The organism is Methyloversatilis sp. (assembly GCF_030698125.1).
Taxonomy (GTDB): domain Bacteria; phylum Pseudomonadota; class Gammaproteobacteria; order Burkholderiales; family Rhodocyclaceae; genus Methyloversatilis.
The window spans coordinates 222,918-267,185 of record NZ_JAUYNV010000006.1 but is presented as its reverse complement, the minus strand read 5'-3'; the positions used below and the strand labels follow the sequence as shown (position 1 = coordinate 267,185).

Here is a 44,268-nt window from a genome sequence, read left to right as displayed (position 1 = left end):
GCCTGCGCCGTGGTGACCGGGTCACTGCTCGTTTCCTGGCCGAGGACCCAGCCTTTGTCGCTGCCCGCCAACTGGGTGCTGGTGAGATAGGCGATCGCGCCCGCCACGTCGACGCTGCCGCCCGCCTGGTTGTAGGCCTGGCGTAGATTCTCATTAGAGACAAGAATGTCTATTGAGTCATTTCAGTGACTTATCGTCATCCGTCTCACTTCAGGAAGACACGTCGTCTCACTAGAGACAAGAACAGCGCCTACTTGTCTCATTAGAGACGAGATTATCCAAAAACACTCAATTTTGCCCACCCAAATCGTTGAATTAAAACGTAATTTATGAAATTCATGTCGGGGGCGCGCCCGGCTTTGCTACACTGGAAATGAACCCGACCCGCTTTTCCTCCAGCGCGATAGCGCTCTCTCCCGTACGAACCCCTGACGGGGCTCCCATCCCGGACTTGTATTCACTGAAGGCATCTCTCCCAAACAGCGAGGAATCACTTAGCTTGCGTGCGACACGCTTAAACCGGTGTAACAAGAAATTGTCGCTGCTGGCCCGAATAGAGCTTTGCCCGGATTACGCTGTTATCGAGCCCCCCGCGAGCTACCAAAGACTGAAGCTTCCCCAAGGAGTTCACTTTGTACGTCTGCGTAAGATGCTGAAATCGCCGTATCTCGTGAGAAGTGCACGCGCGCCGAGCAATGTTGAGAAATCCGTTCTTTTCAAATAATCGGAGGTTCTCGGGATGGATCAACGCCAGCAGACTCTCAATTTTCCCGATCTTTTCCTGCAGGTGTATCAGTGCATCCGCCTCCGACCGTACGCCGAATCGTTTCCACGCGGGTTCGTGGTGGAACAAGCGGTTTCGAAAATCGCGGACGGTTGAAACCAAGTCGTGAGCATAGGAGAGGGTAGAAGCTGCATGTGAACTCGGCCAAGCACCGGCAAAGACGGTACCCAGACGGCTTGGCCAAATCAAGCTATTGCCCATAAACTCTTGGTCCAGCATGAAGCCCCATGTTGAGAATTCCGTCTTGGCCATCACTCCATGGTGGTTTGGAGCGACAGCGCCGGTCACGCCGTATCGGCTGCGCTGCTCAGCGACGAACTTCCGCGTAGCTTTGACGAAGTTGTCGCGTACCGCTTTAACCGGTTGCGGAGGAGAGACGCCTGGGGCGAAGGAACGGTACCGAAGCTTTGCTCCTGACCACCAGAAATTCCCAAGGTGCGCACGCAACGCCCGATCAACGGCGTTGCGCAAGGAGATCTCAGTTGCCCCGATGATGGGGTAGATTGCACTACTCACGTGGGCATTCCAGAGGTAAACACCCATAAGTTCGACGTCATTGGAGGGCTGGAAGACGCTCTGGTAGCTGTTGATGCGCTCGTTGCTAATTAGCTGGTCGATAAGGGTCGGGCGGTACAGAAGCGTTTTTGGCATTTTTCTCCCTGCGAATTTATCTCTTGGCCCGATGCCGGGTGCGAACCGCTACGCTTGACGAGCGCGCCTTCAAGTTTCTATACTAAGCGTAAGGTTGATGAAGGGTTCCAATGGATGAAAGTCTACGACCCTTCACTTAAGACCTAGAATACCCACCCCGGCCTTGAGCCGGGGTTTTCATTTGTGTTCCGCTCCTAGCTTTCTGGTCGCTGGGCGTAGATGCCCGCAAGATGCAAGATTTTTCAAAAACGTCCAAATTTCCACGCCCAACCCTTTGAATTAAATCATAATTTCTAAAACCGCCTTCACAAGGCTGCTTGCCTCACCTGCCCCCTTCGCCACCTCCGCTGCATTATCCACCCTCCCCACAACCTTCGCGGTCGTGGCGCCCCAGCCGATAAATGGAATCATGGCCGCGCCCGACAGGGCTGCGTTCGTGTTGTCGCCCCGTCCAAGGTAGATCAGCGCGTTGGCACCGTCGGCAAGCTCGCCGAACCCCGGCACCAGCCCCGCCACGTCGAGCACCGTCTGCGTACCGTCGAGTATCCGCGTGCCGTTCTGCGATACGTAGCTCGAAGCCGAATTCCACGCCAACGCCGCCATCAACCCATCCGGATCGTTGAACAGCACCGGATTTCCGTCCGCATAGGCATACGGGTTGATCCCGGCCGACAGTCCCAGCGGGTCACGGCTCACGAACCGGCCGATGCCGGGGTGGTAGTAGCGCGCCCGGTAGTGGATCAGCCCGGTGGCGTCCGGCTCGCGTCCCGTGTAACCGTAAGTCGGCACCGAGCCGGCCACCTGTTCCAGTTTGCCCCAGGCGTCAAAGCGCTGGAGTTAGGAACCGAGATACTTTGGAAGCACAACACGAAGCTCTTTTGCGGCTTTCAGCAAGAGACGCTCTTCTTCATCGCTCGCAGCCACGGATTCAAAAGCCGCCTCATTCTCTGTGCGTTCCTCGTTCGTGACGGTTGCCATATAACGACTATTCAGATCGGCAAGGCGCGGCGTTTTCGTTCGATCATCAATGTCGGACAGTTCGCCATTTTTGCGACTAAACACCATGACGAAAAGGGCGTCATCGCCGGGCTCATAAGACACCAAGACGGCATGAGCGGGACCAGTGAAGCTAACACGGTAAAATCGTCCACTGATGGAAGGCTCATCCATCACAAAGCCGAGTCCCTTCAAAAACGGGACGAAGGCTTCATTGGCAATTCGCAAAAAGTCCTGACCGTTCATGGGCTGATAGCACCGCTAAATTCAGGATGAAGCTTCTGATAGTTTTTCAGCATGTTCTGCTCCATCTGGTAGAAGATGCTGGGCGTTGCTCGATTCGCATCCGCTCCGATGTCGATTATCTGCCGTCCACTCCGCATTTGCTCAAGTATCCACTTCCGATTGGATTGCATCATGGAGCTTGTTACCTGATCGGCATTCATGCCCATCGATCTAAAGTCCGGCATATCGTTCAGGATTTTTGATCCGGGTATCTTGGCCGCCGCTTGTTCGACTCGCGCCATCGTTTCACCGATGATCACTGGCCCCCTTGCGGCATCGGCCGCATTATCCACCCTCCCCACAACCTTCGCCGTCGTGGCGCCCCAGCCGATAAAGGGAATCATGGCCGCGCCCGACAGGGCTGCGTTCGTGTTGTCGCCCCGTCCAAGGTAGATCAGCGCGTTGGCACCGTCGGCAAGCTCACCGAACCCCGGCACCAACCCTGCCACGTCGAGCACCGTCTGCGTACCATCGAGTATCCGCGTGCCGTTCTGCGATATGTAGCTCGAAGCCGAATTCCACGCCAACGCCGCCATCAACCCATCCGGATCATTGAACAGCACCGGATTCCCGTCCGCGTAGGCATACGGGTTGATCCCGGCCGACAGACCCAACGGGTCGCGGCTCACGAACCGGCCGATGTCGGGGTGGTAGTAGCGCGCCCGGTAGTGGATCAGCCCGGTGGCATCAGGCTCGCGTCCCGTGTATCCCCAGGTCGGCACCGAGCCGGCCGCCTGTTCCAGTTGGCCCCAGGCATCGAAGCGCTGGGCGGCTGTCGTTTGCCCGGACGTGTTCCACGCCTGAAGCTCGGTCAGCCAGACCAGGCCACTCGCGTGGGTCGCACTCGTGAACCTCACCCGCACTTCGCTGGCAACAACCGGATTGAAGCTCTTGACCGCCCGAACGCTCGCCCCGTCAGACCATGGCGCGAAGTCTGTGCCACTTCCGGCGGCGGCCTGCACCCATGCGCCTGCGCCATTGCGCGTCTCGATCACATAGGCGGCCGGCCGATAGTTGGTCACCGCCATCAGTTCCACCCGCTCCACCGCACGGGCAGCTGGCAGCGCAAGGGTCACGGCAGCGGATTGGGCCACAACCCCCACCCAGCCTTCGTTATCCGACACGACAGTCACGCCGTTGGCCAGGTCACCCACCGGGTAGGTCGCCGTCGAGTAGTTGCCCGTACCCGTCAGCGCGGCCCCGCTCTCCCGCGCCTGATTCGCCACGTCCTGCGTCTGCGCCATCGCAACGATGGAACCCACACCGTCCTGAACGTAGTACGCCACCTGCGCCTGCGGCGACTCCGCATCTCCGGTCAGGCGCATCAGCGGCTCGTCCATGCCCGCGCCGTGTGCGTAAAGCGCAATCGGCTCGGCCGACGCGCCGCCATACTCGGCCAGAATGTCCGGGCCGTCGTACTGATAGCGCGTGGTGCTGGCGCCTGCAGTCTTCCCGATCCGTCGGCCGCTGTCGTCGTAGGCGTAGGTTTCGGCGCTGCCCGCTCCCGCTCCTGCCCGGCTCGCCTGGATGAGCTGGTTCAGGCCGTTCCACGCGAGGGCGAGCACATCCGTGCCGGTGCAGTCGGTGTCCGTACCATTGGCACTGCCGCTGCAGTACTTTTTGAGGTTGCCACTGCGGTCGTACACCAGCCGACCGCTGCTCGCCCCCTGGATTTCCTTCAACTGGTGCGCGGCGTCGAACAGGTAGCTGGTGGTGTTGCTGCCTTCGGTCCGGCTCGTGCGGTTGCCGAACACGTCAAAACCGAAGCTGCGTGTCACACCATTCGTGGTTTCGGTCTTGAGCCGGTCGCGTGCGTCGAACGTGTAGCCGCGGGTAATCGCAGTCTGGTCGTGTGTCTCGGTCGAACTGTTGCGATTGCCCCAGTCATCGAACCCGAAGCGCTGTTCGAACAGCACCCGGCTGCCGGCGGCGTGCGACAGACTGGCCAGACTGCCTTCCGGGTGCCAGGCGTAGGTGCTGCGCGCGCCATCCGGCCAGGTCTTTTCTGTCAGGCGACCGGCTGGCGAGGCGCTCCCGCGAAGCGGCTTGTCAGGTCAGATTATGAAAGAGCGGTGGTGATTCAATCGGAAGGAAGCTGGCGATCCTGTTCGGGCTGTGCCTGCATTCTGAGGAGTCATATTGATCGGGGACATTTTGCTACGTCCTCTATTGTTACTTCTTCCTTCTTCTATCTACGGCCCGTTTCGTACTGCAGCCTTCCTTCGTTCTCGCGCAGTTGCAGGTAATCCGCTATAAGTGGCGCGTTTGCTTGCGTCACGCTAAGCGCAAGTAAGTTCTCTGATGACCATTCCATCAACGGGCTCATTGCCGTGATCTCATTTAGCAACTCTTGGCGGTTCACGCCGCTTTTGCCACCGAACCACACTCGGAAGGTCACTTGACCGGAGGCGCGTACAACGCGTTTGAGCACGAAGTTGGCGTCGACTTCGACCTCATCGCCGAGAGAAACATCGCGCACGAAGAAGGGTATGCAGCAGACGACAAATCGTCGCGGCGCCACCTCTTGACCCCATAACTGCTCCCACTCGTTACTCCCATCTTTCGCCCCTTGATGAGCCGCGAAGACAAAATTTGCGCGATCACGCCAGATCGGAGACGAGTGGACAGCTACATGTTCGCCTGCTTGGTATTTCATGAGATCAGTTTCCTCATTGCGACGGCGGCCATTTGCCGAAGTAACCCGGCGGCGGGTTGACGGGGAAGTCTCTCGCTCCTTTCGAGGCATTGCAATGTGGGCACGCTAGCTGGGCATTATCCAAAGTCGCATTGCCCCCTCGGGCCTTTGGTATCGCATGATCGACCTGCGTCGCCACACCTTCGCGGACGCAAAAAACGCAGACCTTTAACGGATTTTCCGCGTTAGCAGCGTCCTTGATTGCCTGAGGAAACGCTTTACCCGCTGTCACGCCTCCTGCAGAGCCTGCTTTGATAGAAGGAATTGCAGTGTCAACCGCATTATCCACCCTCCCCACAACCTTCGCCGTCGTGGCGCCCCAGCCGATAAAGGGAATCATGGCCGCGCCCGACAGGGCTGCATTCGTGTTGTCGCCCCGTCCAAGGTAGATCAGCGCGTTGGCACCGTCGGCAAGCTCGCCGAAGCCCGGCACCAGCCCTGCCACGTCGAGCACCGTCTGCGTACCGTCGAGTAGCCGCGTGCCGTTCTGCGACACGTAGCTCGAAGCCGAATTCCACGCCAACGCCGCCATCAACCCATCCGGATCATTGAACAGCACGGGATTCCCGTCAGCGTACGCATACGGGTTGATCCCGGCCGCGAGACCCAGCGGGTCACGGCTCACAAACCGGCCGATGTCGGGGTGGTAGTAACGCGCCCTGTAGTGGATCAGCCCGGTGGCGTCAGGCTCGCGTCCCGTGTAGCCCCAGGTCGGCACCGCGCCCGCCGCCTGTTCCAGTTTGCCCCAGGCATCGAAGCGCTGGGCGGCCGTCGTTTGCCCGGACGTGTTCCACGCCTGAAGCTCGGTCAGCCAGACCAGGCCACTCGCGTGGGTCGCGCTCGTGAATCTCACGCGCACTTCGCTGGCAACGACCGGATTGAAGCTCTTGACCGCCCGAACGCTCGCCCCGTCAGACCATGGCGCGAAGTCTGTGCCACTTCCGGCGGCGGCCTGCATCCAGGCGCCTGCGCCATTGCGGGTCTCGATCACATAGGCGGCCGGCCGATAGTTGGTCACCGCCATCAGTTCCACCCGTTCCACCGCACGGGTAGCTGGCAGCGCAAGGGTCACCGCAGCAGATTGGGCCACAACCCCCACCCAGCCCTCGTTATCCGACACGACAGTCACGCCGTTGGCCAGGTCGCCCACCGGGTAGTTCGCCGTCGAGAAGCTGCCGGTGGCCGACAGCACGGCCCCGGGTTCCCGCGCCTGATTCGCCACGTCCTGCGTCTGCGCCACTGCAACGATGGAACCCACACCGTCCTGAACGTAGTACGCCACCTGCGCCTGCGGCGACTCCGCATCTCCGGTCAGGCGCATCAGCGGCTCATCCATGCCCGCGCCGTGTGCGTAAAGCGCAATCGGCTCGGCCGACGCGCCGCCATACTCGGCCAGAATGTCCGGGCCGTCGTACTGATAGCGCGTGGTGCTGGCGCCCGCTGTCTTCCCGATCCGCCGGCCGCTGTCGTCGTAGGCGTAGGTTTCGGAACTACCTGCTCTAGTGGCTTGGATGAGCTGGTTCAGGCCGTTCCAGGCCAGGGCCAGCACATCCGTGCCCGCGCAGTCAGTGTCCGTACCACTGGCACTGCCACTGCAATACTTCTTCACGTTGCCGCTGCGGTCGTAGACCAGCCGGCCACTGCTCGCGCCCTGGATTTCCTTCAACTGGTGCGCGGCGTCGAACAGGTAGCTTGTCGTGCTGCTGCCTTCGGTCCGGCTCGTGCGGTTGCCGAACACGTCAAAACCGAAGCTGCGTGCCACGCCGCCCGTGGTTTCGGTCTTGAGCCGGTCGCGCGCATCGAACGTGTAGCCGCGGGTAATCGCAGTCTGGTCGTGTGTCTCGGTCGAACTGTTGCGATTGCCCCAGTCATCGAACCCGAAGCTCTGTTCGAACAGCACCCGGCTGCCGGCCGAGTGCGACAGACTGGCCAGACTGCCTTCCGGGTGCCAGGCGTAGGTGCTGCGCGCGCCATCCGGCCAGGTCTTTTCTGTCAGGCGGCCGGTCGCATCGAGGGACATGGCGACGGTCTGCCCGTTCGGGGCCGTGATGCCGGTCAGCCGGCCCGTGCCGTCGTACTGGAAGCGCCACAGCGCGGCCTCAGTGCCTGCGCCTGCGCCGGCTCCCAGCGATATGCTCGACAGCCGCCCGCCCGGTGTCCAGCCGTACTGAATGGCGCGGCCCACCCGGCTGTCGGTGACGGATTCGAGCCGGTGAGCGACATCGAAGGTGTAGTCGTAGGCAACCAGCGTTGCACCGCTGCCGTCTTTGGTTTCGGCGCGCGTCACCTGGCCCAGCGGATTGCGTGTCCAGCTTGCCGTCTGGCCCGCCGCCCCACTGCCGGGCACCGCGCGCGATTTGAGCAGGCCGCGCAGCGAGGGGTCGTAGCCATAGGTGGTCCAGGCGCCCGTTGTGGCCTGCTCGGGTGTCTGGCTCGATTCCAGATTACCGTAGTAGTCGTACCTGAATTGCCAGACGCGCCCCAGCGCATCGGTACGGGTCAGTTCGTTACCGAAGTCATCCCAGGTGGAGGACTGCTGAAGCTTTAAAGTGCTGTCCGCAAAATTGCACTCGGCACTGCTGAAGTCCGTCGTCGGACCCGCCCACACCTCGGTCAGGTTCGACAGCCCGTCGAATCGGTAGCAGACCTGCAGACGCTGCCCGCCATCCTCCGGTTCGGACAGCGATCGGGTGATGCGCCCGATCGCATCGGTAAAGCTCACGTTCGCACGCGCCGCACCCCCCGCACTGACCCGGCGCGTTTGCGTAGGGACCCCGCCCGCGTCGTAGTCGAATTCCACCGCCCGGCCGCCCCCCTGGCCCGGAATGGCGGGCACCCGGATGCGGGCGAGCCGTCCGTCCTGATCATCGCCGTGATAGTCGTATTCGGTGACGGCACCGGTCGGGTCCGTCACGGCCAGCGGCCGGCCCATCACGTCCAGGCTGGTGATGACCATGCGGCCCTGTTCGTCCTGCGCCAGAAAGGGCCTGTTCGCCAGATCGTAGGCGAACCCGATGCGGTAGCCATCCGGGCTTTGCACATCCAGCACATTGCCCACGCCGTCGTAAGTCCAGGCCGTGCGGTTGCCCGCATTGTCCAGGCGCCGGATCATCCGGTCCTGGCCATCGAACACCGCGGTCATCGAATCGAAACGGTTGCTGCCCGACACGAGTTCAAGGGCCGTCAGGTTGCCGTTGGCGTCGAAACTGAATTCCCGCGGCTGCCCCAGCCCGTCCAGGGTTTTATGGAGCCGGTCCAGCGGATCGTAGTCGAACGTGACCGGATACCAGCGCGCATCGACACCCGAGGTCATGCGGCCCAGTGCGTCGTAACCAAAACTGGGCGTGGTTTCGCCCACCTGTTGGCCGTTGCGGTTGCCCGCGCGGGTCATTGTCAGTCGGTTGAACCGGTTGCCATCGAAGGTGGAGGTGACCAGCGGGCCCGTTCCGCTGGTAAATCCGCCAAGATTGGCGCCAGTGAAGCTGCGCAGCCGCTTCGTACCCGTGACATTGCCCGATTCGTCGCTCTGGAACTTGGTCCAGGCCAGCACATCGCCCGCAGCGGGCGCAACGCCCGCCGTCGGCGTCACACCGGCTCGCAGCCGCACCTCATCGGTCAGTGAGCCGTTGGCGGCGAAATGCTTGAGCGTCCAGTTACCGCGCGCATCCTTGAGCCGGCGCGCCTGACCGAACACCGTGTAGTCGCGCATCTCGCTCACCGCACCAGACGGCTGGACCACCGTCTCAAGGTAGCCCTCGGCGGTATAGGTGTAGCGGGTCTGGCGCCCTGCCGGATCGGTCATCGCCGTGCGCAGGTGCGGATTGGTCGGATGATCGTACGCGTACACGTAGGTCCCGCCATTACCGACGGACTGACTGACGGTGTTGCCCCGCTGGTCAAAGACAAACCGGGATTCGGACCCACGGCTGTCGACGGTCCAGGACTCCCTGCGATACGGGTTGTAGTGAAAGGTCAGCGCGGAATCCGGAATCAGACTTGCGCTGGTGTCGAAGTTCGTGTGCCGGAACACCTGGCCGCTGGCGTAATACTCGAACTCGATGCCGTTGCCGCGGGGCTTCGTGTGGCGGCGTATGGCGTGAGCGAGCTTAGGGCCGTCCGCCAGGGTGTAGTAGCTATAGGTACTGGCCTCGCCCTTGGGATTTTGTACGCGCGTGAGATTGCCTTGACCGTCTTCATAGCCGAACACAACGGTGCGGTGGGTGAAGTCCCTGGCCTGGGTGATCCGACTACCCGTCCACGTAAAACTCAGTGCGGTACGGCCGAGACTGTCGGTGACGCTCGTGAGTTGGGTTCCGGTGTAGTTCAGCGTCAGCGTGTTGCCATACCGATCGGCAATCGCAAGCAATCGCGCTTTGGGCGCCGTTGCCGGCGTCTGGACGGCCGCGGGCGCGGTCACAGACTCGAACGTGTAGCTGAGCCCGCCGGTTTCCGTCACGCGGTAGCGGCCGGTGCCATCTGCAAGGCGAACGAGTTGTGCGAAGGTGCCCGCCTGTGCGGTCAATCCGGCGCCCGGATTGATGTTCCCGCCCGCGTGGCTGGTGGTCGAGTAGAACTGCTCCCTGCCCGTGCCATTGACCCAGCCCACCTTGGCGAGCCCACCTTCAACGCCATAGAACCGCATCTGGTGGTTGAACGAATGCGTCCAGCCAAAGCCGAGCGGCCCGTCCTCGGGAGTCTGCGCGTTGTACCAGCGCTCGAACACGACCGGAAGGCCACCCCGAGAGCGAACCGAAAAATCCACCTCGTTGTGAATGTAGTTCCCGGTCAGCATGTTCACCGGGTCCCCTGCCTTGCTGATCCAGCTGCTGTCGCCCTTGGTGCCGCCCGGGAGTGTCGTGAAGATGCCTTGCCCGCTGTTGAAACTCACCACAGAGCCGGGGGCGCTCGGAGCGGGCGTAAATACAAGGTTCAACGGGGTCGGATTGACCAAGGCGTAGCCGCCACCTGCCACGACTGAGCCGGCGATGATGGCGCCGTACTGCCCAGTCACGCTGTTTTCGGCCATGAAGACGGCGCCGCGCCACTTGCTTGTCGGATTCACCGGGTCGGGATACTCGATCCTTGACGCGGGGACGGTGACAACCCCGTGTTGCCCTCCGTCTGAACCGGTGACTGCGGCCTCGATGGCACCCTTGTAAGACGCCATGCTCGCGTCAGTCAGGGTGTCGTACTGGCCGATGTTGTTCTTGTCGAAGCGGCGCAACGGAATACTGGATTCCGACGCGAATTGCAGGCCACGCACGGTGGAGACGGCGTCCGTACGCATCGATTCCTGCCAGATGTGATGTTCAAGGGCCGATCCTGCATAAATGTTCAGGCGAGCAAGGTCCGTTCGGGCCTGTCTTTCTGCCGGCGTCTCGGTGACGGAGCCGTCCGCATTCGTAAATGCGTAAAGGCCTCCGATGAAATCGATCAGCGCGCCACCTGGCGTGACGGCAATTGGAATATCGAAGATGTAGCGGGTTTCCAGCGTGGAGGTGGTCAAACCGATGTCGTACAGGCCGGAAGACCGATGGCCGCGGCTCTCGGCGATGAACATCTCGGCCTCATCCGCCTGCTTGATGTAGCTCTGCAGGACGAGATGGAGAAAGTCCCCCACCGAGGACTCGTAAGCCGCTCCGTTTGCCGGCGTGGGCGCTGTAGGCGCTGCGCTGACTGCCGAACTGAGCCGGTCCAGAATGGTTTCGAAGTAAGCCTGCGAATGCTGCCAGCCGTTTACACCGAGCGCGAAGTAAGCACCGGCCTTGATGGACTGATAGACCGCCTTGTTCAGACACGACACGTCGGGGTCGTAATCGGGTTCAGTTCCCGCATCGGGGCCATCAGCGGTCGTTCCGTCGTCCTTGACGCACCGACCATTTATTGCGTCTGCGTGGCGAACCTTCATCAACAGCGAATGGCTGAAGGCCAGGGGCTCGGAAGTACCCTCGGAGGCTTCAGCCAGGGTTGTCCCGTCCAGCCGTATCTGCGGCACCACGCGAACCGACCCGGCCGGCAATGCGTCGATATCGCCGCCCCAGGCGTTCCAGGCAGCCTGGGTAGCCGCCGTCGGCCGGTACGCCACAGTCAGTCTTTTTCGCAGATCTCGCGGGAAGGTCAAGGTCGCCGCAAGCCACGGCGTGCTCGCGTTCTTCAGCACGCGAACATCGAACTTGGTCTGGTGCTGATCCGGCAGCACAGCCGTTTCGGGCGAACTCGATCCCGACCAGTTCGAGAACTGGACAACCTGATAGGGCAGGGTCACCGGGATGACATCAAATCTCGTGACCTTCGGCCTTATCCGAGGCATTACATCTTCCAGCGCTGCGCCGGCCTCGACCAAACGAGCCTGTTGCCCGGTTTTTTCCGCAAGAATTTCCTGCGGCAGTTTGTCCGTGCGCCCCGCAAGCAGCGGCCCGTAGAAGTCAGTGTCGGACAGGGAGACATCCACCTCAATCCGGCTCTCGTATCCGCTGTCCTTGACCGCCGGATCGAGCGGCAGCCACCGGTATCCAGTCTGCTCCAGTGCGTGGCCACGGTAGCCGGAACTAGGCAGGCAGGCCTGGACCCAGACGTGGTCGAAATAAACACCCACAGTGGCTGCGTTCAGGATCTGCCGGCCCGCTGGAATGCCGGCGCTGGCCAGATAACGTGCAGACCCTTGATAGGTTTTGGTGCCTAGCCATCGCTGGGCGCGACCGTCAGCAGTGTCGGTAGAAGCCGGATCGGTCAGCATCACAGTGCCGCGGACATACCGTGCCGGTACGTTCGACGCGCGAAGCAGGGAAATCAGAAGGCTTGCCTGATCGGTCGAGTTTCCGCGACGCGTCTGAAGGACCGTCTCGGCACCTTTGAGTGCACCCCGGTACGGCTCGAACGCGATGTTCTGATGCATCCAGCGCAGGATGCGCGCCGGTGAATGACCCAGAGACTCGGCAAGGGCGCGGATTTGTGGCGACAGGCTCACGTTGCCTGCCGCGGCGGTACCCGCTGCATCGTCCTGCAGGTCGGTGGCCACGGCGGCACAGTCGGTCATTGCGTCAGCCGCCACAGGCGCCGGCTGGGCAACCCGGATCAGCGCTCCTCCGTTCAGAGCGTACTCAGCATGGGTGGCGGGTGGGCTATCCAGAACGTACTGGGGCAGCACACTGCTGGGCCTGGACAGATCGGGCGCGCCCGCGGGTGTCGCCTCCTGCATCGTCGAGGGAGGAACGAGACTTGGGCGCTCTTCTGGTGCGCGAAGCGATTGCAAAACGCCCGTCAGGGCTTGTATTGCGGCCCTTCGTTCGCCCATGGACGAAGCATTCTCGACGCGCGCAAACAGCGCATCGACGCGATCGAAGCGATCAGCCACCCGCTCCGTGATCGAATCGAGGTGAGTCACCCCGTCGGACGCGCCCAGCGCCAGAAGGCTTTTTCGCATTCGGCTCAGCTCTTCGAGGCTTGCTGCTCGCAACGTACTCAGTTCGCCACGACGAGGTGCAAGCCTCGATCCGGTTGCAGCGGGCAATCTGCGCCCTGCGGGAAGATCGGAGGGTGTCGCTGCTTGCTCCTGCTCGACCTTCGCGTCGTTGATCACCGAACGGGTGAAGTTCTCAACCGCCAGCGCCGGCGCAAAGTCACGCGTGCCCAGCGAGTCACGCGCCATCCGCACGACGTCATCGTTGAGCTGGCGCAAGGGGCTTGCGTTGCTGCCGACGCCATCGGCAGCGGATATCGCACCGGAGGCGAGAAGAAAAATGAGCGCAAGCAGCGATCGGGAGGCACACATGATTGAGCTCCGGAATGAATGGGACTTCGAGAATCAGTGAATCGAAACGATGTGCTGGAGTTGGTCTGCCGGGAGAGGGCTATCGCCTTGTGCGACGTTGCACGGCACCCAGCAGCGCGCCACCCAACGCAAGCAACGCCCAGCCCGGAAGTGGCACATCGCCGTCTGTTGAACCGGGGTCTTGTGCGGAGACAACGTCGATGCGGCCAATCACCGTTTGCGGGGCCCCGGACACTTGTCGCTCGAACTCGAAGCTCCAGCTGCCCCCTCGTGCCGGTGTTCCCGAAATCACACCATCTGTCGTGTTCAACATCAGCCCCGGCGGAAGCGCCCCTGACACAATGCTGATCAGCGAACCGCCGGTCTGCATCGCATAGGTGAAGGGGACGCCCACCTGCCCCTGTGCTGCGAAGGACGTGGCGGTCACGCCCGGCACGGACAAGGAAGGTGCTGCCAGTGCCCCCGCCGAATCAGCGACCAGCTCGTTGCGGCCCAGTGCCTGTTCGACGACGTTCGGAATGCCATCGTTATCGGTGTCCAGCGACTGCGCGCCAGTCGCTGGCACGATGGCAGCCAGGACCTGTGTGGTCATGAAGGCGTCCCCGCGCCAGCTCCCATCCGGGTTTTGCTGTGCAACCAGATAATTCAATGCGTTGCTCGCAGCCGGCTGCGGCGGCGAGGGCAAGCTGGCGAGCGCTTGATAGACGGTTGCCGACACAAAAACACTCGACACCCCTTGCGTCCCATTTGAGCGAAGCTCACCAAACCCGCCGTCGCTCGCGTTTTGTCGCGGCTGGAGCCAGGCGCTGGCTTCGCCGACCACCGTGGCAAGGTTGAAGGTGACGCTATTGCAGCTGACCGAGCTGATTGCCCCTCTCGCCCGAAGCGCTTCCAGCTCACCCATTACCAGTGCGGTGGCAACTACCGACGGACGGGTTGTCGTGATCGGCTGGCCGGGCGCTGCTGGTGCCATCGGCCACGCCGATTGGCCTGCCGCGGGTACAACCCGATTGACCATGAGCTCGCACACCGCGCTAACGACCGGCCCGGACACCTTGGCATCGAAATTCTTATCGGCGATTCGAAGGGCTAACAGGCCGAGCGCAGTATCGAAATAGCTGGTGGCATGACCTTCATAACCGCCCCACAAGGCGTGCGTCGTCACATTCCGGGTTTCGTACAGCTCATCGGCAATCGTTTGTGCCGCAAGCCCCAACCCACCATCGGAAAGAGCAATCGCTCTTCGGGCGAGGCTATCCGTGCTTTGTGACTCTGCGTTGGCGATCCAGGACAGGGCTGACGCATAATTCGGAGAGGCTCGCAGCCCACCGCGCCCCATCGCGTGGATGGCGTTGGCTGTAGCCTGGACGTCAAGATCTCCCAACGCTGATGACCAGCTCCCATCTCCGCGCTGGGTCTGCACCAGATACTTCAGACCTTGCACCCGAGCCTGATTGACATCGGCAAATGCGACCTGCCCAGCAAGGCAAGCCATGACGCCCGCCAATGCGATATGGAGCCGGCAACGGACTCCCGCTCGAAGATCAACCTGGTTGAACATCGCCTCAGCACCCCCCGCGCATGACCGAAGCAGCGCTTTGGCTACCCACCAAACTACGCGGCTCCAGATGACGGGAAGCTATGGCTCGATCATTAACATCCTGTGACAGTCGTAATCCGGAAGCACTACGTCATAGCGCTCAACCCTTGCTTCAACAGGGCCAAGCCGGATTATGAATTTTTCATGAAGGGTGTAAATCCCGTTGTCGGAGCTTGTACCGTCAGCCTTTGTGCATAGTTCTCCACCCCAACTAATGTTCAAGGGAGTGACGCGTAGATGGCCACTCAAGCGACGGATCAGCATCGCTCTTTGCCATGGCTCCGGGTCGTCGGATTTGGCTCGGTTTTCTTGCTACTCCAGGTCACGTGGTCAGTGTTGGAGGGCAGTGCCGTCTGGCGTACCTGGATGGAAACGCTGAACGTATCGGTCGCAACGATGTTCGTCGGGTGGATTGTCCCGGACGCTAATGTAATCGCAGAGGGCACCCGCATCCGGGCCATCGGGGGCGGTATCAACCTCGTTCAGGGCTGCGACGGCGTGGAACTGCTGTGGCTGATCACAGCAGCTTTTGCGGTGGCACCCCTTACGTGGCCTTGGCGGCTCTTCGGCTGGGTTGCCGGCCTCTTTCTGGCGTGGTTGCTCAACGTTGCAAGGATCGCCGGACTGTTCTTCGCTTGGCGAACCGATCCCATGTGGTTCGATTGGCTGCACAACTACGTGGGCCCCCTCGCACTGGTGCTTGTACTGGGCATGTACGTTCACACCGTCATGGCCAGGGCGCCGGTCCCTGAGGATGCGTCTGCACAATGGTATCGGTGAGCGCACCGATTCTGGCACTCCGGCTTGTTGCGTCAGCAAGCCTGGTAGCCATTCTTGCCATATGGCAAGGCGAAGCGCTGATGGCGCACCTGCTTAGCCCCATCCGCATGGTGATCGATCTGATCGACCACAATCATGTTGTGCGTGTGCTGCGGATTGACCGCGTTGGTGCTGACACTGTGATCTACATGAAGGCCGGCATTCGTGAACTGATTGTCACCGGCTCACAGGTGACTTTTGCGGACCCGCGAGCGGAGGCTGTCGTGACCACACCGCTTGGCGCTTTTTTGATTGCACCCAGTATCCTGGTCACCTTGGTACTGGGATGGCCGGCGAGAAATTACCGCGAATGGGCGCTCAGGCTTCTCGTGATGGCCCCACTTGCTGCGGCGCTCTTCGCAATCGACGCGCCGTTTGCGCTGGACGCCTATCTCTGGGAACTACATCGGGACGCTCATTCGCCTGACGCTACCTCCCCCATCCTTGCCTGGAAGGCTTTTCTTGCGCAAGGGGGGCGCTTCATTCTGGGCGGGCTTGCGGCCTTGATCTGTCTGGCGCCGACGTTCCGGCACGGGCCGTAGGGGCGACCTTGGGCGCTCCGGGTTCATCCGTTACCGCTTCTGATGGAGATCAAATACGATTTTGCCGATAGCAACAGATTCTGGTTTGGCTGCTCGCCGTCTTCAGATCTCGTTAGCAACACGTCAATCCGATGCCGAGCAAAGACGCCGGCTTGCTTTCGCCCGTCGCTCATCGGTAGGGCCCGAACACCCCGGCTTCGCTGACGATCCAGTCCATCGGAATGTCGTGCGGCTGCGGGTCCAGATCGTCGAGTCGTCCGTCCTCGATGGCGATGCCGACGGCGCGCGGCGCCGGCGTGAGCGCGGCCAGCGTGCGGTCGAAATGGCCGGCGCCGTAACCGAGCCTGAACCCGCGTGCGTCGAAACCGTTGCACGGGATCAGCAGCAGCGCCGGCACCACCGACGGGCCCTCCACCGGATAAGGAATGCCGTAACGATCGGTCGCCATCAGGCTTTCAGGTGTCCAGCGACGGAAGGTCATCGGCTGGCCTTTTTCCCCTACCACCGGCAGCGCCGCCCAGCGCACAGCGTCGCCGGCCAGCCAGTCGCGCACGACGGCCAGCGCATCGAATTCGCCGCGGTAGGGCCAGGTGAAGCCGATCGAGGCGGGTGCGAGCTGCGCCAGCAATGCCTCCAGATGGCGGGTAATGGCGGAATGCCATGGGGCCAGCGCGGTCGCCGGCATGGCTTCACGCCGGGAGACCAGCGTCAGGCGAATTGCGCGCCGTCGGGCGCGATCGTCGGGAACATTCACGTGCGGGCGGTATCATGAGTATCAGCAAGCGAAAACGATAGCAGATGCCCATGCATTTCCACCCTGGCGCGTACCTCCGGCGCGCCATCAGTCCTCTCATGTTCGCGCTTGTGCTGTTCGCACCGGCAGTGCAGGCCAACGCGGACGCCGCCTTCGTCGCGGCACGCGATGCATTTTCCGCCGGCAACCGGCAGGCGTTCGAACGCCACGCCGCCGGACTGCAGTCGCACGTTCTGGCGTCCTACATCGACTACTACCGGCTGCGCCTCGATCTCGACCGCGCCTCGCCCGACCGCGTCGCCGCCTTCCTCGAACAACACGCCGGTACGCTCGTTGCACAGCGCCTGCGTTCGGACTGGCTGCGCCAGCTCGCGAAAGCCGAACAGTGGAGCGATTATCGTGCCGAGTACGCGCTGCTGCCGCAGAGCTCGCCGACACCCGAAGCCGATCTGCGCTGTCACGCGCTGCGCGCCCGGCTCGATGCCGCCGAACAGGCGGCACTCGCCGACGCCAAGCTGCTGTGGGCAGCGATGGACGAACCGCCCTCCGCCTGCGTGCCCGTGTTTGCCGCCCTGTTCGATGCCGGCCGCCTGACCGAGGATGAAGTGTGGCTGCGCGCGCGCCGTCACATGGAATTGCGCCGCCCCGGCCTGGCACGCAGCACGCTCGCCTTGCTGCCGGCGTCCGCCCAGCCGCCGTCCAGCGCGCTGGACGACATCGTCAGCAACCCGACGCGCTGGCTCGATCGACAGCCGGCCAACTTCTCGATCACGCGGCGCGGGCGCGAACTGGCGCTGATGGCCATCGCACGCCGCGCGCGCAGCGACGTGCGCGGCGCCGAACGCAGCCTCGAAGTGGTCGCCCACCGCTTCAGCGTCGGGGAGCGCGGCTATGCCTTCGAGCAACTTGGCTGGCAGGGCGCGCAGCAGCACGATACGCGCGCGGTGCAGTGGTGCCGATCGGCCGATGACGCGCTGCAGGGCGAAGAAGCCCTGGCCTGGTGCGCGCGCGCCGCGCTGCGCGCAACAAACTGGAAGGTGCTGCGCGACATCATCGGCCGCATGCCGCAGGCGCTGGCCGAAAAGCCCGAGTGGATCTACTGGGACGGCCGGGCGCGCAGCGCGACCGGACACGTCGATCAGGCGCACGCCGCGTGGCGGCGCATTGCCGGCGAGCCGCACTTTTACGGCCTGCTGGCCGCCGAAGAGCTCGATCAGCCGCATCGACTGCCGCCGCAGGCCACAGCACCATCGGTCGATGAAATCCGTCGCGCCGAGGCGACGCCGGCGATCGCGCGCGCGCTCAAGCTGTTCGAGCTCGACCTGCGCACCGAGGCGGTACGCGAATGGAACTGGGCCATCCGCGAAGCCGATGACCGCGCCCTGCTCACCGCGGCGCACGTGGCGCTGCGCCACAAGTTGTGGGACCGCGCCATCAACAGCGCCGATCGCACGACGCTGGAACACGACTACTCGCTGCGCTACCTCGCACCGATGCGCAGCGATGTCGAACCACATGTGCACGCCCGCTCGCTTGATCTGAGCTGGGTGTATGGGCTGATGCGGCAGGAAAGCCGCTTCATCACGCGCGCGAAATCTTCGGCTGGCGCGCAGGGCCTGATGCAGGTGATGCCGGCCACCGGCCAGTGGGTGGCCAAGAAAATCGGCTTGAACGGCTACAAGCCATCGCAGATCGCCGACCCGGACACCAATCTGCTGCTCGGCACCAGCTACATGCGGCTGGTGCTGGACAGCCTCGACGATCACCCGGTACTCGCCAGCGCCGGGTACAACGCCGGGCCGGGACGGGCCAGGAAGTGGCGCGCGGCCAGGCCGCTTGAAGGCGCGATCTACGCGGAAACCATTCCGTTCAACGAAACGCGCGACTACGTGAAAAAGGTGATGGCCAACGCAGTGCTGTACAGCCTGGTGTTCGGACAGCCGGACAGCCCCGGGCTCAAGCAGCGCCTGGGCACGATACGGCCGGGTCCGGGCGCGCTGCCGGACGATCCGATATAAGAGGCCGCGCGCACTGGATCGCGCCGCGGCCGGCACACGCCTTGATCCCGGTCACGCATCCCCCTGCTGCGACGCTGGTAGCATGATCGCCGTTGTTCAACCAGAGTGAGCGCGATGTCCTTTTCCACAGTTCTCCTGATCGGCGGCAGCGGTTTCATCGGCAGCCACGTTGCCGGCCTGCTTGCCGAGCGCAATATCCGCGTCATCGTGCCGACGCGCCGGCGCGACCGCGCCAAGCATCTCATCCTGTTGCCGACGGTCGATGTCGTCGAAGCCGATGTGCATGACGCCGCCACGCTGAACCGCCTGATGCATGGCGCCGATGCCGTGGTGAATCTGGTCGGCATCCTGCATTCGCGCCGCGGCAGCCCGTGGGGTGCAGACTTCGAACGCGCGCACGTCGCATTGCCACGCGCCGTCGCCGCGGCAGCGAAGGCAGCGGGTGTAGCCCGCATGGTGCAGGTCAGCGCACTCGGCGCAGCCGCTGACGCACCCGCCGAATACCAGCGATCGAAGGCGGCAGGCGAAGACGCCGTACGCGCCAGCGGACTCGAATGGACGATATTCAGGCCGTCGCTGGTGTTCGGCGACGGCGAATGCTTCCTGCGCCTGTTCGCGCGGCTGCTGAAGCTGTTTCCGGTGATGCCGCTGGCTGGCGCCGACACGCGCTATCAACCGGTGGATGTGCGCGACGTGGCGCGCTGCATCGTGCATGCGCTCGACAGCGACGACAGCATCGGTCAGCTGTATCCGCTGTGCGGGCCCAGGGTCTACACGATGCGCGAACTGGTGCAGCTGACTGGTCGCACCATCGGCCGCGATCCCTGCGTCATCGGCCTGCCGGGGCCGCTGGCATCGCTGCAGGCGCTGGCGCTCGAGCTGGCGCCGGGCCCGACGTTGATGTCGCGCGACAACCTGCGTTCGATGAGCGTCGACAACGTATGCGACGCCGGCTGCACGTTGCCGTTCGGCTTTACGCCGGCGCTGCTGGAAAGCGAGATCGGCCGCTGCCTGGCCGACTTCACGCCGACCGACCGCTTCGAGCGCGCGCGCTCGAAGGCACGCAGATAACATGCGCATCTACCGCGTCGGCGGCTCGGTTCGCGACGAGCTGATGCAGCTGCCGGCCGGTGACCGCGACTGGGTGGTGGTGGGCGCCACGCCCGAAGACATGCGCGCCGCCGGCTACATGCCCGTCGGCCGCGATTTTCCGGTCTTCCTGCATCCCGACACGCACGAGGAATACGCGCTGGCGCGGACCGAGCGCAAGACCGCGCCCGGCTACCGCGGCTTCGTGTTCCATGCCGATGCATCGGTCACGCTGGAAGAAGATCTGCAGCGGCGCGATCTGACGATCAATGCGATCGCACGGGCCGACGACGGCACGCTGTTCGATCCCTGCAACGGTCGGGCCGACATCGAGGCGCGCGTGCTGCGTCATGTCGGCCCCGCCTTTGCCGAAGACCCGGTGCGCATCCTGCGGCTGGCCCGCTTTGCCGCCCGCTTCGTCGATTTCACCGTCGCACCGGAAACGCTGGCGCTGATGCGCGGCATGGTCGAGGCGGGCGAAGCCGGCGCCCTCGTGGCCGAGCGCGTGTGGCAGGAACTGTCGCGCGGCCTGATGGAAGCGCGCCCTTCGCGCATGATGGCCGTGCTGCGCGATTGCGGTGCGCTGGCCGTCGTGCTGCCCGAGGTCGATGCGCTGTTCGGCGTACCACAGCCGGAAAAGCACCACCCCGAAATCGATACCGGCATCCATCTGCTGCAGTGTCTGGACTGGGCCGCCGCACACGATGCGTCACTGGCGACGCGCTGGGCGCTGCTGGCGCACGATCTGGGCAAGGGCACGACACCGCGCGAAGCATGGCCGCGCCACATCGCCCACGAAGCGCGCAGCGTGAAACTGGCGCACGCGCTGGCCGGGCGCCTGCGCGTGCCGACCGAGATTGCCGACATCGGCCGGCTGGTCGCCCAGGAGCACACCAACATCCACCGCGCCGCCGAACTGCGCGCCGACACCATGGTGAAACTGCTGGAGCGGCTGGACGTGATGCGCAAGCCGGAGCGGCTGGCCGACATGCTGCTTGCCTGCGAAGCGGACCAGCGCAGCCGGCCCGGCTTCGACGCCGCCGGTTATCCGCAGGCGGACATCGTGCGCAGGTCGGCGGCGGCGTTCAGGGCGGTCGATGCGGGCGCCATTGCGCGATCGATGGCCGAAAAGCGCAAGCCGGGGTCGCCGGACAGCGGACCCGCCATCGCGCGCGAAGTGCAGGCGGCGCGGATCGCTGCCGTGGCGGCTGTGCGCGCAGCCGACTGAGCACTCAGCCGGCGGGTTTCGCGTCGTCCCACAGCGACGCAATCGCCGGTGTGGGCGTACCCAGACCGAAGTGGCGATAGATGGCCGCGGTGACGATGCGCCCGCGCGGCGTGCGCTGCAGATACCCCTGCTGGATCAGATACGGCTCGATCACGTCTTCTATCGTGTCGCGCGATTCGCCGACCGCGGCGGCGAGGTTGTCTACGCCGACCGGGCCGCCGTCGAACTTGTCGATCACGGCGCCGAGCAGCTTGCGGTCCATCATGTCCAGCCCGAGGCTGTCCACGTCGAGCATGGTCAGCGCGGCGTCGGCCACTTCGCGTGAAATGGCGCCGTCGGCCTTCACCTGTGCGTAGTCGCGACAACGGCGCAGCAGGCGGTTGGCGATGCGCGGCGTGCCGCGCGAGCGACGCGCGATTTCGACGCTGCCGGCGTCATCCATCGGACAGTCGAGCAGGCGCGCCGAGCGGCGAACGATCAGCGCCAGTTCTTCGGCGGTGTAGAACTCGAGCCGGGCGACGATGCCGAAACGGTCGCGCAGCGGATTGGTCAGCATGCCGGCGCGCGTGGTGGCGCCGACCAGCGTGAACGGCGGCAGATCGAGCTTGATCGAGCGCGCTGCCGGGCCCTCGCCGATCATGATGTCGATCTGGAAATCTTCCAGCGCCGGGTAGAGTATTTCTTCCACCACCGGACTCAGGCGGTGGATTTCGTCGATGAACAGCACGTCGTTCGGTTCGAGGTTGCTGAGGATGGCCGCGAGGTCGCCGGCGCGTTCCAGCACCGGGCCGGAGGTCTGGCGCAGATTCACACCCATTTCCGCGGCAACGATGTGCGCCAGCGTGGTCTTGCCCAGACCGGGCGGGCCGAACAGCAGCACGTGATCGAGCGGCTCGCGGCGTGCGCGCGCCGCGGCGACGAAAATGTCGAGCTGTTCGCGGATCTTCACCTGACCGATGTATTCGTCGAGCCGCTTCGGGCGCAGCGCGCGCTCGAGCGCGTCTTCCTTGACGTCGGCCGGCGCCGCCGACACCAGACGTTCAGCTGCCGCCTGCAGCGGATCGGTATGGATCATGGCGTCACACCTCTGCCGGATCGAACCAGCGCCACTCGCCAGGCGCCAGATCGGCCGGCAGTTCGAGCCGGCCGACAGCCACGCGATGCAGCGCCTCGACCCGGTTGCCGGCAGCGGCCACCATGCGCTTGACCTGGTGGTACTTGCCCTCACCGATGGTAATGGCGATCCGGTGCTCGTCCAGCCGCTCGACCGCATGCGCAGCGACCGACACGTCGGGTGCGTCGTTCAGCGCCACGCCGCTGCCCAGCGCCTTGAGCATTGCATCATCCACCGCATGCTTCACGGTGGCGACATAGCGCTTGAGCACGCCGTGCTTCGGTGACGTGAGCGTGTGGATCAGCTGGCCGTCGTCGGTCAGCAGCAGCAGGCCGGTGGTGTCTTCGTCGAGCCGGCCGACGCACTGGATTGCGCGCACCACCAGCGGCGACGGCAACAGCGAAAACACCGCCGGATGGTGCTTGGGCTTCTGCGAACATTCGTGGCCGGCTGGCTTGTGCAGCATCACGTATGATGGCGAGTGATAGCGCCAGGCTTCGCCGTCGACGGTGTAGTCAAGGTCAGCCGTGTCCACGTCGACGAACGGGTCGTCGACCATTTCGCCGCGCACGGTGACGCGTTCGAGGCGCACCAGGGCGCGACATTCGCGGCGGGTACCGAAACCCTGGCTCTGCAGGATGCGTTCGAGCTGCATGTCAGCGTTGTCCAACGTGTGGGTTGTATTGGCGTTCTTCGCCGAACGTCGACATCGGGCCGTGGCCCGGAATGAAGCGGATATCGTCGCCCAGCGGAAACAGTTTTTCGCGGATCGAGCGGATCAGGTCGGCGTGGTTGCCGCGCGGAAAGTCGGTGCGGCCGATCGACCCGGCGAACAGCACGTCGCCGACCTGGGCCAGCCGGCCGACGCGGTCGACGAACACCACATGACCCGGCGTGTGGCCCGGGCAATGCACGACGTCGAGCGTCACGTTGCCGACCGTGACGGTGTCGCCGTCGGCCAGCCAGCGCGTCGGCACGAAGGGCCGGCACGGCGGAAAGCCGAACATCTGCGACTGCACGGCAAAGCCGTCGATCCAGAACTTGTCGTCCGGGTGCGGGCCTTCGATCGGCAGGTCGAGTTGTTCGGCCAGATCCAGCGTGGCGCCGGCGTGATCGAGATGGCCGTGCGTGATCAGTATCTTTTCCAGCGTGACACCCTGCCGTTTGACTTCGGCCAGCACCCGTTCGAGATTGCCGCCCGGATCCACCACGGCGCCCTTCATGGTTTCGTCGCACCACAGCAGGGTGCAGTTCTGTTCGAACGGGGTGACCGGAATGATGGCGTGACGGAGCATGCGGCGTGCGGTAAGAGGCAGTAACCGCGCATTGTACGTGGTGGGTGCGCGAGGCATTCGCCACACGCAGGGCGAGATGCAACTGGCGCGCGTTGCGGGCAGCGGTTACGGTCGATGGACGTGACCACAGCGGGGCAGCACATCGTGATCGACCTTCATTTCTGGCCCACACCCAACGGCTACAAGGTGTTGATGTTTCTCGAAGAATCCGGCATCGAACACCGCATCGTGCCGGTGAACATCGGCGCCGGGGAACAATTCCGGCCGGAATTTCTCGCCATTTCGCCGAACAACCGCATGCCGGCCATCGTCGACCATGCGCCGGCGGATGGCGGCGCACCGCTGTCGGTGTTCGAGTCCGGCGCCATCCTGCTCTATCTGGCCGAGAAGACCGGTCAGTTCATGCCGGGCGGGCTGCGCCAGCGGGTGCAGACGCTGGAGTGGCTGTTCTGGCAAGTCGGCGGGCTCGGCCCGATGGCCGGCCAGAACCACCATTTCGTGCAGTACGCGCCGGAACCGATCGCCTACGCGATACGCCGCTACGTCGACGAAACCTCGCGCCTGTACGGTGTGCTGAACAAGCACCTGGCCGATCGCGACTTCATCGCCGGCGGGCAGTACGGCATCGCCGATATGGCGAGCTACCCATGGACCGTGCCGCACAAGCGCCAGCAGATGAATCTGGACGACTTTCCGCATCTGAAGCGTTGGCACGAAAGCATCCGCGACCGTGCGGCCACCGTGCGGGCGTACCTGCGGGGTGTGCAGATCAGCGACAAACCGGTGGTCGACGAGCTTTCCAGCAAGCTGCTGTTCGGGCAGAACGCAGACACCGTCGGCAAGGCTCCGGGCGTTTGACGTGGTCGCGCTTCACAACATGTTCGACGCGCTGCACGATGAAGCGCGGATCGGCCTGTGCTAGGCTTTCCGGCACTGCGCCCTGCGCATCTTTCCAGTCCTTCGGGAGAAAGCAATGAGTGCCGAAAAGCTGATTCACGACGCCGCCGACGAGTGCGAATGGGATCCGGATACCGTCGTCGGCATCCTTGCCGAGTTCATCGACGAATTCACCGACCCGGATGATTTCAAGGCCTTCCTTGAAGCCCGCGTGGCGGAAGAGGCGGTCGATGGCTACGACGAGGACGAAGAAGAGGAAAGCGCTGGCGCCGACGACTACTGAGCATCCGCGGGCGGAGGCGTCTTCGGTGGGTCGATTCCGAGGGATCAATCAGGCCGCGAAGTCGCCGTCCAGGTAGAACCAGCGACCGTTCTCGCGCACGAAGCGGCTCGTTTCATGCAGCCGGTGCGCGCGTCCGCCCAGCTTGCTGCGGGCGACGAATTCGACCGTGCCGCGATCGGCGTCCTGCATCGCGCAGCGACGCACATCCAGCCCCAGCCACTTCAACCCAACCTCGTCGAGCGTCAGGATGGCCGGACGTGTCGTCGGGTGCCAGGTGGCGAGAAGGTAGTCGGTCAGACCGAGCACGTAGGCGCTGTAGCGCGAGCGCATCAATGCTTCGGGCGTAGCAGCCGGTTCGCCGGCGTGATGCCGTGCGCAGCAGTCGGCCGCGAGGCGACCGCTGCCGCACGGGCACACGCTCATTGCGCGCGCGTCACCCGGGTGTTGCCGCTGGCGCCGACCAGGCGGACGCGCTCGCCGATCGCGAACTTCTCGTCGCCCTCCTGCACCACCGCAATCACATTGCCGGTGTCGAGCCGTATCGTGATTTCCTGCCCCTTGCGGCGGGTCGCACCTTCCTCGATGAAGGCGCCGGCCACACCGCCCACCACGGCGCCGGCGATGGCACCCGCCGTGGAGCCCTGACCGCCGGCCAGACCGCCCACTGCTGCGCCCGCAGCGGTACCGATGTTCGATTTCGTGCCCTCAATCGTGATCGCGCGGACGCTTTCGACCGTTCCCTGGCGGACCGACATTTCGCGCCGCGCCTGTTCGCGCGAATAGGTGTCTCCCGACAGGCTGGACTGACAACCTGCGAGAACGATGCCGGCCAGCAACAGGGCGGGCAATGCGATGCGATTCATGATGCTTCTCCGTATTCGGCCGCGACATCGCGGCCATGTTCACCTTTTACCGCGCGCCGCACGGTGCGTCAGCCGGCCAATGGTGAGCGCATGTTTCGGCTCCCCAACCGTCGCCCTGGCCCTCAGAAGGCCAGCGCAGTGCCGAAGGCGGCGCGATGACGGGCGGCGACGTCGTCTCGCGTCGGCAGGTGGTTCTGCCCGCCCCGGCTGGCGATCTTGATCGATCCCATGACCGACGCCAGACGCGCCGAGGCGATGATGTCAGCGCCGCGCGACAGGCCGTACAGCAGGCCGCCGCGGTAGGCGTCGCCGCAACCGGTCGGGTCGGTCAGCGCGTCGGCCGGCACGCAGGCCACTTCGGTCACCGAGCCACCGGTGTAGACGCGCGAGCCTTCGGCGCCGCGCGTCACGATGAGCGCCTCGACCCGCTCCGCGATCTGCATTTCGGTCAGACCGGTGCGCTCGCACAACAGGCGGGCTTCATAGTCATTGACCGTGCACCAGCGCGCAAGATCCAGGAAATTCAGCAGATCGTCGCCGCCGAACATCGGCAGGCCCTGACCCGGATCGAACACGAACGGGATGCCGGCGTCGGCAAACTGGCGCGCGTGCGAAATCATGCCGTCACGGCCATCGGGCGCGATGATGCCCAGTTTGACGCCCGCGGCATCGGACACGCTGTTTTCGTGCGACACATTCATCGCGCCCGGGTGGAAGGCGGTGATCTGGTTGTCGTCGAGATCGGTCGTGATGAAGGCCTGGGCGGTGAAGGCGGTGTCGACGCGTCGCACATGGGTCGCCGGGATGGCGAGCGACGCGAGGCGGTCCATGTAGGGGCCGGCGTCGTGGCCGACCGTGGCCATGATCAGCGGCTCGCCGCCCAGCAGCTTCAGGTTGTAGGCGATGTTGCCGGCACAGCCACCGAATTCGCGCCGCATGTCGGGCACCAGGAAGGCCACGTTCAGGATGTGTATCTGGTCGGGCAGGATGTGCTGCTTGAAACGATCGGGGAACACCATGATCGTGTCGTAGGCGATGGAGCCGCAGATGAGGACGGACATGAAGGCAGACCGGTGGCGAAAAGCGCGAGTATACGGGCTTCCGCCGCCGTTTCAGCCGCGCGAACGCGCGCTGCGCAGTGCCTCCGCATTGCGCACCGTGGCGCGCAGGCGGCCGGCAAAGGCGTCCACCACGCTGTCCCAGCCCAGCTGTTCGACGCTGGCACGCGCGTGCACCGCCATGCCGGCGCGCAGATCGTCATCGAGCCCTGCGCGCACTGCCTGCGCGATGAAGGTGTTTTCGTCGCCCGGCGCGGCCAGCAGCCCGTTGTGCTCCGGCACCACCAGTTCAGCCGCGGCCGCCTGCGCATAGCTCACCACCGGCAGTCCGCTGGCCAGCGCCTCGGTCAGCACATTGCCGAAGGTTTCGGTCAGGCTGCCGAACAGGAACAGGTCGGCGCTGGCGTAATGGGTGGCCAGATCGTCGCCGGTGCGCATGCCGGCAAACAGGTGATGCGGATACTGCCGCGCCAGCGTTTCACGCGCCGGGCCATCGCCCACCCACAGCATGCGGGCCCGCGGCCGTTGCGCACGCAGCGCTTCGAAGGCGCGCGCCACGAGGTCGAGGTTCTTTTCCGGCGCCAGCCGGCTGACAAATGCCACCACCGGGTCGCGCTCGCCGACGCCCCAGGCGGTGCGCAGCGCCGCGCTGCGCCGCTGCGGCGAAAACAGCCGCGTATCGACGCCGCGCGCCACCACCTCGACGTTGCGGTAGCCGCAATCGATCAGTTGCGCCTGCATGGCACGAGTCGGCACGAAGGTTTCGTGACCCATGTTATGGAAGCGGCGCAGGTAGGCGGAGATCGGGCGCTTGAGCCAGCGGATGCCGTAGTGCGCGCTGTAGGCGTCGAAATTGGTGCGGAAATCGCTGGTCACCGGCAGCTTCAGCTTGCGTGCGCCCGCCATGGCTGACCAGCCGAGCGGACCTTCGGTGACCAGATGCACCAGGTCCGGCCGTTCGACCGCCCACAACCGGGCCAGCTTCTGCTTGGCGGGCAGGCCGACGCGCAGCGTTCCGTAGCGCGGAATGGGCATGCCGCGCGCCAGCACTTCGTGCAGCGCGCCCGACTGCATCGCGGTATCGTCCGCGTGCTGGCGCGGCCGGATCAGCTGGATGCGGTGACCGCGCGCCAGCAGACCGTCGAGCATGCGCTTGAGGCTCATGGCGACGCCGTTGATTTCCGGTGGATAGGTTTCCGTCACCACGGCGATGCGCAGCGGTTCGTCTGCCGCGTGCAGTCGTTCCACGGTGAAGGCGAGTTCGTCGTCGGTGTCATCCGGTCGCATCCGCGCAGTGTCGCGACCGGCCAATGCAGCAACATGACGGTGCGGTGACGCAACCATGACAGCCGCTTGATGTCCGTCGGCGCAACACAAACCGGCAATCGAACAAAAGGGAAGACGAAAACTTCGATGTGGGCGACACTTCGCGGCGCCGCAATGGGCGCGCTGCCACCCTTTCTGCTCTGGCTTGCCCTGTGCGGCACGGCGTCAGCCGCCGGGTCGGTTGCCGGATTGGTGACCGAAACACCGACGGCGGCCCCGGTGGGCGACGATGTGCGGCTGGCGCAGCAGCTTGCCCGCCATGCCGGTCAGCCGCTGGTGATCAATTTCTGGGCCTCGTGGTGCGAGCCCTGCCGCGACGAAATGCCGGCGCTGGCGCGCCTGCCGACGAAGCTGGCGGGCACCGGACTGGTCGTGCTGACCGTGGCGGTGGCCGACCGCGAAGCCGATGCCGCGCTGTTCATGCAGCGCGCCCGCCTTGCGCTGCCGGTGCTGCACGACCGCGACCAGCGGCTGAGCCGGCTGTGGGGTGCGCGTCTGCTGCCCTGTACGGTGATCCTGGACCGGCAGCATCGCATCGTGGCGCGCGCGCAGGGCGTGATCGAATGGGAGGACGACGCGGTGCTGGAACGGCTGCGGCGTCTGTTGAAATAGCTGTTGAATCAATCGGAGTGTCATCATGGATCGTCGTCGTTTCATCCAGTCTTCCGCACTGGCCGGCCTGTCCGGCATGCTGCCGCTGGCCGGCTCTGCCGCGCAGCCCGCCTTCAATCCGTCGCCGGACGCCGGCTGGCGCACCTTCGAGGTGACCACCGTCGTCACGCCGGTCACGCGCGGCGAGGTGGCCACGGCATGGATTCCGTTGCCGTCGATCGACAACCCGGACTGGATCAAACCGCTGGCCAGCGACTGGCAGGGCAACGCCGCGCGCGCCGGCATCGCGGAAGACACCGTGTATGGCGCCAGGATGCTGGTGGCGCAGTGGCGCGCCGGTCAGGAGGCGCCGGTGATCGAACTGGTGAACCGCTTCGCGACGCGCGATCGCGCAATCGATTTCAGCCGGCCAGGCGCCGTCGCGCCGCTCGATGCGCAATCGCACAAACTCTACACGCAGGCCACCGAACTGCTGCCGACCGACGGCATCGTGCGCGACACCGCGCTGAAGATCACCCGGGGTGCGGGCAACGACATCGAGCGCGCCCGCGCGCTGTACGAGTGGATCTGCGACAACACCGAACGCAACCCGAAAACGCGCGGCTGCGGTCTGGGCGACATCCGCAGCATGCTGGAGAGCGGCAACCTGAGCGGCAAGTGCGCCGACCTGAATGCGCTGTTCGTCGGTCTGGCCCGCGCCGCCGGCCTGCCGGCGCGCGACGTATACGGCGTGCGCGTGGCGGATTCGAAATTCGGCTACAAGAGCCTGGGCAAGGCGGGCGACATCACGAAGGCGCAGCACTGCCGCGCCGAAGTGTGGCTGGCCGGCTTCGGCTGGGTGCCGGTCGATCCGGCCGACGTGCGCAAGGTGGTGCTGGAAGAGCGCCCGGGCCTGACGCTGAAGGACGACGTCGTGGTGGCTGCGCGCAAGGCGCTGTTCGGTTCGTGGGAAATGAACTGGCTGGCCTACAACGTGGCGCACGACCTGAAGCTGCCGGAAGCGACCGGGCCGGCCATCCCGTTCCTGATGTATCCGCAGCTGGAAACATCCGCCGGGCGCGCCGACAGCCTCGATGCGGCCAGCTTCGTCTACAGCATCACGTCGAAGGAAGTGACCGCCTGAGCCCGACTGCGTCCGCCGGCGCGGCCGTCCGGCGCGCCGGTCCGTCATCGTGAACGACTCCCGCAACCTGCGCGCCGACGCGCACTTCCGCCTGACCGACGTCCCGCGCGCCATCCGGTTCTTTCTGGACACGGACCGGCGACGCTATCTGCTGTTCATCTGCGTGCTCGGCGTGGTGCAGTTCTACCCGATGCTGCCGCCCTTCCTGATCGGTCAGGTCGCCGACTTCCTGATCGGCTGGCAGCGCGGCGATTCTCTGACGCCGATGTACACGCTGATCGCCACGCTGGGCGTGGCGCACGCGGTGGTTGCGCTGGTGCGGCTGTCCACCAAGCGGGTGATCGGCCGCATGTCGATCGATGCCCGCATGCGCGCCAAGGTGTGGGGCTTCGAGCGCCTGCTCGGCTTTTCGCTTGGCTGGCATCAGAAGGAAAGCACCGGCAACAAGGCACAGCGCGTGCTGACCGGCGCCGACGCGGTGCGCGACTGGACCAGCGATCTGGTCAATGCGCTGCTCACGGCATCCGGTGCCTTCTTCGGCGCGCTGATCGCCTGCATGCTGCTGCACCCGGCCACGGTGTTCTTCTTCCTGTACTACTGCGGCGTACTCGGCTTCATCGAGTGGTACTTCTACCGGCGCATCGCGAAACTGTCGGACCAGATCAACGCGTCGATGGAAAATGCCAGCGGCAGCTTCGTCGAGAGCGCCGCCAACATCCTGTCGGTGAAGGCGATGAATGCCGGCGCCGACATGACGGCGCGGGTCGCCGCACGCGAACAGGCCGCGCGCGACTTCGCCTACCGCCGGCTGCGGCTGACCAATACCAAATGGATGCTGTTCCAGCTGCATACCGCGCTGGCCTGGTCGCTCTACATACTGGGTGTGGCCTGGGGCGTGATGGAAGGCGGACTGTCGGTCGGGCTGGTGCTCACCTACACCGCCTACTTCAACACGCTGCGCGAAGCGTCGATGGACATGACCGACCGCGTGCAGACCATGATCGAACGCACCTCCAACCTCGGCCGCATGATGCCGCTGTTCGCGCCGCAGACCGCGCAGCACGGCACGCTGGACTGGCCGACGGACTGGCAGGTGCTGCACGCCGAAGCGCTCACCTTTGCGCACGACGGCCGGCGCGTGCTCGGCCCGCTCGATTTCACGATTCGGCGCGGCGAGCACGTCGGCATCGCCGGACGCTCGGGGTCCGGCAAGAGCACGCTGGTCAAGCTGCTGCTCGCGCTCTACCCGCCGGAATCGGGACGGCTGGCGGTCGACGAGGTGCCGCTGTCGGACATCCGGCACGAGGCGCTGCTGCACCAGATCGCCGTGGTACCGCAGGAAACCGAACTGTTCAGCCTGTCGCTGCGCGACAACCTGACGCTGGGCCGCGACGTGAGCGAACTCGACCTGCTCAATGCCTGCCGCATCGCGCAACTCGAAGACGTGATCGCGCTGCTGCCCGACGGCCTCGACAGTCCGGTCGGCGAGAAAGGACACAGCTTGTCAGGTGGCCAGCGCCAGCGCGTCGGCATTGCGCGCGCCGTGCTGCGCGATGCGCCCGTGCTGCTGCTGGACGAGGCCACGTCGGCGCTGGACGCCGACACCGAAGCGCGCGTGATCGACGCGCTGATGACCGATCACGCGCCCGGCCGCACGGTCATCCTGATCGCGCACCGGCCGCGCGCCTTCGAACGCATGGGCCGCGTGCTCACGATGGACGCCGGGCAGTTCGTCGCGCTCGCCGCGGCGAAGCCGGGTTGATGCGTGTTGTCACGGTGCGGCGGGGGATGTGGCGGCCTCTTGCATGGGTCGGAGTTGGGCATCGCTGCGCTCACCCCAACCTACGTGTGGACGGTGCTGGGCGGGTACCTCCACCGGGGTATTGCGGCGGGGCGGCGTGGTGGCGGATGCTTCTGAAGTCACTGTAGGTTGGGGTGAGCGCAGCGATGCCCAACACGCAGCCCCAACAAGCAGCCCCTTCCAGGAGACCCGATGAACAGCGGCGCGACCAGACCGCCCAGCATGTTCCAGCAGATCGGTGGCGAAGAGCCGCTGCGCCGGCTGGTCAATGCCTTCTACGACATCGTCGAAACCCACCCGGACGGGGCACCGGTACACGCGCTGCACCAGCACGGTTTCGGCGTCGCCCACCTGCGCGAGGCGCAGTTCGAGTTCCTGTGCGGCTTTCTCGGCGGCCCGCGTTATTACGCCGAGCGCATGGGCCACTCCAACCTGCGGCAGATGCATGCCCACGTCGCCATCGGTCAGGAGGAAGTCGTGTCCTGGCTGCGCTGCATGGTGCATGCAATCGAAGCGACCGACATCCCGATGGACGTCGCACCGAAGCTGATGCAACACCTGACCCGCGCTGCCGAGGCGCTGAAGAACAGACCGTGAGCGCACCTGCGCCGCATGCGCCACACAGAAGCGTGGCCGCGTCATCTTTATGTAGCGGACGATCTGTTGCTTTTCATGCACTTGCAACTTCCTTCACTGCGCCCATCCATCATCAATCGGCGCTGTAAAGCCTCCCGACAGCGTCTGCAGGCCGATACACTGCGCACCTTGCCAACTCTGTACGCAGTACCCAGGCCCGCGCTGCCGTCCGCGCGGGCACCCCACGATGATCCCGACCGACCCCGCCGACACCCGGCTGCAGCCTTCCTCGCGACGCTTCGGGCCGCCCGCCTGCGTCAGCATCGTCATCCCGGCCTACAACGAAGCGGGCGCGCTGGCCGCCACGCTCGACATGATTGCCGGCCACCTGTCGGCACTGACACCCGCTTTCGAACTGGTGGTCGTCGATGACGGCAGCCGCGACGCGACGGCACGGATCGCCAGCGAGTGCGCCGCTCGTCTGCCGGTCACGCTGGTGCGCTTTTCGCGCAATTTCGGCAAGGAGGCGGCGATTTCCGCCGGGCTGCACTACGCGCGCGGCGACGTGGTGGTGTGCATGGATGCCGACGGCCAGCATTCGGCCGAACTGCTGGGCGACATGCTCGCGCGCTGGCGCGACGGCTACGACATGGTCTATGCGGTGCGCGCCGACCGCGGCCAACAGGGCCTGTTCAACCGGTTCGGCTCGAAAGTTTTCTATGGCCTGATGAATATGGGTGGCCGGCTCGACATTCCGCCCAACGCCGGCGACTTCCGGCTGATGGACCGCTGCGTGGTCGACGCCCTGCTCGCACTACCCGAGCGTCAGCGCTTCATGAAGGGCATGTACGCCTGGGTCGGCTTCCGCTCCATCGGCATTCCGTACACGCCGCTGCCGCGCTCGGCCGGCATCACCACCTTCAACCGGCTCAACCTGATCCGGCTCGCGTGGACCGGTCTGACCAGCTTTTCGGTGCTGCCGCTGCGCATGGCCAGCCTGACCGGGCTGCTGTTGTCGACGCTGGCCTTCGCCTACGGCCTGTATGAAGTGATCGAAAAGCTGGTGTTCGGCATCGATCTTCCGGGCTGGCCGACCGTGGTGGTCAGCATCATGTTCTTCTCCGGCGTGCAGCTGCTTTTCATCGGCATCCTCGGCGAATACCTGGCGCGGGTGTACGAAGAGGTGAAGGGCCGGCCGCCCTATGTCGTGGCGGAGCTGGTGCGGCGCGAGCCGGTGCCGCGCGCAGACCGGCTCGAAGACTGAACATGCGCGCCTCCGTGCTGCTGTTCCTCATCGTCGGCGGCTGCGCCGCGGGCGTGCACTATCTGGTCACGCTGGCGGTGGATGCCGCGACCACCATGGATCCCGCGTGGTCCAACCTGATCGGTTTCGTGTGCGCCTTTCCGGTCAGCTACCTCGGCCACCGGCGCTTCTCGTTTGCCGGCACGCAAGCCGGTCACCGACAGGCACTGCCGCGTCTGCTCGCAGTGTCGTGCACCGCCTTCGTCGGCAACCAGTTGATGCTTGCCGCGCTGCTGCGCTACACGCCGCTGCCGCTGTGGATCGCGCTGGCCATCGTGCTGGTGTGCGTCGCCATCAGCACCTGGGTGCTCGGCCGCTACTGGGCGTTCGCACACCGCGCGGCATGAAGACGGTATTTCTGACCGCCGACGACTACGGCTTTCACCCTGCGGTCGACGCGGCGGTACTCGACCTGATCGACGCCGGCCGTCTCAGCGGCGCGGCCTGCATGGCGCGCGCGCCGGGCTGGCCGGCTGCGGCCACTCGCATCGCCGCCCGCCACAACGCCGCCGGGTTTGGCCTGCACCTGGATTTCACTGAATTTGCGCCGGCGCGTCGCGGTCTGTGGCCGCTGATTGCCCTCAGCCATGGCCGCCGCCTGAACCCGACGCAGCTGCACGACGAGATCACGACCCAATGCGCACGCTTCGAAGACGCCATGGGCCGCGCACCGGACTACGTCGACGGCCACCAGCATGTGCACCAGCTGCCGCAGATCCGCGACGCGCTGATCGAGGTGCTGCTGACGCGCTACGGCAGCCGCCTGCCGTGGTTGCGCATCAGCGGTGCGCATCCGGGCGACGGCTTCAAGCCGCGCTTCATTGCCGCGCTCGGTGCACAGGCGCTGTTGCGCCGCGCCCGCGCCGAAGGTTTCCGCGTGATGCCGCGCTTGCTGGGCGCCTACGGTTTCGACTGCGATGCCGCCGGCTACCGCAAACGGCTGGCGCACTGGTTCGCCACTGCGGATGACGGCGACGCCGTGATGTGTCATCCGGCGACCGAGGCTGTACCGGGCGACCCGATCGGCCGCGCTCGCGCAGTCGAGCACGGCGTGCTGGCGGGCGCTGATTTCCACGACCTGCTTGCCACAGCCGATATTCAGATCGGACAACTGCGACCGTGAACAGCAGGCAGCCGGCGTTTCATCCCGTCCACCAGACATTTCCACCCGATTATCCGACGGCATTGTCAGCGCGCCCGCATGCAGCGCGTTATGCCTTTGCACTCGTCCTTCCGACCGCCCCATGCATCCTGTAACACCGACTGCCACGACGTTTCAGCCTGCAACACGCAGCCTCCCTCGCCTGACCGCATATGGCACGGGACTGGCGCTGTTCGCGCTCATCGCGTTGCATATCGCACTGAGCTTCGGCCAGCACGGCATCAGCAACGACGAATGGGTGCAGCACACCTACGGCCGGCTGCTGCTCGACTACTACGCGTCCGGGCTGACCGACATGTCGGCCTTCCACTACAAGGACCTGTATCTGTATGGCGGGCTGTTCGACCTGATCGCTGCCGCGCTCGAACGCGCGCTGCCGATGAATGTGTGGGACATGCGCCACCTGCTGTCGGCGGCGTTCGGTTTTGCCGGCATGGTCGCCGTGTATCGGCTGGCGCGTCACCTGCTGAACGACACGGCCGCCTGCATCGCCGTGGCGCTGCTGATGCTCACCGGCGCCTGGAGCGGCGCACTGTTCACCCATACGAAGGACATCCCGTTCGCCGCCTGCATGGCCTGGGTGACCTGGTACACGACGCTCATCGTGGCGCGCCTGCCGGCACCGCCACTCGGTCTGGTGCTGAAGCTGGGCGTGGCGATTGGCTGCGCGTTCGGGCTGCGCGTCGGTGCGGTGTTCGGCGTCATGGTGCTCGGACTTGGCGTGCTGGCGTCGATGGCGCTGGCCGACGGCGACTGGCGCGCCCGCCTCGCACATCTGGGCCGCTCGCTGCGCGCACTGCTGCCGGCCGTGCCGGTCGCGCTGGCGCTGATCGCGTTGTTCTGGCCGTGGTCGGCGCAGGCGCCGGGCAATCTGATCAAGGCGCTGACCACTTTTTCGCATGTCACCTTCGCGATCCAGACCGTACTCGATGGCCAGATCATGGCGATCACCGAGGTGCCGCGCAGCTATCTGCCGATCTATCTTGCCGTGCGGCTGCCGGAACTGGCGCTGGCCGGACTCGTCGCCGCGCTGGGTGCGGCGCTCACTGCGGCGATGACGGCAGCGCCGGCCGGGCGGCACCGCCCGTGGCGACAGCACCTGCCGTGGCTGACCGTCATCCTGGCGGCGCTGTTGCCGCTGGCGCTGGCCATCGCGACCCGGCCGGCGCTGTACAACGGCATCCGCCACTTCACCTTCCTGCTGCCGCCGCTGGCGGTGCTGGCCGCCGCCGGGGTGTACGCCCTGTGGCGGCACGCCCGCAGCTCGCGCAGTCTGGCGGCTGCCTTCATCGCGCTGTGCCTCATCGGTGCGCTCGATCCGCTGGTCGCGCTGGCGCGACTGCATCCGTATCACTACGTCAATTACAACCGGCTGGCCGGCGGCTTCGAAGCCGCAGTCGCCGGGCGCTGGGAAGCCGATTACTGGTCGGACGGCGTGCGCGAAGCCAGCGGCCTGCTGCGCGACCATCTGAAGGGCACGACCCGGCCGGCCGAGCCCTGGCAGGTCGCGGTGTGTGCCGACCCGGTCGAAGCCGACGCGTGGCTGGGGCCTGAGTTCGTCATCACCCGTGACTGGGTGCGCGCCGACTTCTTCATTTCGACCACGCACATGGATTGCGACAGCGTGCTGGCCGGCCGCGTCATCGGCCAGGTGGCACGCGAAGGCCTGCCGCTGACCCTGCTGAAGGACCGGCGCATGCTGACGGCGGAACAGCGCCGGGTGCTGCGCTAAACTGCGCGACCTTCGCACATCGCGCGCAAACAGGCCGCATCTCCCATGAGCCGCAGCGATCCGCCGGTCGCCCGACATTTCCGCCAGATCCTGATGTGGCCGCTGCGGCTGATGCCGCTGCGCAGCGGCGATCAGGTGCAGCGCCACCCGCAGGCGCTGGCCGCCGTCACCGACGGCAATCCCTGGCGCGAACAGCGCGACGAATTCACCGGTTCGCCGGCCGACTTCCACGAACGGCACTACCGCGAATTCGTCACCTTCCTGCCGCATGTGCAGCGCTTCCTGTATGGCCAGGGGCGATCGAGTGCGACCCAGCCCGGCTACGGCGAATCGCCGATCCGCGTATTCCGGCGCAATGATGTGGCCGCAGTGCGCCTCGGCTGCGAGGACGGCAGCACGCTCGACCTCGCGGTGCAGCACATCGACCTGTACTTCTTCTACGACGTGGATGTGGTCATCCTCGCGATGGAGGTGCATGCCGACAACCTGCCGCTGGCCCGCGTACAGGAACTGATGTTCCGCTTCGGACGCGCGTTTCCGGCAAAGTGGAGCAATGGCGACTCGGACGGCCGCGCGGCGCAGTGCATGCGCACCGTGCAATGGGTCGGCCACGACGGCGCGGTGCTAGCCGAGTCCGACTATGCCGATCGCGAACGCTATCTGCACCACGCCTGGGAGCACCGCGCCTCGTGCATCGGCCGGCACTGGGAATACCTGCTGCAGCCCATGGTGCTGCACCACTCGGAATCGGTCGGCGACATCCGCTACCGCCAGCTCGAATACCACCGGCTGCCGAAGATGACCTTCCTGTCCTTCGACGACCCGTTCGCGCTGAGCCGCGAAGATTTCGTGCGCCTCGGCCAGGCCACCCAGCCGGACGACGGCCATCCGCTGCCGTATTCGGAACAGGTGATGGACGAGTTCGAACGCACTGCCTGCTACGACCGTTTCTGGGTGCCGTCGCGGCGCAGCGACAACGCCAGCACGCGCGTCATCTGCACCGGCCCCTCGATGGTGATGGTAGGCAAACACGGTCTGGCCGGTTATTCCGACCCGCAGAACGGCCTGCTGGCCGAGTTCCGCCACCAGTATTTCCTGATCGGGCTGATCGCACACTTCCACCGCGCCTCGCTGCTGATGCTGATGGACCGGCTGGTGGTCGCGGTCAGCCTGCTCGACGCCGACGACGTCGATTCGCGCCGCCGCTTCAAGCGCGGCATCCGCCAGACGATGGAAATCTTCCTGCGCTTCAACCACCGCTACTGGTTCGGCGAGGTGTCGAAGCAGTCGATGGCCAAGGACCTGTTCGACCTGTGGAGCCGCAACCTCGGCAACGAGGCGCTGTACAACGAACTGCGCGCCGAGGTGCTGGACATGGACAACTACCTCGAAGCCGACGACAGCCGGCGCCAGAACGAAACGCTGCTCCGCCTCACCGTGGTGACCATTTTCGGGCTGGTCGGCACCATCGTCACCGGCTTCCTCGGCATGAACATCTTCGACGGCCCGCCGGCCACATTGGCCGGCAAGATCGGCGCCGTGCTGGTGGTGACCGTGCCAACCGTGCTGCTCGCGTTCTACACGCTGAAAAAGTCCAGCGCGCTGTCGGAATTCTTCGACGCGGTATCGGACGACACGCTGACCCGGCGGCAGAAATTCAGGTCCTTCCTGCGCATCTGGCGCAACCGGCCGAACGGGCGGCGACGCAACGACCTGCGGGCACGCAAGCCCTGAGGGTTGCCGGAGACGCGGCGGGCCTGTTGGGCATCGCTGCGCTCACCCCAACCTACGGCGGGTTGGGCGAGCGCTTCTTTTTTTGATGCGGGCGTTGGGCATCGCTGCGCTCACCCCAACCTACGCGGGTGTCACGACCTCATTGCCGCGAATGCGCGCGCAACCAACCATCCGGCAGATGCATCACCCGTAGGTTGGGGTGAGCGCAGCGATGCCCAACGGACGAACGGCGCGCCAGCGCAGGGTCGCAACCTTCGCGACGGTTGCCGCGCCTGCAAAAACCGCTCAATCCGCCTCGCCGCTTTCCGGTGCGGCCACCGGCAGGTCAGGCACCGGCGCGTCTGCCGCCGGCATCTCGGGTGGCAGTTCCGCCTCGGCGATTTCTTCCGCCAGCTCTTCCTCGGACACCTGCGCCGCACCGCTCAGCGCAGCCAGATCGCCGACCCAGCGGGCGCGCGCGTCGTTGTCGAGCAGATTGAGCTGGTCGATCTCGACCTCGACGCGCGAACGCGGGTCGCGCGCCGGCAGGCTGGGTGAGCGCAGCACCAGCGGCACATGCTCAAGCCGCACCAGCGATTCGCGCAGCACGATGGCCGGCCACACGGTATTGCCCTCGCGTGCCTGCTGGCGCAGCCAGCGCAGGCACCAGTAACGCTCCATGCCGCGCTGGAAGTCGGCGTAGGCCGCGTAAGCCAGTTCGAAATCGCGCAGCGCCGACAACAGCGCTTCGGACTTCGGCGGGAACACCGGCTCTTCGCCACGCAGCAGCGCAATCATCTGCCACTGATTCACCAGGTCGACGTAACGACGCAGCGGCGAGGTGGACCACGCGTAGCAATCGACGCCCAGCCCCTCGTGCGGTGCGGCCACCGTGGTCATGCGCACCTTGCCGGCGCCCTGCGCGCGGTACAGCGCCGGAATGCCGGCATCGCGCAAATCGCTGCCCCAGGTGTTGTTGGCGACGATCATCAGTTCGGCGACCAGCTTGTCGAGCGGGCTGCCGCGCGCGCGGCGCTGGATGTCGACGCGGCCTTCGCCGTCTTCCGTCGTCTGTGCCCAGTCGACGTAGAAGTTGAAATCCATCTGGCCGGCGTTGGCCGACGGCTTGCCGCGCCCCGCTTCAAGCACTTCGGCCAGGCGCCACAGCAGCAGCAGTTCGTCGCGCCACTCGAATTCGGGCAGTTCGCCGCCGGTGATCGTGTCTTCGTTGAACAGCGGCTCGATTTCGTGGTGGCGCAGATTGGCGGCCACGGCGACCTGCTCGATGCGGCTTTCCTTCGCCGTGACGCGCAGGTCGGTTTCGACGTCGAGGTAGAGCGACAGCGCCGGACAGCTGCGGCCGGCCTGCAGCGTGTAGGTGTCGACCGCTTCGTCCGGCAGCATGGTGATCTTGCGGCCCGGGAAGTACACCGTGGACAACCTGCTGCGCGCGATGTCGCCCAGCGGTGTGCCGGGCTGGATACCGAGCGACGGCGCTGCAATATGTATACCGATGCGCCAGCCGCCACCGTCCTTCGGCTGCACCGAAAAGGCGTCGTCGATTTCGGTCGTGGTCGCGTCGTCGATCGAAAAGGCGCGCACGCCGGCATCGGGCAGGTCGCCGGCAGGCGGCACCTCGTGCGTCGGAAAGTCGGTGCCGCGCGGGAAGTATTCGAACAGGAAGCGCCCGAGGTGGTACTCGTGGCTGGACGCAAATGCGCCCGCCTTCGCCATCAGGCCGACCACCGACAGGCCGGCCGATGCGGCGGCGGCTTCCACCGCCTTGGTTTCGAGCCGGTTGCGGTCCGGCTTGTACAGGATCTGTGCGCTGCAGGCCGCGATGTCCGGCGGCGTGCGCCCGGCGAGCAGCTCGGCGACCCAGCCATCGACCTGCTCCTGCTGCAGCCGCTTCTTTTCCAGACCGGCCAGTGCGGCTTTCAGGATGTCGGGCGGCGCCTTGCGGAAGCGGCCCTTGCCCTTGCGGTGGAAGTAGACGGGCGCGGCGTGCAGGCAGAAGAGGATGGCAGCAGCCTGTTCGGCGGTCGGTGCGGCGCCGTGGTACTCGCGCGCCAGTTCCTCGAACGGGAATTCGTCGTCGCCGCACACGTCCCACAGAAAGGTGGCGTCGAGGTCGGCCGCCTGCGCTTCGGCGGCGGCCAGCAGCACGCCCGGCTCCGGGCTGGCGAAACGCAGCAGCACATTGGCCGCCTTCACCTTTGAACGCTTGCCGCTCGGCAGTTCGACCTGCAGCGAGGACACGCTGTCGGTCATCACGGAGCCGGCACGGAAGTGGCCGTCCTCTTCGAAAAGAACATTCATGAAGCGGGTACGGAAGAACTCGGACCGCGATTATCGCGGATAAGCGCCGCCCGGGGTCTGCGCGTTGTCGCATTGCGGCAAAAACCCGGAGGCGGCGGACAGTCGACGGCTACAATCGTCTGCCAGCCGCTGCACCGACCACCCTGCCTGAACGACACCCTGTGGCCGAACACGACGAACTCCTGCCGCTTGATGCAATGCAACGTCGCCTGAAAGAGGTGAGGTCGCTGCTCGACCGTCAGAAACGCGTCGAAAGCCTGCTGCACCGTCAGGAAATGCCGCGCCACGATCTGGTGGAAACGCTGGTCGTGAAGCAGCACCACAGCGAGCTGACGAAAAAGCTCGACACGATGCACCCGGCCGACATCGCCTACATCCTCGAAGCGCTGCCGCCGGAAGACCGGTTGCTGGTGTGGGATCTGGTGCGCGCCGACCGCGACGGCGAAATCCTGCTCGAAGTGTCGGACGCGGTGCGCGAGTCGCTGATCGACGCGATGGAGCCAAAGGAACTGGTGGCCGCGGTCGAGCAGCTGGACGCCGACGAACTGGCCGACCTGGCGCCCGACCTGCCGACCGAGGTCATGCAGGACGTGTTCAGTGCGCTCGACGTGGAAGAGCGCGAACAGTTGCGTTCGGCCATGTCCTACCCGGACGATTCGGTCGGCGCGCTGATGGATTTCGACATGGTCACCGTTCGCGAGGACGTGACGCTTGAAGTGGTGCTGCGCTATCTGCGCCGCTTCGACGAACTGCCCGATCACACCGACCAGATCTTCGTCGTCGACCGCGAAGAAAAACTGCGCGGCGTGTTGTCACTGAGCACCTTGCTGATCAACGACGGCGAAGTCGAAGTGGCAACCGTGATGCGCGAACACCCGCTGGTGCTGCACGCCTCGGACGATGCCGAATCGGCGGCCCAGGCCTTCGAGCGCTACGACCTCGTGTCGGCGCCGGTGATTGATCACCATGATCAGCTGATCGGCCGGCTGACCGTGAACGAGGTGATGGACTTCATCCGCGAACAGTCGGAAGAAGAGCTGCTTGCGCAGGCCGGCCTGCGCGAGGAAGAAGACATCTTTGCGCCCATCATGGATTCGGTGCGCAACCGCTGGGCCTGGCTGGCGATCAATCTGGGCACTGCGTTCTTCGCCTCGCGCGTCATCGGCGCCTTCGAAGGCTCGATCGAAAAACTGGTCGCGCTGGCCGCATTGATGCCCATCGTGGCCGGCATTGGCGGCAATTCAGGCAACCAGACCATCACGATGATCGTGCGTGCGATCGCGCTCGGCCAGATCGCACCCGATGCGGCACGCCGGCTCTACCGCAAGGAAATGGGCGTGGCGCTGATCAATGGCATCGTGTGGGGCGGCCTGCTCGGCCTGCTGGCCGCATGGCTGTACGATTCGTGGGCGCTGGGCGCGGTGATGAGTGCGGCGATGACGCTGAACCTGCTGCTGGCCGCCTGCGTCGGCGTAACGGTGCCGATCGTGTTGACGCGGCTCGGCCGTGACCCCGCGGTCGGTGGTTCGGTGCTGATCACCGCGGTCACCGACTCGGGCGGCTTCTTCATCTTTCTGGGGCTGGCCACCCTGGTTTTGCTCTGATCGGGACCGTCAATGCGCATCCGGTTATTCACTGCCAGCCTTGCCCTGATGATCGCCGGCGCCAGCGTCGAAGCGGCGGACCGCGCGCTGACCGTCACGTGCGCCGAAGCGGGCGCGCTGCAACTGACCGTGCCTGACACTTGGTCGGTCGAGGAAAGCCGGCACGATGTGCGCATGCCGCCGACGCTGACCGTGTCGGCACCCGACGGCAAGGCACAGTGGGTGGTGACCGCGGTGTGGAAGGCGGCCGATCGCAAGCCGCCGTCAACGCTGGATGAAATCCGCACCCGCGTGACGCGCACCGCGCAGACCGTCGGTGCGGCCGATGCGCCACTGCAACCGGTGCCCGCAAGCGCACCCGCCGGCTATTTCTTCGACGCCGGTGGCGACATCACGCCCGAGCCCTTCTCCATGCTGCGGCAGGGCATGCTGAAGGTGGGCGAGCTGACGGTGAGCTTCACCGCAATGGGTGCCGCCGGCCGCAACGCCGATCAGGACGCGCTGGTGGAGCGGCTGGCCCGGGCGACGCACCGCCGTTGAAGCGCGGCGCCGATCATGCGTTCCACAGTTTCCACAGCATGTGCGCGGCCAGCGCGATCAGCAGCAGCGAAAACAGCCGCTTGATCAGCGGCACCGGCAACCGGTGCGCGGCGCGCGCGCCGAGCGGTGTCGTGAACAGGCTGGCCGCGACGATGGCGACCAGCGCCGGCAGGTGCACGTAGCCCAGCACTTGCGGCGGCATGTCCGCCACCCCCCAGCCATTGAAGATGTAGCCGGCCGTGCCGCCGAGCGCGATCGGCAGGCCGAGCGCGGCCGACGTACCGATGGCCTGGCGGATGTCGCGGTTGCACCAGGTCAGGAAGGGCACGGTCAGCGCGCCACCGCCGATGGCGACCAGCGCCGACACCACACCGATGCCGCCGCCGGCCGTAATCAAGCCGCCCGGACCGGGCAGCTGGCGCGACGGCTTGGGCTTGAAACCGATCAGCATGGTCAGTGCAACATAGCCGATGAACACGGCGAAGATGAGCGACAGCGCCTGGGTCGAAACCTCGCGCGCGATGAAGGTACCGAGCAGGGTGCCGATCAGCACGCCGATGGTCATCGTGCGCACGGTCGGCCAGTCGACGGCGCCATGCGCATGGTGCGTGCGCAGACTGATCGCGGCCGACACGACGATGGCGGCCATCGAGGTGCCGAGCGCCAGATGCAGGATGTGGTCGGGCGTGACATGCAGTCGTTCGAACAGGCTGACCAGCATCGGCACCAGCACTGCACCACCGCCAATGCCCAGCATGCCGGCGAAGAAGCCGACGACGGTGCCCAGCAACAGGCAGGCGAGCACGAATTCGGTATCGGGAAAGAACATCATGGTGCGCTGCAAAAACCGCTATCTGAACACAGGCAGCACCGCGATCGCAAAGCCGGCGTTGCGCAGAAACACACGGGGCACCCGCAGGTGCCCCGTGACGGCGATGATCGCCGAGCGGATCAGCCGGCGATGGCGAGCTTGCCGCGCTTGTCCGACAGGGTGCGCGCCAGCAGCGACACCAGCGCGTAGACCGCGTCTATGGTCGGCGTCGGGATGCGGGTGATGCGACCCAGTTCGCGCACCGAACCGACCAGCGCCTCGAACTCCAGCGGCCGGCCGGCTTCGACGTCCTGCAGCATCGAAGTCTTGTGCGCACCGACCGCTTCGGCGCCGGCGATGCGCTTGTCGAGCGCGATCTTGAATTCCACACCGAGCTTTTCGCCGACCGCTTGCGCCTCGCGCATCATGTTGGCGGCCAGTTCGCGGGTCAGCGGGAAGCGGCAGATGTCTTCCAGCGTGGCGTGCGTCAGCGCCGAAATCGGATTGAAGCTCAGGTTGCCCCACAGCTTCACCCACATTTCGGAGCGGATGTCCTTCGACACCGGCGACTTGAAGCCGGCGGCGATCATCGCCTGCGACAGCGCCTCGATGCGCGGCGAGCGGGAGCCGTCCAGTTCGCCCAGCGTGAAACGGTTGCCTTCGATCAGCTTGATGACGCCCGGCTCGACCAGTTCGGACGCCGGATACACCACACTGCCGATGACCCGCTCGACTTCGATGTTCGCGGCGACGATGCCGTCCGGGTCCACCGAGGTGACCGGCGTGCCTTCGTAGTCGCCGGCCAGCTTGTGGAAGTACCACCACGGAATGCCGTTCTGCATCGTCACGACCATCGTGTCCGGGCCGAACAGCGCCCGCATGTCGGCGGCGACGTCCTTTACCT

35 protein-coding genes and 1 pseudogene (1 of these 36 cut by a window edge) are annotated in these 44,268 nt (G+C 65.2%); 18 read left to right on the top strand and 18 right to left on the bottom strand.

The features are described 5' to 3' along the window. Positions 1 to 514: 514 nt before the first annotated feature. From Q8Q80_RS03725 to Q8Q80_RS03695, 7 genes and pseudogenes are all read right to left on the bottom strand, one after another. Complete coding sequence (locus Q8Q80_RS03725) at positions 515 to 1,435, bottom strand: CAAX protease (RefSeq protein ID WP_305631627.1); 921 nt, start codon at positions 1,433 to 1,435, stop codon at positions 515 to 517. 279 nt (positions 1,436 to 1,714) lie between these two features. Then, positions 1,715 to 2,251, bottom strand: a pseudogene (locus Q8Q80_RS03720) (RHS repeat-associated core domain-containing protein); the annotation flags it as partial. A 21-nt stretch (positions 2,252 to 2,272) separates the two neighbouring features. Beyond that, entirely contained in the window at positions 2,273 to 2,677 is a 405-nt protein-coding gene (locus tag Q8Q80_RS03715) for a hypothetical protein (protein ID WP_305631626.1), read from the bottom strand. Next, positions 2,674 to 4,632, bottom strand: coding sequence for an RHS repeat-associated core domain-containing protein (locus Q8Q80_RS03710; protein ID WP_305631625.1), 1,959 nt, complete (start codon positions 4,630 to 4,632; stop codon positions 2,674 to 2,676). Before Q8Q80_RS03710 ends, Q8Q80_RS03715 begins: the two co-directional genes overlap by 4 nt. A gap of 272 nt (positions 4,633 to 4,904) precedes the next feature. Then, positions 4,905 to 5,372 (bottom strand): DUF4265 domain-containing protein, encoded by a 468-nt coding sequence (locus Q8Q80_RS03705; protein WP_305631624.1) that lies wholly within the window; start codon positions 5,370 to 5,372, stop codon positions 4,905 to 4,907. Between the two features lie 13 nt (positions 5,373 to 5,385). Then, complete coding sequence (locus Q8Q80_RS03700; protein WP_305631623.1) at positions 5,386 to 13,182, bottom strand: RHS repeat-associated core domain-containing protein; 7,797 nt, start codon at positions 13,180 to 13,182, stop codon at positions 5,386 to 5,388. A gap of 79 nt (positions 13,183 to 13,261) precedes the next feature. Continuing rightward, positions 13,262 to 14,743, bottom strand: coding sequence for a prenyltransferase/squalene oxidase repeat-containing protein (locus tag Q8Q80_RS03695; protein WP_305631622.1), 1,482 nt, complete (start codon positions 14,741 to 14,743; stop codon positions 13,262 to 13,264). A gap of 405 nt (positions 14,744 to 15,148) precedes the next feature. On the opposite strand from Q8Q80_RS03695, the gene Q8Q80_RS03690 reads away from it, so the two are divergent. Further along, on the top strand, positions 15,149 to 15,562 hold the full coding sequence (locus tag Q8Q80_RS03690) for an exosortase/archaeosortase family protein (protein WP_305631621.1): 414 nt from the start codon (positions 15,149 to 15,151) through the stop codon (positions 15,560 to 15,562). Beyond that, positions 15,559 to 16,143: a hypothetical protein gene (locus Q8Q80_RS03685; protein WP_305631620.1), complete on the top strand. Its 585-nt coding sequence runs from the start codon at positions 15,559 to 15,561 to the stop codon at positions 16,141 to 16,143. Before Q8Q80_RS03690 ends, Q8Q80_RS03685 begins: the two co-directional genes overlap by 4 nt. Before the next feature lie 169 nt (positions 16,144 to 16,312). Here the strand turns inward: Q8Q80_RS03685 and Q8Q80_RS03680 are convergent, their stop codons facing one another. Continuing rightward, positions 16,313 to 16,897 carry a 5-formyltetrahydrofolate cyclo-ligase gene (locus Q8Q80_RS03680; protein WP_305631619.1) on the bottom strand — a complete coding sequence of 195 codons (585 nt, stop codon included), beginning with the start codon at positions 16,895 to 16,897 and terminating at the stop codon, positions 16,313 to 16,315. Between the two features lie 98 nt (positions 16,898 to 16,995). Here Q8Q80_RS03680 and Q8Q80_RS03675 point away from each other — a divergent pair, with 98 nt between their 5' ends. The 3 genes from Q8Q80_RS03675 (at position 16,996) to Q8Q80_RS03665 (ending at position 21,232) form a co-directional block, all read left to right on the top strand. After that, entirely contained in the window at positions 16,996 to 18,915 is a 1,920-nt protein-coding gene (locus Q8Q80_RS03675) for a lytic transglycosylase domain-containing protein (protein ID WP_305631618.1), read from the top strand. A gap of 114 nt (positions 18,916 to 19,029) precedes the next feature. Continuing rightward, the gene (locus Q8Q80_RS03670) at positions 19,030 to 19,986 is read left to right on the top strand and encodes a complex I NDUFA9 subunit family protein (RefSeq protein ID WP_305631617.1); all 957 of its coding nucleotides are present in this window, start codon (positions 19,030 to 19,032) and stop codon (positions 19,984 to 19,986) included. A 1-nt stretch (position 19,987) separates the two neighbouring features. Then, positions 19,988 to 21,232: a multifunctional CCA addition/repair protein gene (locus Q8Q80_RS03665; RefSeq protein WP_305631616.1), complete on the top strand. Its 1,245-nt coding sequence runs from the start codon at positions 19,988 to 19,990 to the stop codon at positions 21,230 to 21,232. Between the two features lie 4 nt (positions 21,233 to 21,236). On the opposite strand, the gene ruvB is transcribed toward Q8Q80_RS03665, so the two are convergent. Genes ruvB through Q8Q80_RS03650 form a run of 3 tightly spaced genes read right to left on the bottom strand, consistent with a single transcriptional unit; the run spans position 21,237 to position 23,641 of the window. Further along, positions 21,237 to 22,307 carry a Holliday junction branch migration DNA helicase RuvB gene (ruvB, locus tag Q8Q80_RS03660; RefSeq protein ID WP_305631615.1) on the bottom strand — a complete coding sequence of 357 codons (1,071 nt, stop codon included), beginning with the start codon at positions 22,305 to 22,307 and terminating at the stop codon, positions 21,237 to 21,239. Positions 22,308 to 22,311: 4 nt separating this feature from the next. Beyond that, positions 22,312 to 23,001: a pseudouridine synthase gene (locus Q8Q80_RS03655; protein ID WP_305631639.1), complete on the bottom strand. Its 690-nt coding sequence runs from the start codon at positions 22,999 to 23,001 to the stop codon at positions 22,312 to 22,314. 1 nt (position 23,002) lies between these two features. After that, entirely contained in the window at positions 23,003 to 23,641 is a 639-nt protein-coding gene (locus Q8Q80_RS03650) for an MBL fold metallo-hydrolase (RefSeq protein ID WP_305631614.1), read from the bottom strand. A gap of 144 nt (positions 23,642 to 23,785) precedes the next feature. Between Q8Q80_RS03650 and Q8Q80_RS03645 the strand changes: the two genes are divergently transcribed. Together Q8Q80_RS03645 and Q8Q80_RS03640 are read left to right on the top strand one after the other, a co-directional pair. Further along, positions 23,786 to 24,499, top strand: coding sequence for a glutathione binding-like protein (locus Q8Q80_RS03645; RefSeq protein ID WP_371132688.1), 714 nt, complete (start codon positions 23,786 to 23,788; stop codon positions 24,497 to 24,499). A 115-nt stretch (positions 24,500 to 24,614) separates the two neighbouring features. Next, positions 24,615 to 24,821: a hypothetical protein gene (locus Q8Q80_RS03640; protein WP_305615711.1), complete on the top strand. Its 207-nt coding sequence runs from the start codon at positions 24,615 to 24,617 to the stop codon at positions 24,819 to 24,821. A gap of 48 nt (positions 24,822 to 24,869) precedes the next feature. Here Q8Q80_RS03640 and Q8Q80_RS03635 read toward each other — a convergent pair whose 3' ends face one another. From Q8Q80_RS03635 to Q8Q80_RS03620, 4 genes are all read right to left on the bottom strand, one after another. Then, on the bottom strand, positions 24,870 to 25,244 hold the full coding sequence (locus Q8Q80_RS03635; RefSeq protein ID WP_305631612.1) for a YchJ family protein: 375 nt from the start codon (positions 25,242 to 25,244) through the stop codon (positions 24,870 to 24,872). Then, positions 25,241 to 25,684: a glycine zipper domain-containing protein gene (locus Q8Q80_RS03630; protein ID WP_069038690.1), complete on the bottom strand. Its 444-nt coding sequence runs from the start codon at positions 25,682 to 25,684 to the stop codon at positions 25,241 to 25,243. Before Q8Q80_RS03630 ends, Q8Q80_RS03635 begins: the two co-directional genes overlap by 4 nt. A 122-nt stretch (positions 25,685 to 25,806) precedes the next feature. Further along, on the bottom strand, positions 25,807 to 26,745 hold the full coding sequence (locus Q8Q80_RS03625; RefSeq protein WP_305631611.1) for a carbohydrate kinase family protein: 939 nt from the start codon (positions 26,743 to 26,745) through the stop codon (positions 25,807 to 25,809). Between the two features lie 51 nt (positions 26,746 to 26,796). Further along, positions 26,797 to 28,029, bottom strand: a complete 1,233-nt coding sequence (locus Q8Q80_RS03620; RefSeq protein WP_305631610.1) for a glycosyltransferase family 1 protein — start codon at positions 28,027 to 28,029, stop codon at positions 26,797 to 26,799. Positions 28,030 to 28,155: 126 nt separating this feature from the next. Here Q8Q80_RS03620 and Q8Q80_RS03615 point away from each other — a divergent pair, with 126 nt between their 5' ends. From Q8Q80_RS03615 to Q8Q80_RS03575, 9 genes are all read left to right on the top strand, one after another. After that, a complete protein-coding gene (locus Q8Q80_RS03615) occupies positions 28,156 to 28,680 on the top strand; it encodes a TlpA disulfide reductase family protein (protein ID WP_305631609.1) in 525 nt (174 codons plus the stop codon). Positions 28,681 to 28,705: 25 nt separating this feature from the next. Then, positions 28,706 to 29,803, top strand: a complete 1,098-nt coding sequence (locus tag Q8Q80_RS03610) for a transglutaminase-like domain-containing protein (protein ID WP_305631608.1) — start codon at positions 28,706 to 28,708, stop codon at positions 29,801 to 29,803. 49 nt (positions 29,804 to 29,852) lie between these two features. Then, positions 29,853 to 31,565: an ABC transporter ATP-binding protein gene (locus tag Q8Q80_RS03605; protein WP_305631607.1), complete on the top strand. Its 1,713-nt coding sequence runs from the start codon at positions 29,853 to 29,855 to the stop codon at positions 31,563 to 31,565. A gap of 231 nt (positions 31,566 to 31,796) precedes the next feature. Continuing rightward, positions 31,797 to 32,201: a group II truncated hemoglobin gene (locus Q8Q80_RS03600; RefSeq protein WP_305631606.1), complete on the top strand. Its 405-nt coding sequence runs from the start codon at positions 31,797 to 31,799 to the stop codon at positions 32,199 to 32,201. Between the two features lie 226 nt (positions 32,202 to 32,427). Continuing rightward, a complete protein-coding gene (locus Q8Q80_RS03595) occupies positions 32,428 to 33,444 on the top strand; it encodes a glycosyltransferase family 2 protein (RefSeq protein ID WP_371132684.1) in 1,017 nt (338 codons plus the stop codon). A 2-nt stretch (positions 33,445 to 33,446) separates the two neighbouring features. Then, the gene (locus Q8Q80_RS03590; RefSeq protein WP_305631605.1) at positions 33,447 to 33,830 is read left to right on the top strand and encodes a GtrA family protein; all 384 of its coding nucleotides are present in this window, start codon (positions 33,447 to 33,449) and stop codon (positions 33,828 to 33,830) included. Further along, the gene (locus Q8Q80_RS03585) at positions 33,827 to 34,606 is read left to right on the top strand and encodes a ChbG/HpnK family deacetylase (RefSeq protein ID WP_305631604.1); all 780 of its coding nucleotides are present in this window, start codon (positions 33,827 to 33,829) and stop codon (positions 34,604 to 34,606) included. Before Q8Q80_RS03590 ends, Q8Q80_RS03585 begins: the two co-directional genes overlap by 4 nt. A gap of 226 nt (positions 34,607 to 34,832) precedes the next feature. Then, on the top strand, positions 34,833 to 36,377 hold the full coding sequence (locus tag Q8Q80_RS03580) for a glycosyltransferase family 39 protein (protein ID WP_305631603.1): 1,545 nt from the start codon (positions 34,833 to 34,835) through the stop codon (positions 36,375 to 36,377). Between the two features lie 45 nt (positions 36,378 to 36,422). Next, positions 36,423 to 38,111 carry a CorA family divalent cation transporter gene (locus Q8Q80_RS03575; RefSeq protein WP_305631602.1) on the top strand — a complete coding sequence of 563 codons (1,689 nt, stop codon included), beginning with the start codon at positions 36,423 to 36,425 and terminating at the stop codon, positions 38,109 to 38,111. A 285-nt stretch (positions 38,112 to 38,396) separates the two neighbouring features. Here Q8Q80_RS03575 and Q8Q80_RS03570 read toward each other — a convergent pair whose 3' ends face one another. Continuing rightward, the gene (locus tag Q8Q80_RS03570; RefSeq protein WP_305631601.1) at positions 38,397 to 40,409 is read right to left on the bottom strand and encodes a ribonuclease catalytic domain-containing protein; all 2,013 of its coding nucleotides are present in this window, start codon (positions 40,407 to 40,409) and stop codon (positions 38,397 to 38,399) included. Between the two features lie 197 nt (positions 40,410 to 40,606). On the opposite strand from Q8Q80_RS03570, the gene mgtE reads away from it, so the two are divergent. Further along, positions 40,607 to 42,013 (top strand): magnesium transporter, encoded by a 1,407-nt coding sequence (gene mgtE, locus Q8Q80_RS03565; RefSeq protein ID WP_305631600.1) that lies wholly within the window; start codon positions 40,607 to 40,609, stop codon positions 42,011 to 42,013. 12 nt (positions 42,014 to 42,025) lie between these two features. Continuing rightward, positions 42,026 to 42,553 (top strand): hypothetical protein, encoded by a 528-nt coding sequence (locus Q8Q80_RS03560; protein ID WP_305631599.1) that lies wholly within the window; start codon positions 42,026 to 42,028, stop codon positions 42,551 to 42,553. 13 nt (positions 42,554 to 42,566) lie between these two features. On the opposite strand, the gene Q8Q80_RS03555 is transcribed toward Q8Q80_RS03560, so the two are convergent. After that, positions 42,567 to 43,382 carry a sulfite exporter TauE/SafE family protein gene (locus Q8Q80_RS03555; protein ID WP_305631637.1) on the bottom strand — a complete coding sequence of 272 codons (816 nt, stop codon included), beginning with the start codon at positions 43,380 to 43,382 and terminating at the stop codon, positions 42,567 to 42,569. A 122-nt stretch (positions 43,383 to 43,504) separates the two neighbouring features. After that, positions 43,505 to 44,268, bottom strand: the 3' portion of a protein-coding gene (locus Q8Q80_RS03550) for a 2-dehydropantoate 2-reductase (protein ID WP_305631598.1). The gene runs 241 nt beyond the window's last position; the window shows 764 of its 1,005 coding nt (coding positions 242-1,005); its start codon lies beyond the right edge, outside the window; its stop codon occupies positions 43,505 to 43,507.

What these genes read in the sequence shown, in the direction of transcription:
- Q8Q80_RS03675 (WP_305631618.1), top strand. Translation starts at nt 16,996, where the DNA reads ATGTTCGCGCTTGTGCTGTTCGCACCGGCAGTGCAGGCCAACGCGGAC.
- Q8Q80_RS03615 (WP_305631609.1), top strand. Translation starts at nt 28,156, where the DNA reads ATGTGGGCGACACTTCGCGGCGCCGCAATGGGCGCGCTGCCACCCTTT.
- Q8Q80_RS03595 (WP_371132684.1), top strand. Translation starts at nt 32,428, where the DNA reads ATGATCCCGACCGACCCCGCCGACACCCGGCTGCAGCCTTCCTCGCGA.
- Q8Q80_RS03640 (WP_305615711.1), top strand. Translation starts at nt 24,615, where the DNA reads ATGAGTGCCGAAAAGCTGATTCACGACGCCGCCGACGAGTGCGAATGG.
- Q8Q80_RS03715 (WP_305631626.1), bottom strand. Translation starts at nt 2,677, where the DNA reads ATGAACGGTCAGGACTTTTTGCGAATTGCCAATGAAGCCTTCGTCCCG.
- Q8Q80_RS03630 (WP_069038690.1), bottom strand. Translation starts at nt 25,684, where the DNA reads ATGAATCGCATCGCATTGCCCGCCCTGTTGCTGGCCGGCATCGTTCTC.
- Q8Q80_RS03600 (WP_305631606.1), top strand. Translation starts at nt 31,797, where the DNA reads ATGAACAGCGGCGCGACCAGACCGCCCAGCATGTTCCAGCAGATCGGT.
- Q8Q80_RS03585 (WP_305631604.1), top strand. Translation starts at nt 33,827, where the DNA reads ATGAAGACGGTATTTCTGACCGCCGACGACTACGGCTTTCACCCTGCG.
- Q8Q80_RS03690 (WP_305631621.1), top strand. Translation starts at nt 15,149, where the DNA reads ATGGAAACGCTGAACGTATCGGTCGCAACGATGTTCGTCGGGTGGATT.
- Q8Q80_RS03575 (WP_305631602.1), top strand. Translation starts at nt 36,423, where the DNA reads ATGAGCCGCAGCGATCCGCCGGTCGCCCGACATTTCCGCCAGATCCTG.
- Q8Q80_RS03665 (WP_305631616.1), top strand. Translation starts at nt 19,988, where the DNA reads ATGCGCATCTACCGCGTCGGCGGCTCGGTTCGCGACGAGCTGATGCAG.
- Q8Q80_RS03620 (WP_305631610.1), bottom strand. Translation starts at nt 28,029, where the DNA reads ATGCGACCGGATGACACCGACGACGAACTCGCCTTCACCGTGGAACGA.
- Q8Q80_RS03560 (WP_305631599.1), top strand. Translation starts at nt 42,026, where the DNA reads ATGCGCATCCGGTTATTCACTGCCAGCCTTGCCCTGATGATCGCCGGC.
- Q8Q80_RS03700 (WP_305631623.1), bottom strand. Translation starts at nt 13,182, where the DNA reads ATGTGTGCCTCCCGATCGCTGCTTGCGCTCATTTTTCTTCTCGCCTCC.
- Q8Q80_RS03555 (WP_305631637.1), bottom strand. Translation starts at nt 43,382, where the DNA reads ATGTTCTTTCCCGATACCGAATTCGTGCTCGCCTGCCTGTTGCTGGGC.
- Q8Q80_RS03655 (WP_305631639.1), bottom strand. Translation starts at nt 23,001, where the DNA reads ATGCAGCTCGAACGCATCCTGCAGAGCCAGGGTTTCGGTACCCGCCGC.
- Q8Q80_RS03695 (WP_305631622.1), bottom strand. Translation starts at nt 14,743, where the DNA reads ATGTTCAACCAGGTTGATCTTCGAGCGGGAGTCCGTTGCCGGCTCCAT.
- Q8Q80_RS03625 (WP_305631611.1), bottom strand. Translation starts at nt 26,745, where the DNA reads ATGTCCGTCCTCATCTGCGGCTCCATCGCCTACGACACGATCATGGTG.
- Q8Q80_RS03590 (WP_305631605.1), top strand. Translation starts at nt 33,447, where the DNA reads ATGCGCGCCTCCGTGCTGCTGTTCCTCATCGTCGGCGGCTGCGCCGCG.
- Q8Q80_RS03635 (WP_305631612.1), bottom strand. Translation starts at nt 25,244, where the DNA reads ATGAGCGTGTGCCCGTGCGGCAGCGGTCGCCTCGCGGCCGACTGCTGC.
- Q8Q80_RS03725 (WP_305631627.1), bottom strand. Translation starts at nt 1,435, where the DNA reads ATGCCAAAAACGCTTCTGTACCGCCCGACCCTTATCGACCAGCTAATT.
- Q8Q80_RS03705 (WP_305631624.1), bottom strand. Translation starts at nt 5,372, where the DNA reads ATGAAATACCAAGCAGGCGAACATGTAGCTGTCCACTCGTCTCCGATC.
- Q8Q80_RS03650 (WP_305631614.1), bottom strand. Translation starts at nt 23,641, where the DNA reads ATGCTCCGTCACGCCATCATTCCGGTCACCCCGTTCGAACAGAACTGC.
- Q8Q80_RS03670 (WP_305631617.1), top strand. Translation starts at nt 19,030, where the DNA reads ATGTCCTTTTCCACAGTTCTCCTGATCGGCGGCAGCGGTTTCATCGGC.
- Q8Q80_RS03570 (WP_305631601.1), bottom strand. Translation starts at nt 40,409, where the DNA reads ATGAATGTTCTTTTCGAAGAGGACGGCCACTTCCGTGCCGGCTCCGTG.
- Q8Q80_RS03610 (WP_305631608.1), top strand. Translation starts at nt 28,706, where the DNA reads ATGGATCGTCGTCGTTTCATCCAGTCTTCCGCACTGGCCGGCCTGTCC.
- mgtE (WP_305631600.1), top strand. Translation starts at nt 40,607, where the DNA reads ATGCAACGTCGCCTGAAAGAGGTGAGGTCGCTGCTCGACCGTCAGAAA.
- ruvB (WP_305631615.1), bottom strand. Translation starts at nt 22,307, where the DNA reads ATGATCCATACCGATCCGCTGCAGGCGGCAGCTGAACGTCTGGTGTCG.